The organism is Sphingomonas sp. NIBR02145, assembly GCF_027359115.1.
Classification (GTDB): Bacteria; Pseudomonadota; Alphaproteobacteria; order Sphingomonadales; family Sphingomonadaceae; genus Sphingomonas; species Sphingomonas kyeonggiensis_A.
This window is the reverse complement of record NZ_CP114791.1, coordinates 2,023,859-2,081,225: the sequence shown is the minus strand read 5'-3', so window position 1 is coordinate 2,081,225 and position 57,367 is coordinate 2,023,859. Positions and strand designations below refer to the sequence as shown.

General features: G+C 66.9%; 50 protein-coding genes and 1 tRNA gene (2 of these 51 cut by a window edge). 26 read left to right on the top strand and 25 right to left on the bottom strand.

Annotated features, from left to right (window positions below):
* From O3305_RS09160 to O3305_RS09145, 4 genes are all read right to left on the bottom strand, one after another.
* Positions 1-251, bottom strand: the 5' portion of a protein-coding gene (locus O3305_RS09160; RefSeq protein ID WP_184168607.1) for an STAS domain-containing protein. Its footprint begins 67 nt before the window's first position; only the first 251 of its 318 coding nucleotides appear in the window; it begins with the start codon at positions 249-251; its stop codon lies off the left edge, out of view.
* On the bottom strand, positions 226-1,110 hold the full coding sequence (gene motA, locus O3305_RS09155) for a flagellar motor stator protein MotA (RefSeq protein WP_269576117.1): 885 nt from the start codon (positions 1,108-1,110) through the stop codon (positions 226-228). Before motA ends, O3305_RS09160 begins: the two co-directional genes overlap by 26 nt.
* Positions 1,111-1,191: 81 nt before the next feature.
* Positions 1,192-2,010 (bottom strand): class I SAM-dependent methyltransferase, encoded by an 819-nt coding sequence (locus O3305_RS09150; RefSeq protein ID WP_269576116.1) that lies wholly within the window; start codon positions 2,008-2,010, stop codon positions 1,192-1,194.
* Complete coding sequence (locus O3305_RS09145; RefSeq protein WP_269576115.1) at positions 2,007-4,403, bottom strand: HAD family hydrolase; 2,397 nt, start codon at positions 4,401-4,403, stop codon at positions 2,007-2,009. Before O3305_RS09145 ends, O3305_RS09150 begins: the two co-directional genes overlap by 4 nt.
* 115 nt (positions 4,404-4,518) lie before the next feature.
* Between O3305_RS09145 and flaF the strand changes: the two genes are divergently transcribed.
* Positions 4,519-4,881, top strand: coding sequence for a flagellar biosynthesis regulator FlaF (gene flaF / locus O3305_RS09140; protein WP_184168603.1), 363 nt, complete (start codon positions 4,519-4,521; stop codon positions 4,879-4,881).
* Positions 4,882-4,958: 77 nt separating this feature from the next.
* On the opposite strand, the gene O3305_RS09135 is transcribed toward flaF, so the two are convergent.
* Positions 4,959-5,540: a DUF308 domain-containing protein gene (locus tag O3305_RS09135; RefSeq protein WP_269576114.1), complete on the bottom strand. Its 582-nt coding sequence runs from the start codon at positions 5,538-5,540 to the stop codon at positions 4,959-4,961.
* A 91-nt stretch (positions 5,541-5,631) separates the two neighbouring features.
* On the opposite strand from O3305_RS09135, the gene O3305_RS09130 reads away from it, so the two are divergent.
* Positions 5,632-6,282 carry a TetR/AcrR family transcriptional regulator gene (locus tag O3305_RS09130; protein WP_269576113.1) on the top strand — a complete coding sequence of 217 codons (651 nt, stop codon included), beginning with the start codon at positions 5,632-5,634 and terminating at the stop codon, positions 6,280-6,282.
* On the opposite strand, the gene O3305_RS09125 is transcribed toward O3305_RS09130, so the two are convergent.
* Complete coding sequence (locus O3305_RS09125; RefSeq protein ID WP_269576112.1) at positions 6,279-8,159, bottom strand: methyl-accepting chemotaxis protein; 1,881 nt, start codon at positions 8,157-8,159, stop codon at positions 6,279-6,281. The genes O3305_RS09130 and O3305_RS09125 overlap by 4 nt on opposite strands.
* A gap of 75 nt (positions 8,160-8,234) precedes the next feature.
* The gene (locus O3305_RS09120; protein WP_269576111.1) at positions 8,235-10,127 is read right to left on the bottom strand and encodes a methyl-accepting chemotaxis protein; all 1,893 of its coding nucleotides are present in this window, start codon (positions 10,125-10,127) and stop codon (positions 8,235-8,237) included.
* A gap of 262 nt (positions 10,128-10,389) precedes the next feature.
* Here O3305_RS09120 and O3305_RS09115 point away from each other — a divergent pair, with 262 nt between their 5' ends.
* Both O3305_RS09115 and O3305_RS09110 read left to right on the top strand, forming a co-directional pair.
* Complete coding sequence (locus O3305_RS09115; protein WP_269576110.1) at positions 10,390-11,670, top strand: alginate export family protein; 1,281 nt, start codon at positions 10,390-10,392, stop codon at positions 11,668-11,670.
* 116 nt (positions 11,671-11,786) lie between these two features.
* A complete protein-coding gene (locus O3305_RS09110) occupies positions 11,787-12,137 on the top strand; it encodes a hypothetical protein (RefSeq protein ID WP_269576109.1) in 351 nt (116 codons plus the stop codon).
* Between the two features lie 14 nt (positions 12,138-12,151).
* Here O3305_RS09110 and O3305_RS09105 read toward each other — a convergent pair whose 3' ends face one another.
* Both O3305_RS09105 and O3305_RS09100 read right to left on the bottom strand, forming a co-directional pair.
* Positions 12,152-12,766: a response regulator transcription factor gene (locus O3305_RS09105; RefSeq protein ID WP_184168596.1), complete on the bottom strand. Its 615-nt coding sequence runs from the start codon at positions 12,764-12,766 to the stop codon at positions 12,152-12,154.
* The gene (locus O3305_RS09100) at positions 12,767-15,427 is read right to left on the bottom strand and encodes a PAS domain-containing sensor histidine kinase (protein ID WP_269576108.1); all 2,661 of its coding nucleotides are present in this window, start codon (positions 15,425-15,427) and stop codon (positions 12,767-12,769) included. It abuts the gene before it with no gap.
* Between the two features lie 222 nt (positions 15,428-15,649).
* Between O3305_RS09100 and O3305_RS09095 the strand changes: the two genes are divergently transcribed.
* From O3305_RS09095 to O3305_RS09075, 5 genes are all read left to right on the top strand, one after another.
* Complete coding sequence (locus O3305_RS09095; RefSeq protein WP_446745978.1) at positions 15,650-17,071, top strand: amidohydrolase; 1,422 nt, start codon at positions 15,650-15,652, stop codon at positions 17,069-17,071.
* Positions 17,071-18,378 carry an amidohydrolase family protein gene (locus tag O3305_RS09090; protein WP_269576107.1) on the top strand — a complete coding sequence of 436 codons (1,308 nt, stop codon included), beginning with the start codon at positions 17,071-17,073 and terminating at the stop codon, positions 18,376-18,378. The genes O3305_RS09095 and O3305_RS09090 overlap by 1 nt, the downstream gene beginning before the upstream one ends.
* A gap of 62 nt (positions 18,379-18,440) precedes the next feature.
* Positions 18,441-18,809: a hypothetical protein gene (locus O3305_RS09085; protein WP_269576106.1), complete on the top strand. Its 369-nt coding sequence runs from the start codon at positions 18,441-18,443 to the stop codon at positions 18,807-18,809.
* Positions 18,810-18,877: 68 nt separating this feature from the next.
* A complete protein-coding gene (locus O3305_RS09080; RefSeq protein ID WP_269576105.1) occupies positions 18,878-19,582 on the top strand; it encodes a response regulator transcription factor in 705 nt (234 codons plus the stop codon).
* Between the two features lie 3 nt (positions 19,583-19,585).
* Positions 19,586-20,923, top strand: a complete 1,338-nt coding sequence (locus tag O3305_RS09075) for a sensor histidine kinase (RefSeq protein WP_269576104.1) — start codon at positions 19,586-19,588, stop codon at positions 20,921-20,923.
* 84 nt (positions 20,924-21,007) lie between these two features.
* On the opposite strand, the gene O3305_RS09070 is transcribed toward O3305_RS09075, so the two are convergent.
* Positions 21,008-23,563, bottom strand: a complete 2,556-nt coding sequence (locus tag O3305_RS09070; protein WP_269576103.1) for a TonB-dependent receptor — start codon at positions 23,561-23,563, stop codon at positions 21,008-21,010.
* A gap of 335 nt (positions 23,564-23,898) precedes the next feature.
* On the bottom strand, positions 23,899-26,358 hold the full coding sequence (locus tag O3305_RS09065) for a PhoX family protein (RefSeq protein WP_269576102.1): 2,460 nt from the start codon (positions 26,356-26,358) through the stop codon (positions 23,899-23,901).
* Positions 26,359-26,518: 160 nt separating this feature from the next.
* On the opposite strand from O3305_RS09065, the gene O3305_RS09060 reads away from it, so the two are divergent.
* Genes O3305_RS09060 through O3305_RS09050 form a run of 3 tightly spaced genes read left to right on the top strand, consistent with a single transcriptional unit; the run spans position 26,519 to position 27,947 of the window.
* Positions 26,519-27,046 (top strand): hypothetical protein, encoded by a 528-nt coding sequence (locus O3305_RS09060; RefSeq protein WP_269576101.1) that lies wholly within the window; start codon positions 26,519-26,521, stop codon positions 27,044-27,046.
* Complete coding sequence (locus O3305_RS09055; RefSeq protein WP_269576100.1) at positions 27,043-27,510, top strand: type IV pilus inner membrane component PilO; 468 nt, start codon at positions 27,043-27,045, stop codon at positions 27,508-27,510. Before O3305_RS09060 ends, O3305_RS09055 begins: the two co-directional genes overlap by 4 nt.
* Positions 27,501-27,947: a hypothetical protein gene (locus O3305_RS09050; RefSeq protein WP_269576099.1), complete on the top strand. Its 447-nt coding sequence runs from the start codon at positions 27,501-27,503 to the stop codon at positions 27,945-27,947. Before O3305_RS09055 ends, O3305_RS09050 begins: the two co-directional genes overlap by 10 nt.
* 660 nt (positions 27,948-28,607) lie before the next feature.
* Here the strand turns inward: O3305_RS09050 and gspD are convergent.
* The 5 genes from gspD to gspG all read right to left on the bottom strand — a co-directional run bounded on the left by gspD (position 28,608) and on the right by gspG (position 32,890).
* Entirely contained in the window at positions 28,608-30,665 is a 2,058-nt protein-coding gene (gene gspD, locus O3305_RS09045; RefSeq protein WP_269576098.1) for a type II secretion system secretin GspD, read from the bottom strand.
* A gap of 11 nt (positions 30,666-30,676) precedes the next feature.
* The gene (locus O3305_RS09040) at positions 30,677-31,507 is read right to left on the bottom strand and encodes a type II secretion system protein N (RefSeq protein WP_269576097.1); all 831 of its coding nucleotides are present in this window, start codon (positions 31,505-31,507) and stop codon (positions 30,677-30,679) included.
* Complete coding sequence (gspI, locus tag O3305_RS09035; RefSeq protein ID WP_269576096.1) at positions 31,507-31,833, bottom strand: type II secretion system minor pseudopilin GspI; 327 nt, start codon at positions 31,831-31,833, stop codon at positions 31,507-31,509. Before gspI ends, O3305_RS09040 begins: the two co-directional genes overlap by 1 nt.
* A 107-nt stretch (positions 31,834-31,940) precedes the next feature.
* Positions 31,941-32,423, bottom strand: coding sequence for a prepilin-type N-terminal cleavage/methylation domain-containing protein (locus tag O3305_RS09030; protein WP_269576095.1), 483 nt, complete (start codon positions 32,421-32,423; stop codon positions 31,941-31,943).
* 5 nt (positions 32,424-32,428) lie between these two features.
* Entirely contained in the window at positions 32,429-32,890 is a 462-nt protein-coding gene (gene gspG / locus O3305_RS09025; protein ID WP_269576094.1) for a type II secretion system major pseudopilin GspG, read from the bottom strand.
* A 171-nt stretch (positions 32,891-33,061) separates the two neighbouring features.
* Here gspG and gspL point away from each other — a divergent pair, with 171 nt between their 5' ends.
* From gspL to O3305_RS09005, 4 genes are all read left to right on the top strand, one after another.
* Entirely contained in the window at positions 33,062-34,081 is a 1,020-nt protein-coding gene (gspL, locus tag O3305_RS09020) for a type II secretion system protein GspL (protein WP_269576093.1), read from the top strand.
* Positions 34,078-34,575 (top strand): type II secretion system protein M, encoded by a 498-nt coding sequence (locus O3305_RS09015; protein ID WP_269576092.1) that lies wholly within the window; start codon positions 34,078-34,080, stop codon positions 34,573-34,575. The genes gspL and O3305_RS09015 overlap by 4 nt, the downstream gene beginning before the upstream one ends.
* Positions 34,576-34,580: 5 nt before the next feature.
* Positions 34,581-36,056, top strand: a complete 1,476-nt coding sequence (gspE, locus tag O3305_RS09010; protein WP_493115826.1) for a type II secretion system ATPase GspE — start codon at positions 34,581-34,583, stop codon at positions 36,054-36,056.
* A gap of 121 nt (positions 36,057-36,177) precedes the next feature.
* On the top strand, positions 36,178-37,404 hold the full coding sequence (locus O3305_RS09005) for a type II secretion system F family protein (RefSeq protein WP_269576090.1): 1,227 nt from the start codon (positions 36,178-36,180) through the stop codon (positions 37,402-37,404).
* A 47-nt stretch (positions 37,405-37,451) separates the two neighbouring features.
* On the opposite strand, the gene gspN is transcribed toward O3305_RS09005, so the two are convergent.
* A complete protein-coding gene (gene gspN, locus O3305_RS09000; protein WP_269576483.1) occupies positions 37,452-38,078 on the bottom strand; it encodes a type II secretion system protein N in 627 nt (208 codons plus the stop codon).
* A gap of 89 nt (positions 38,079-38,167) precedes the next feature.
* On the opposite strand from gspN, the gene O3305_RS08995 reads away from it, so the two are divergent.
* The 3 genes from O3305_RS08995 (at position 38,168) to O3305_RS08985 (ending at position 40,729) form a co-directional block, all read left to right on the top strand.
* Positions 38,168-39,208, top strand: a complete 1,041-nt coding sequence (locus tag O3305_RS08995; RefSeq protein WP_269576089.1) for a penicillin-binding protein activator — start codon at positions 38,168-38,170, stop codon at positions 39,206-39,208.
* Between the two features lie 76 nt (positions 39,209-39,284).
* The gene (locus O3305_RS08990; RefSeq protein WP_269576088.1) at positions 39,285-39,857 is read left to right on the top strand and encodes a PulJ/GspJ family protein; all 573 of its coding nucleotides are present in this window, start codon (positions 39,285-39,287) and stop codon (positions 39,855-39,857) included.
* Positions 39,854-40,729, top strand: coding sequence for a type II secretion system minor pseudopilin (locus tag O3305_RS08985; RefSeq protein WP_269576087.1), 876 nt, complete (start codon positions 39,854-39,856; stop codon positions 40,727-40,729). The genes O3305_RS08990 and O3305_RS08985 overlap by 4 nt, the downstream gene beginning before the upstream one ends.
* Positions 40,730-40,740: 11 nt before the next feature.
* On the opposite strand, the gene O3305_RS08980 is transcribed toward O3305_RS08985, so the two are convergent.
* The 5 genes from O3305_RS08980 to O3305_RS08960 form a co-directional block, all read right to left on the bottom strand.
* The gene (locus O3305_RS08980; protein ID WP_269576086.1) at positions 40,741-41,382 is read right to left on the bottom strand and encodes a hypothetical protein; all 642 of its coding nucleotides are present in this window, start codon (positions 41,380-41,382) and stop codon (positions 40,741-40,743) included.
* A 166-nt stretch (positions 41,383-41,548) separates the two neighbouring features.
* Positions 41,549-41,839, bottom strand: a complete 291-nt coding sequence (locus O3305_RS08975; RefSeq protein WP_269576085.1) for a type II toxin-antitoxin system RelE/ParE family toxin — start codon at positions 41,837-41,839, stop codon at positions 41,549-41,551.
* The gene (locus O3305_RS08970) at positions 41,832-42,077 is read right to left on the bottom strand and encodes a type II toxin-antitoxin system ParD family antitoxin (protein ID WP_269576084.1); all 246 of its coding nucleotides are present in this window, start codon (positions 42,075-42,077) and stop codon (positions 41,832-41,834) included. Before O3305_RS08970 ends, O3305_RS08975 begins: the two co-directional genes overlap by 8 nt.
* Positions 42,078-42,147: 70 nt before the next feature.
* Positions 42,148-43,473 (bottom strand): sensor histidine kinase, encoded by a 1,326-nt coding sequence (locus O3305_RS08965; protein WP_269576083.1) that lies wholly within the window; start codon positions 43,471-43,473, stop codon positions 42,148-42,150.
* Entirely contained in the window at positions 43,463-44,863 is a 1,401-nt protein-coding gene (locus O3305_RS08960; RefSeq protein ID WP_269576082.1) for a sigma-54-dependent transcriptional regulator, read from the bottom strand. Before O3305_RS08960 ends, O3305_RS08965 begins: the two co-directional genes overlap by 11 nt.
* 401 nt (positions 44,864-45,264) lie before the next feature.
* Between O3305_RS08960 and O3305_RS08955 the strand changes: the two genes are divergently transcribed.
* The 4 genes from O3305_RS08955 (at position 45,265) to pelA (ending at position 51,311) form a co-directional block, all read left to right on the top strand.
* Positions 45,265-46,569: an efflux RND transporter periplasmic adaptor subunit gene (locus tag O3305_RS08955; protein WP_269576081.1), complete on the top strand. Its 1,305-nt coding sequence runs from the start codon at positions 45,265-45,267 to the stop codon at positions 46,567-46,569.
* A gap of 20 nt (positions 46,570-46,589) precedes the next feature.
* Positions 46,590-47,270 (top strand): ABC transporter ATP-binding protein, encoded by a 681-nt coding sequence (locus O3305_RS08950; protein WP_269576080.1) that lies wholly within the window; start codon positions 46,590-46,592, stop codon positions 47,268-47,270.
* 21 nt (positions 47,271-47,291) lie between these two features.
* Positions 47,292-49,787: an FtsX-like permease family protein gene (locus O3305_RS08945; RefSeq protein WP_269576079.1), complete on the top strand. Its 2,496-nt coding sequence runs from the start codon at positions 47,292-47,294 to the stop codon at positions 49,785-49,787.
* A gap of 234 nt (positions 49,788-50,021) precedes the next feature.
* Positions 50,022-51,311, top strand: a complete 1,290-nt coding sequence (pelA, locus tag O3305_RS08940; protein ID WP_269576078.1) for a pectate lyase — start codon at positions 50,022-50,024, stop codon at positions 51,309-51,311.
* A 246-nt stretch (positions 51,312-51,557) separates the two neighbouring features.
* Here the strand turns inward: pelA and O3305_RS08935 are convergent, their stop codons facing one another.
* The 3 genes from O3305_RS08935 to O3305_RS08925 all read right to left on the bottom strand — a co-directional run bounded on the left by O3305_RS08935 (position 51,558) and on the right by O3305_RS08925 (position 54,965).
* On the bottom strand, positions 51,558-53,420 hold the full coding sequence (locus O3305_RS08935; RefSeq protein ID WP_269576077.1) for an ABC-F family ATP-binding cassette domain-containing protein: 1,863 nt from the start codon (positions 53,418-53,420) through the stop codon (positions 51,558-51,560).
* A gap of 95 nt (positions 53,421-53,515) precedes the next feature.
* Positions 53,516-53,592, bottom strand: a tRNA-Pro gene (locus O3305_RS08930).
* Positions 53,593-53,669: 77 nt separating this feature from the next.
* On the bottom strand, positions 53,670-54,965 hold the full coding sequence (locus O3305_RS08925) for an FAD-dependent oxidoreductase (RefSeq protein ID WP_269576076.1): 1,296 nt from the start codon (positions 54,963-54,965) through the stop codon (positions 53,670-53,672).
* Between the two features lie 98 nt (positions 54,966-55,063).
* Between O3305_RS08925 and pnuC the strand changes: the two genes are divergently transcribed.
* From pnuC to O3305_RS08910, 3 genes are all read left to right on the top strand, one after another.
* Entirely contained in the window at positions 55,064-55,618 is a 555-nt protein-coding gene (gene pnuC / locus O3305_RS08920) for a nicotinamide riboside transporter PnuC (protein WP_269576075.1), read from the top strand.
* The gene (locus O3305_RS08915; protein WP_269576074.1) at positions 55,615-56,136 is read left to right on the top strand and encodes an AAA family ATPase; all 522 of its coding nucleotides are present in this window, start codon (positions 55,615-55,617) and stop codon (positions 56,134-56,136) included. Before pnuC ends, O3305_RS08915 begins: the two co-directional genes overlap by 4 nt.
* 216 nt (positions 56,137-56,352) lie before the next feature.
* Positions 56,353-57,367, top strand: the 5' portion of a protein-coding gene (locus O3305_RS08910; RefSeq protein ID WP_269576073.1) for a TonB-dependent receptor. Its footprint extends 1,307 nt past the window's final position; only the first 1,015 of its 2,322 coding nucleotides appear in the window; its start codon is at positions 56,353-56,355; its stop codon lies off the right edge, out of view.

The window sequence follows — 57,367 nt, the reverse complement described above, 5'->3', positions numbered from 1 at the left end:
AATGCGGGGCTAGGGTTGGCGATGCGGAATTCCTGGCCGCCCGCAGCAGCTTCGGCGCGCGCGGCGACGAGGAGCTGGAGGACGGCCTGGCCGACGCTCTCGACTTCCGACGCATCGATTTCGATCGCGTCGTCGAGGTCTGCGGCGAGCACGAGGCGCACGCGCAGGTCTTCGGCCGTAACGGTGGTGCCATGGGCGGGGAGGCGCAGCGCGCGCTCCTCGGCATCAGGCAGCTGCTGGGACTGGTCCATTCTTGGCCTCGTCAAGTGCGGTTTCGAGTTGCTGGAAGGTCGGCGCGTAGGCCGACGGCGTCATGCGGCGAGCAATTTCAATGGCCACCTGAACCGGCTGGTTCTGGGCATAGGCGACGATTGCCGTCTTCACGATCTGGAAGGGCTTGCAGTCGGCATCGATCGTCTCGAGCAGCTTGGAGGCGAGCGGGCCCACCACGCAGTAGCTGAGCAGAACGCCGAGGAAGGTGCCCACGAGCGCGCCGCCGATCATCGAGCCGAGGATCTCGGTCGGCTGGTCGATCGAGCCCATGGTCTTGATGACGCCGAGCACGGCGGCGACGATGCCGATCGCGGGCAGGCCGTCGGCCATGATCTGGAGCGCGTGCTGCGGGCCGGCCTCTTCGTGGTGATGCTTCTCGATGTCCGCGTCCATCGCGGCCTCGATCTGATGCGGGTCCTCGAAGTTGACCGTCATCATGCGGAGATAGTCGCAGACGAACTCGATCAGGTGATGGTCCTTGAGCAGGCGCGGATAGGGCGTGAAGAGGTTGCTCTCCTCAGGCTTGTCCAGGTGCGGCTCGAGTGCCGTGGCGCCACCCTTCTTGAAGGTGGAGAGCACGGTGAACATCAGGGTGAGCAGGTCCTTATAGTCCTGCGCCTTCCACTTGCTGCCCTTGAAGGCACGCATGATGCCCTTGCCGGCGTTCTTCACGGTCGACATCGAGTTGGCGACGATGAACGCGCCGATCGATGCGCCTGCGATAGCCATCATCTCGTGCGGCAATGCGTGCGCGATGATCTCGAACTTGCCGCCCGAGATCACGAAGCTGCCGAATACGCAGACGAGAATGATGATGAATCCGATGCCGTTGAGCATGGCGGTTCGCCCAATGTCCCTGTTGTTTCCAGAATTATAGGAAGGTTTTGCCGGGGCAGGGTCGTCGCCCCGGCAAATTGGTTAAGCGGCCTCGGCGGCGCGGTCCTGCCAGTCGATGACGGCCAGGTAGTTGCGCAGGCGGTTCGCCTCGAGCGAAGCCAGCAGCTTGTTGTTGTGCCAGGGCATGATCATCTCGGCGAGCGCCGGCGCCCAGGGGGCGGAGGACTCGAAGAGCACGCCCAGGCCGAACACCGCGGGCACATGCGCCCAGGCGAGCTGGCGGTCGTCGGTGCGGGCTTCGTCGAGGAAATCCTCTACCGCGGTCAGCACGCCGTTGCGCGGGCCGCCCTCGTGCAGTGCCCAGGCGAAGCTGCCGGCGCCGCGGAAGCCGCGATTGGGGGTGCAGGCCGCGCTGCCGAGCGCCACGCCGCCCTCGAAGCTGTAGGGGTGGCGGTGTTCCTCGGGGATGCGGTCGGGTGCGTAATAGCAGTCGCGCCGGGCGCAGGGCCAGGAGACGTCGTGCATCAGCGCGAAAAGCGGCTTGCCGTCGCGGCGCGCCAGCCGGTCGGCGATGCGCAGCTCCTCGATCACGGTGTAGTAGTTGTGGTCGCCGTCGATCACCCAGGCGTCGATGTCCGCGAGCTCGGGCATCGCGTCATGGCTCGGCTTGGCGATGTGGCGCACCTCGGGGGTCTGGTTGACCCAGTCGATGAACTCCTGCTTCGGCGCCGGATCGATGCTGGTCAGGCTACCGCCGGTCGCGCGGGCATAGGCGGCGAGCTGCTGCGAGGTGCCGCCGAACTCGGCGCCGACCTCGGCAATGTTGCGGGCACCGGCGATGTGCAGCGCCTGGAGGATGATGTCCGAGAATTCGGACATGGAGTGGATCAGCAGAGTCATGCGACGGCTCCCATGAGCGTGGTGGTGGCGGGCGCGGGCGCGGCGGGCGCGCGCGCGGCAATCGGGCGGAATGCGATGGCGAGCATCATCGGCCGGTCGCCCTGGCGGGGCGGCGGCGGCACCATCATGAAGGAGAACTCGTTCTCGCAGCGGAAGAGGTGCGGCGCGACCTGATCCATGCCTTCGAGCGAGGGCAGGGCATCGATCTCGCCGGTGCCGTGCTGGATCTTGTCGCTCAGGAAGGTTTCGACCGGCATGAACACCGCGCTCTCCACCTGGACATAGTCGTAGAGCTGGCCGAACTGGACGCCCACCGAGAAGCGGCTGTCGCCGATCGGGATGGGAGCCAGGTAATAGCCGTCATGCGTCGGCGTGGCGGTCACGTTGCCGGTCGAGACCTGGTTGCCGTCGGCGACGATCAGCGGGAGCGAAATCGAGTTGTCGACGAAATCCTGGTACTTGAGCGGCATCGCGAAGCGGCGCTGGGCGAGCAGGCTCAGCTTGAGCGCCAGCCCTTCGCCGTGCAGCTCGGCTGGCAGGTACATGCGCTCGGCGCCCTTCATGTAGAACAGGCCGCGCTGGCGCAGGCCCTTCTTCGCGATGGCCGGGTCGAACAGCGAGACGGTGTTGTCCACGCCCAGGTTGATGTCGTGCTCGAACTCGCCGAGTACCGCCAGCTCGGACCCGAGCGGCACATACATCAGCCGGCCGAGGACGGCCGCGGCAGCACGGCGCCACATGACCATCTCGTGCGCCGGCGCGACCGCGCGGATGATCGCTTTGCCTTCGTCGCGAACGAAACGCAGGCAGCCTTCCTGCACCCGGTCGCGCACCGCCGACTGGCGCGACTTGATCGAGTTGCCGCGGCGGATGGCGGTGCCATCCTTCTCGTAATCGACAACCGAGCCCTGGGCCGCGGTGCATAGCTGCTCGAGCACGGCGACATTGGCGCACAGCGATTCCAGTGCCGCGCAGTCATAGTCGTCGTGGCCGATAAAGCCCTTCTTATCCAGGCCGCTGCGCGACTGCTCGCGCAGCAGCAGGTAACGGCCGGCGACCTTCACGCCGAGCGCGCCGGCAAGCAGGCTGTCGATATCGTTCTGGACCGAGCCGTTATAGCCCAGGTCGACCAGCATCAGCGTGTCGCCCTTGGCCGGGTTCACTTCCTTGCGGACATGGGCGACCAGCCGCTCGGCAAAGGCACGCGAAGTGCCGATGATGCGGCGCATGCGCTGCGGCTCCTGTACGGCCCGCATGAATGGCAGGGGGCGGCTGTTCTCCTTGAGCAGCTTGGCGGCTTCGGGGGCCGGCAGCAGCAGCTGCTGCGCAACCGCGCGCAGATCGCTCAGGATCTCGCGCTGGACATAATGCTCGACCTCTTCCGCGGTGCGCAGCGAGGCGGCGGTGGCGGTGAAGCGGCTGATCTCGACGGCGTGGCCGGTGCGGCCGCGTGCCTCATGCACCAGCTGCGGCAGATAGCCGTCGCGCATCAGGAACACGGCATGGACGGTGCCGCCATTCTGCGCCTGCAGCGCGGCAGCTTCCTCTTCCAGCCAGCGGTCGAAGCCGAGCAGTGCCGGCCCGAGCGTGGTGTAGCCGAGCACCTCGGCCGTGTCGCTCATTTGCGGCTCGTTCGCCGCGATCGTCGCGCGATGCGGCTGATGGGTGATCGCCAGGCCCGCTTCGGTCGCATGGAAGATGTTGCTGATCGCGCTCTCCAGCCGGATGCGCTGCTCGGTGCCTTCGGTGAACTGCTTGAGGTGCAGTGTATTGACGCCGAAGGGCGCGACGCCGTCGACGTCGGCCTTCTTGTTGTCGCCGATGTGCAGGATTTTCTCGGGCGCAATCTTCAGTGCCTTGAGCACCGGCTCGTACAGGCCTTCGCTCTTCGCCTTGCCGTAGTGCGACGAACAGAAGATGCGGCCGATCAGGCCGGCGACTTCCTCGCCCGCCGCGGCGGCGATCAGCCCGCGCAGCTGCTTTTCGTCGAGATAGGTGTCGGAGACGATGATCGTCTCGATGCCGCGAGCCTTGGCAGCGCGCATCAGCTCGACAGTGGGCTCGAACGCGAAGCAGTGGCGCGCCTCGGCGTCGAGCTCATCCTGCACGGCGGCGCGGCGCTCGGCGGTGCTCGCCTTGGGCATCAGCTCGGCGTAGATTTCGTCGATATGGACTTCATTGCGGCGGTCGCTGACGGCGGCGTTGTTACGCGCGGTCTGCTCGGCCCAGCCGCGCTGGAGCAGATTGGCTTCGCCCAGCGCGCCGAACAGGTCGCGCGGGGCATGCACGTCGCGCCACAGGAGCGTGTCGAAGCAGTCGAGCGACAACAGGGTCACGCCCGGATAGGCGTCCAGTGCCGACGGCAGCGCGTGCGGAAGGATAGCGTTGGCCAATGATTTTCCCCGGATGCGCGCCCGAAATCGGGTGGGCGCAGTAATCTTATAGGATGTTCGCACCCGGAGCGGTCGCAACCGTCCTAGAATGAAGGGTCAAGCAAATGGAGCGAGCATGACCCTTAGTGCTTATCAGGCAGCCCGTGCCCGGGCCGAAACGCCGCGCTCGGCGGAGCTCAGGTTGTTGGGCGAGATCACCGGCGAGATGATGGATGCGGAAGAGCGGGGCGCGAAGGGCGCGCTCCTGATGCCGTCGCTGCATCGCAATCGCGAGATGTGGCACGCCTTCACCACCGATTGTAACGACCCCAATAATGGCCTGCCGCGCGACCTGCGCGCGCAGATCGTCTCGCTCGGCCTGTGGGTCGATCGCTACACCAGCGACGTGATCGCCGGCCGTGAGCGCATCCGCGAGCTGATCGAAGTCAACCGGATGATCATCGAAGGCCTTCGCGTCCCGCAGCGCGTCGCCGCCTGAACCATTCTCCGATCGACAGAAAAGGGCGCCCGGCAATAGCCGCGGCGCCCTTTTTCCTTTCAGTCAAGCGGGTCGGGCTAGCGTCCGCGCCGGAAGCTGAGCCACAGCGCGGAGACCAGGAAATAGAAGGCGCCGAATGCGGCATAGGGGGCGATATCGGTGATACCCGGCGTCGCGCTTCCTTGCGCGCGCTGGAAGAAGAAGATGCCGGCCAGTGCCGACTGGGCGCCGCTCAACACCATCACCCACTGCGCACCGTAGGTCTTCCAGCGCCGTATCCCGGTGGCGAGCTGCAGCAGGCCGGCAAGGAGCGCCCAGATGCCGAAGATGGCGAGCACCGCATGCATGTTACCGAGCATCGCCGCCACGGCGAGCGCGGTCAGGAAACTGACGGCCATGTTGAACGCTTGGGTGAGGTTGCGCCCCAGGCCGCCGTTGCGGGTCGCGTCGACCAGATTGGCGACTGCGTCCCAAGCTGGATAGACGACCAATAGCCCGGCTCCGACCACCGGTGCGTTTTTCCCGATCGTAAACGTCGCGGCGACCCAGCAAGCGGCGACCAACCCGCGTACCCAGTAATAGCTTCGCAGCCCGGCCACATCCTCGGCGGCGACGCCGGGCGCCCCATTTCCCGGGCGGTGCTCGATCACTTCCGACATTCGAATCTCCATCTACCTACTAGTAGGTATATTCCGCTAGCCACTTGCCTGCTCGCCGGCAAGTGGTATCTACCTATTGGAAGGTAGGAATATGGCGCAGAACACAGCCGAGCAGATCGTCGATACGGCGCGGCGGCTCATCATGACCCGGGGCTATAACGGGTTCAGCTATGCCGATATCGCGGAGGCGGTCGGCATCCGGAAGGCGAGCATCCATCATCATTTCGCAGCCAAGAGCGACCTGGCGAGGGCCGTGGTCGATCAGTCACGGGCGATAATCCATGCCCAGGTCGCGCAACTCGCGGCAGGCGAGCCCGACGCCGCCGCGCAGCTGCGTGCCTATGCCGGTTATTGGGAGCGCTGCATTCTCGACAATTCGGCGCCTTTCTGCGTCGCCGCGATGCTCGCTGCCGAGCTGCCGAGCTTGCCCGACAAGCTTGCCGTCTCGGTCCGCGCGCATTTCGCCGAGCTGACCGACTGGCTGGCGCGGATCCTCGCGCTCGGTGTGCGGCAGGATAGCGTCGCGCTGGTCGGTTCGCCGGCCGAGGAGGCCGACGCCTTCATGTCCGCAATCTACGGCGCAATGCTTTCGGCCCGTGCCTTTGCCGATCCCAGCCGCTTTATGACGATTACCGAGACATTGCTGTCGCGGGTCGTGCAGCTGCACTGCCCCCCCCAAAGTGAAGGGCGCCCCGGCCGAAGCCGGGACGCCCTTTCTCCTGACGCTGGAGCCAGGCCTTAGAAGGAAGCCCAGTCGTCACCGCCGGTGCCGGCGGTTGCGAGAGGCATGGCCTTTACCGGCGAGACATAGCCGGTGCCGGCCTTCGCCGCCGGCTTCGAGGCGCGGGTGGCGCTCGTCGCGGCCGGACGTGCCGCCGGACGCACCTGGGCATTGCCCACGTTGAAGCGGCTGGCCTGGTCCGACAGTGCACTCACCTCGGTATTGAGGTTGCGCGCGGCTGCGGAGGTTTCCTCGACCATCGCGGCATTCTGCTGGGTCGACTGGTCCATCGTGCCGATCGCGGTGCTGATCTGCGAGATCGCCGTCGACTGCGCGGCATTGTCAGTCGCCATTTCGGCGAGCAGCGTGTGCACTTCGCCCACGTCGCTCGAGATATTGGCGAGCGCGCCGTCGACCTTCTCGACCATTTCCACCGCCGCGACGATGTCGGTCTGGGTGGCGGTCAGCTGGTCGCGGGCGCGGCCGGCCTCTTCCTCGGCGCGCATGGCGAGCGCGGAGACGAGATCGGCGACGACCGCGAAGCCACGGCCGGCTTCACCGGCGCGGCCGGCTTCGACCGCCGCGTTCATCGCGAGAACCCGTGTCTGGAAGGCGATCTTATCGAGGCCCTCGATCACGCTGTCGATGCCCTTGGCGCTGTCGGCCACGCGAGTCATCGCCTGCACCGCCTCATCGGCGATCGCGCGACCGCCCGAGACGGTGCTGATCGCGCCGTCGGCACGCTCCACGGTGCGGCCGGCCGAACCGGCCATGGTCCGCAGCCGCTGGTCCATCTGCGCGACGGCGGCCGAGGTTTCCTCGAGGCTGGCGGCATTGGCTTCGGTGCGGCGGGCCAGGTCTTCCGATGCCTGGGCGATTTCGGTTGAGCCGGTATGGATGGTCTGGGTCGATTCCATCACCGAGCCGATCAGCGCGCGCAGGCTGCTGAGCGCTTCATTGTAGTTGCTCTTGAGCGCGGCGTAGTCGGCCGGGAATTCGCGGGTGATCTCGGCGGTCAGGTCTCCCTTGGCGACTTCGCCGAGATTCTGGCCGAGCGTGTCGACGACCATCTTCTGCTCGGCATCGGCGATCGCCTTGGCAGCGGCCGCGGCTTCCTGCGCCTGGGCGGTGTCGCGGAAGACCAGCACGGTCTTCGCCATCGCGCCCAGCTCGTCGCCGCGATCGGTGCTCGGCACGTCGACGCGGTTGTTGCCGCCGGCTAGCGCGCGCATCGTGTCCTGCAGGCGCGCGAGCGGCTGGGTGATGCCCGAGCGCGAGACGACGAAGCTGATGCCCATCGCGGCCAGGATCGCGACGATGCTGACGATCAGCATCGTGTACGACGCGCTGTCGCTGCTCTCGCCGAGCTCGTCGGACTTGGTCTTGCTGTCGGCGATGATCTGGTCGTTGAACTTGACCATCTGGGCCGCCAGCTGGTCGATCAGCTGGTCCATCTCGGTCAGCAGGACCTTGGCGCCGTCATTGTCGTTGCGCTGGCCAAGCTTGATCGCGCGCGCTGCGAGATCGTGGATCTTGGCGATCTGGCCACGATAATCGTCGAGTTGGGGCTTGAGGGCGGGCTGCATCTTCTCGGCATTACCGAGCAGCCGGGTCGCCGCCTCGAAGTTGCCCTGCTCGATCTTGCCGGCTTCCTGCGCAGCCTTCGACGCGCCGTCATAGGACAGCGCGCGGTAGCCGGCATAGGCCATGTCGGAGACGCGGCGATTGGCGCGTGCCAGCTCGGTGGGAACCGGCATGCGGTTTTCGACCAGCTCGGCATAATTCGTGTCGATGCGCTGCAGCGTGCTCGACCCGAATAGCGACAGGGCGAATCCCACGGAGGCGACAATGGCGACGAGCGCCAGAATCTTGGTTGGTATCTTGAACTTTGCGAGCATTTTCCGCGTCTCCTGTGACGAGGCAGGCCCCTGCACGGACCTGCCCCCACAATTGCTAGGTTGAACGGACCGGCATCAGAACGACGTCCAGTCGTCATCGCCGGCGGTGGCTGAGGACTTGGCGACAGGCAGGGCCTTCACCGGTGAAACATATCCATTGCTCTTCTTGCCGATCGGCTTGGCCGGGCGCGAAGGCATCGGAGTCGGCGCAGGGGCGGAGCGCATCGCCGGGCGCACCGTGGCGGCGCCGACGGTAAAGCGGCCGGCCTGCTCGGAAAGCGAGCTGACTTCGCTGCTCAGATTGCGTGCGGCTGCCGAGGTTTCCTCGACCATCGCGGCATTCTGCTGGGTCGACTGGTCCATCGTGCCGATCGCGGTGCTGATCTGCGAGATCGCCGTCGACTGCGCGGCATTGTCAGTCGCCATTTCGGCGAGCAGCGTGTGCACTTCGCCCACGTCGCTCGAGATATTGGCGAGCGCGCCGTCGACCTTCTCGACCATCTCCACCGCCGCGACGATGTCGGTCTGGGTGGCGGTCAGCTGGTCGCGGGCGCGGCCGGCTTCCTCTTCGGCGCGCATGGCCAGCGCCGAGACCAGGTCGGCGACGACCGCGAAGCCGCGGCCCGCCTCGCCGGCGCGGCCGGCCTCGACGGCGGCGTTCATCGCGAGGACGCGCGTCTGGAAGGCGATCTTGTCGAGGCCTTCGATCACGCTGTCGATGCCCTTGGCGCTGTCGGCGACGCGAGTCATCGCCTGCACGGCTTCATCGGCGATCGCGCGGCCGCCCGAGACGGTGCTGATCGCGCCGTCGGCACGTTCCACGGTGCGGCCGGCCGAGCTCGCCATCGCGCGCAGACGGTCGTCCATCTGTGCGACGGCGGCGGAGGTTTCCTCCAGGCTCGCGGCATTCGCCTCGGTGCGGCGGGCGAGGTCTTCCGACGCCTGGGCGATCTCGCTCGAACCGGTGTGGATCGACGCGGTCGATTCCATCACCGAACTGATCAGCGTGCGCAGGCTGGTCACGGCTTCGTTGAAGTTGGTCTTCAGCTCGGCATAGGCCTCGGGATAGGCGGCGGTGATCTCGGCGGTCAGGTCGCCGCGGCTCAGCGCCTGCAGCGTATCGCGCAGCGTGCCCATCACTTCGCGAAGTTCGGCGGCCGAGCGCGCATCGGCTTCGGCACGGGCCTTGGTGCCCAGGCGGAACTGCTCGACGGCGTTGGCGATCTGGCCGAGTTCATCCTGGCGGTCGCGGCTCGGCACTTCGGCTTCGCCGCCCTTGGCGAGCACTGTGGTCGCTTCGGTGAGCTTGGCCATCGGCTGGGCGACGGTGCGGTTGATCGCGAGCCAGATCGCGCCCAGGCCGCCGAACGCGACGAGCGACAGCAGGATCGTCATGATCAGCGCGAACTGCGTCTGGCCCTGGCCATATTCATTGTCCTTGGCCGAGCGCTCGCGGGTGCGGGTGAGCAGGGCGTCGGCGGCGTCGATGGCGGCGCGCGAGCGATCCTTGCCCACGCCCTTGATCGCCTTGACGGCGCCGTCCAGGTCACCGGCGGCGCGGAGCTCGAAGATCGTCTTGTTGGCGTCGATCAGCTCGGTCGCCTTGGCGCGCAGGCCATCGACATCGGCGCTGAAGTCGCTGCCCGCGACCTTGCGATAGGCGTCGATATCCTCGAGCAGCTTGGCCTCGCCCTTGGCGCGGCGCTCAACCAGGCTCGCTTCATCCTTCGGGGTCGCGGCGTTGTAATAGCTGTAGACGATGATCCGGAGCTCGCGGATGTCGGCAAGAACGTCGGTCAGGCCCGAGAGGCCGGTGATGCCATTCTCGACATGGCGGGTGGCGACACCGCTGAGGGTCTTGTTGGACACATAACCATTGACACCCAGGCCAAGGACCAGGGTGCCAATAAGGGCAAAGGCCACCAGCATTTTCTTCGCGAGGGGCCAGCTGTTTATGATGCCGAGCATTCTCTTGATCTTCCACTAGCTTCCGGCGTCCTTGATTATTGTAGGCGCCGTGATTGACAGGGGAGCCCTAACGGGCGGGAAACTAGAGCCATTATAGGACTAACTGTGCCCCCCATTCCCAAACTGCGTAGTTTCCACAGGCCCGCGCCTCAAATTGCGGATCATCCTATAATTGCTTGGGTAACCATTTCCGGAGTGTCCCGTGGCCCGTTCAGTTCGCCCCTCTCTCGCCCTTGCGGCGATCTTGCCTCTCGTCAGTGCTATGCCGGCATTTGCGCAGGACAAGGTGAAGCTGAGCGTGAACGGCAGCGTACGGGCCCGTGTCGAGACGATCGGCGGCCAGTTCCGCCCGAACTCGCCGGAAAGCGACAGCTTCGTCTCGTTCCGCACGGTGCTCGCGGCGAAAGCCGATATCGGCGCCTTCACCTTTGGCGGCGAGGTGGTCGATGCGCGCGGCTATGGCGAGAATGAGAAGAGTACGGTGCGGACCAACGAGATCAACGATCTCGAGCCGGTCCAGGCCTATATCGCGGTGCGCCCGACCAAGGGTGCGCAGCTGACGGTCGGCAAGTTCGCGATGGACATCGGCGCAAGCCGCCTCGTCGGCCGCACCGACTTCCCCAATGGCGTGCCGACCTATCTCGGCGCCAAGTTCGAGCTGCAGGACAAGGACAAGAACCAGCTTTACCTGTTCTGGACGCGCCCGTTCACCGCACTGCCGGATACCCCGGCCGACATCTATGACAACAAGGTCCAGCTCGACCGCGCGACTGAGAACATCGAGTTCTTTGGCGGCAATGCGATGCTGGCGAAGCTGTTCGGCAAGACCTCGATCGAGGCCTATGGCTTCCGGCTGATCGAGCATGACCGCAGTACCCACCCGACGCGCAATCGCCGCCTGATCACCTTCGGCACGCGCCTTCGCCGGGCGCAGGCCAAGGGCGCGATCGACTATGAAGTGGAAGCGGCGCTCCAGCGCGGCCTCGCCCGGGCAACCGCAGCGGTGAGCGATGTCCGCGACCTCAAGGTCCATGCCGGGTTCGTGCATGCCGAGTTGGGCCGTACCTTTGCCGGCAAGTGGGCACCGCGCGTCGCCGCGCTGTTCGACTATGCCAGCGGCGAGACGGCCAACCCGAACACCTATACCCGCTTCGACACGCTGTACGGCGCCCGTCGTGCCGATTTCGGCCCGCTTTCGCTCTATGGCGCGCTGGGCCGGGCCAACATCGTCTCGCCGGGCGTGCGCTTCGAGGCGCGGCCTTCCAAGCGCCTCGACCTGATGGCCTCGGTGCGCGGCGCCTGGCTGGCGTCGTCGATCGACGCCTTCTCCTCCACCGGCGTGACCGACAAGACCGGCCGCTCCGGCAAGTTCGGCGGCGTCCAGTTCGAGCTGCGCGGTCGCCGCTGGCTGGTCCCCCAGAAACTGCGCTTCGAGCTGGGTGCCGCCTATCTCGCAAAGGGTGAGTTCCTGCAGGATGCGCCCAATGCCCCGCGCAGCGGCGATACCAAGTTCGTGCACGGCGACCTCACCTTCTCCTTCTGATCCGCGAGCGCGGTCAGACCCTTAGGTAGAAGCCACGGATGGCGGGACCTGCACGGTCGCGCATAAATCCCGCCAACACGGGCACCAAGTCCGGGTCGCGAATTCAGGAGGGCCAGGTGAGCCCGTTGTCCCCATTGCTGGTGCTTGTGGTGCGTGAGGCGGGCCTCCGCAGCACGCTGATCGCGCGCTTGTCGATGGCGGGCGCCGATCTGGTCACGATCGACAATATCGATGATCCGCGGATACAGCGCTGGCTCGCGAAAGGCCCCGTGCTGATCCTCGATCAGGCCGCGCTACAGGCGCGCGAGGGTGGGGAAGCCGCATTGCGCGCCGATCCGCGCTGGCGTGCCATAGCGGTGATCGGCGGCGCAGCGGAAAACCTCGCATATCCGCCGCGTATCCCGGCCACCGATGCCGCGACCGAGATCGAAGCGATGCTGCCGGGCTGGGGCTATCCGGAGCGCTGAGCTCCGGACGGCTGTCAGCTCTTGGGAAACATGCCCGCGGCAAAGGCGATGCGCAGCGCCTCGGAAAGGCTGCGCACTTCCAGCTTCTCCATCAGGTTCGCCCGGTAGATTTCCACCGTGCGCGGGCTGATATCCAGCTCATAGGCGATGATCTTGTTCGAGCGCCCCTCGATCAGCCCCTTGAGCACGTCCTTCTCGCGCGGCGAAAGCTTGCCGATCTTGGTCTCGGCGACGTTGACGCGCGCGGCCGCCTCATTGCCCTCTTCCAGCCTGGAGAAGGCGAGGTCGATCGCCGTCATCAGGAACTCTGCCTCATAGGGCTTCTCGATGAAGTCGAGCGCGCCCGCCTTCATCGCCTGCACCGCCAGGCCGACATTGCCCTGGCCGGTCAGGATGATCGCCACGAAGCGGGGATCGTTGCCCACTGCGTTGAGCACGTCGAGCCCGGTCGATCCCGGCATGTGGAAATCCAGCAGCAGCACGCCCGGATCGAGGTCCGGCAGGGATTCCAGATAAACATCTCCCGAGCGGAACGCTCGGATCACCAGATCTGATCGCAGAGAAAGCAGGCTGTGCAAGGAGGCCCGGACGGCGTCGTCGTCGTCCACGATATAGACCGTTTTTGTCATCTACTCTCCACCCTGTTCCGTGGCGGGAAGAGTGAACCTGAAAACCGCGCCACCCTCTGGCCGGTTCTCAGCACTCAGGACCCCACCATGCGCCTCAATGATACGCTTGCTGATGGAAAGTCCAATACCCATTCCCGCACCTTCCTTTTTTGTGGTCGTGAAACGAGAAAAGAGTTGGTCGAGCATTGGTTCCGGTATGCCCGGCCCGCTGTCTGCAATTTCTATTGCAATCATGTCTTCGCTGGACTTGCGCGAACTTACCGTGATCCGCCTGTCGTCCGCGCCCTGCTGACGAAGAACCTCGATAGAATTGCGCAAAAGATTAACTACGACTTGCTGCACCTGCACACGATCCGCGAAGACGCAGGGTACATCGGGATCGAGGTCATAAGTCAGCCGGATGTTGAACTGGCTGGTGCCGACCAGCACCAAATCTGCTGCATCGCGAATGGTGGGAGCCAGCGGCGTGATCCGCAGATCGACATCACCACGCATCGTAAAGCTTCGCAGACGCCGGATGATTTCGCCGGCGCGCAATGTCTGCTCATTGGCCATGCGCAATAGTTCGGCGACCCGCTCGAAATCTTCGCCCTTGTCGAGCAGCATGCGCGCTGCTGCGAGGAAGTTCGATGTCGCGGCAAGTGGTTGATTCAACTCATGTGCCATGTCGGCGGCGAGTTCGCTCATCGCCGACTGGCGGCCGACATGGGCCAGCTCGGCGTTGAGGTCGCTCAACCGCTCCTCGGCCGCGAACTGCTCGCTCAGGTTGCGCGCGAAAAGCGTGTAGAGCGTGTGGCCGTCGATCTGGGCCACGCCCGCGCGCACTTCCATCGGAAAGCGGGTGCCGTCGCGGTGCAGGCCGGAGGCGGCGATCGTCTCGTCGCGACCCATCGGCTTGCCCGCCTTCAGGAACGCGCTTAGCCGGGATTCCGGGTCCTCATCCTTCGGATAGGGCGTGAGCATCGCGAAATTGTGGCCCAGCACTTCATGGGCACGATAGTCCCACAGCGCTTCGGCCGCGGTGCTGAACACGCGGATCGTACCTTCCTCGTCGACCACCAGCATCGCCTCGGGCACCGTTTCGATGATCGAGCGCAGCTGGGCTTCGCGGCGGCGCAGCGCCGCTTCGCGTTCCTCGCGCTCGGTGACGTCGAGCATTGCCCCGACGGTGCGCATCAGATTGCCGTCGGTATCGTAAAATGCGCGGGAAGAGCCTTCGACTGCGAGCACGGTGCCATTTGCCTGTTTGAAGCGATATCGGAAACTGAAGCGCGGGGAGCGGTCCGCCACGGCGCGCTCGATTGTTTCGAACACCGCGTCAACGTCACTCGGCTCGACCAGGGCGCGCCAGCTGTCGAAATCGGTGATCGTGCCCGGGACCAGCCCTAGCCGTTCCTCGGCGCCCGGCGCCCAGCTGATCCTTCCGGTCGGCACGTCCCATTCGAACACGCCCACTTCATGCGTGGCGATGGCGATGCCCAGGCGCTCCTCGCTTTCGCGGAGTTCGGCAACGGCGCGCGCGCGATCGGAAATATCGGTCATCTTGTGGATGACCACCGGGTCGCGTCCCGCAATCTCGACGCGGTGGACATGCTCGAGGATGGCGATTTCGCGGCCGTCGCGCGTGATCTCGATCAGTTCCTGCGCGCCGCCCTGAGGGCGGCGGGGCAGGCTGGCCTCGGCACTTTCGCAGCGCGAGCGGAGCAGCAGGTACTTGTTCTGTCCGCGTGCCTCCTCCGCGCTCCAGCCGAAGAGTTCCGCGGCACCCGCCGACCAGTGGACGATCCGTCCATCCGGGGAGGTGAGCGCCATGGTGGTGACGTCGATCGCCTCGGTCAGCTCGACCTGAACGGACTGCTCGCGGGCCACCCGAGTCACTGCCCAATAGGCGATGGTGCCGACCACCAGCACATTGCCGAGCATCGCCAGCAGCTGGCCCGGCGCGGCGGCGAAGGCGATCTGCCGCGAGAACAGCAATTCGAGCGCCGCGGGCAGAACCGGCAGGATCAGTGCGGCGGGCAGCAGGATGCGCAGCAGCCGGCGATTGTCCGGATCGCGGGCCAGCTCGCGCACCCAGGCAAAGCCGCTGTTCCAGGCGATCGCCGCCAGCGACAGGCTGATCGAAACCAGCGCGGCGGGCAGGGACGTGCCGAGCAGCGGCACGCTCGGGCTCGGACCCGGATGCGAGAAGAGGATGATGATCCCGGCGGCGGAGGCCAGTCCGAGCGCCACGGTCGCGACGAGGCTGCGCATTTCCTTGGCCACAAGGTCGCGCACGCACTGGCCGAGCCCGGCAAGCCCCAGGATCAGGAACACCGCGGCGGGATTGATCCCGGTGCGGCCCGGATTAGGGAACGGGAATTGATTGATATGGGAGGCGAACAGCAGCTCATCGACGCCAAGGTCGATTTCGGTCCAGCGCTCGAACAGGGCAATGACCGCGATCCCCAGCGGTATCGCCAGGAGATTCATCGCCAGCCGCCTGCGACCGACGAACGAGGCAAGGAAGCCGAGCGAAAGCCCCACATAGCCCAGGCTGGTCCAGGGCCAGATCGGGAAGTCGTTGAAGCCGAACCCGCGGAGCTCTGGTACGTCGAAGACCCACCCGCAAAACGCGGCAATGCTACAGGCCAGCCCGAAGGCGGCGAGGGCGATGGCCACTCGCCGGTTCACGGGTGCCGTCACGGATGACGGCTCGGCAGGGTCAATTGCGACGCGCAACGATGCACCTTCCCCTTCCGGGAGCTGTCAATAACACCAATCAAGCCAAGGAGAAAATGGGGATAGTCCAGAGTGGTTCAGTCTCTTTCTGAAGAAGCACGGCTTGCCAAGTGGCTAGCACCTGAGCGATCACCCAACCGTTACGCAAGGGGGAGGAGTCGCTTGATCCGCTCGTTAATCATCTTTGGTGCGCTGGCCGGGCTTGCCGCCTGCGATTCCAGCACCACCAGGGCACAGACCGCGTCGTCGGAGCCTGCTCCGGCCGCTGGCGGACCGGGCAAGGGCAAGGGCTATAGCCACGATCCCTTCCCCTCGACCTATCATGCCTATCCCGGCGCGCCGACGTTGCTGACCAACGTCACGGTGTTCGATGGCGAGGGCGGCCGGATCGACAATGGCCAGGTGCTGTTCCGTGACGGCAAGATCGTTGCTGTCGGCCAGAACCTGTCGGCGGACGGCGCCGCGGTAATCGACGGCAAGGGCAAGTACGTCACCCCGGGTGTGATCGACATCCACAGCCATCTGGGCGACTATCCGTCGCCGGGCGTGCAGGCCAATTCGGACGGCAACGAGATGACCGGCCCGGTCACCGCCGAAGTCTGGGCCGAGCATAGCGTCTGGCCGCAGGACCCCGGGTTCGGCCGTGCGCTCGCCAATGGCGGTGTCACTACGCTCCAGATCCTTCCCGGCTCCGCCAATCTGATGGGCGGCCGCTCGGTCGTGCTCAAGAACGTCTATGCCCGCACCATGCAGGCGATGAAGTTCCCGGGCGCCCCCTATGGCCTCAAGATGGCGTGCGGCGAGAACCCGAAGCGCGTCTATGGCTCGAAGGGCCGCATGCCCTCCACCCGCATGGGCAATATCGCCGTCGATCGCCAGACCTGGGCGCGTGCCGCAGAGTATAAGCGCCGCTGGGATCGCTATGAGGAAAAGGGCGGAGAGGCCCCCTCGCGCGACCTCGCGATGGACACGCTGCGCGGCGTGCTGGAAGGCGAAATCCTCGTCCAGAACCATTGCTACCGCGCCGACGAGATGGCCATCGTAATGGATATGGCCAAGGAGTTCGGCTACCACGTCTCGGCCTTCCACCACGCCGTGGAAGCCTACAAGATCGCCGACCTGCTCAAGGCGAACAACACCTGCGCCGCGGTCTGGGCCGATTGGTACGGCTTCAAGATGGAAGCCTATGACGCGGTGCCCGAGAACCTCGCCATCCTCGACAAGGAGGGCGCCTGCGCGATGATCCATTCGGACGACGCCAACGGCATCCAGCGGCTCAACCAGGAAGTCGCCAAGGCGCGCGCCGCCGGCATCAAGGTCGGCATGAACATCAGCGAGGAACATGCCTGGACCTGGCTGGCGATCAATCCGGCCAAGGCGCTGGGCATCGCCGACAAGACCGGCAGCCTCAAGCCCGGCAAGATGGCGGACGTGGTGCTGTGGAACGGCAATCCGTTCAGCGTCTACACCCGGCCCGAGATGGTCTGGGTCGATGGCGCGCTGATGTACGATGCCAAGGATCCGAAGCGCCGACCGGTTTCCGATTTCGAACTCGGTCAGCCGGGCGAAGGGGATGTGAAGTGATGAAGAAGCAGCTCCTTCTTGCCGCCACCGCGGCGCTTGCCTTCGCTTTCCCGGCCACGGCGCAGACCGTGGCGATCACCAACGCCAAGCTGGTCATCGGCGACGGTGGCCAGCCGGTCGATGGCGGCACCGTGGTGATCCGTGATGGCCGCGTCGTCGCGGCCGGTCCGGGCGTTGCCGTGCCCTCCGGTATTCGCGTGATCGACGCGGGCGGCAAATGGGTCTCGCCCGGCATCTTCGCCGGCTTCACCCGCATGGGCATTGTCGAGGTCGATGGTGTCGACCAGACCAACGACACCGGTCCCGGCAATGTCGGCTTCCATGCCGCGATCGACGTCACCCCGGCGGTGAACCCCAAGTCCACGCCGATCGCGATCAACCGGGCCGAAGGTATTACCCGCGCCGTGGTCGCTCCCGACAATTCGGGATCGATCTTCGCCGGTCAGGGCGCGATCATCGACCTCGGGGCGGACATGGACGCGGTCAGCAAGCCGCGCGCCTTCCAGTTCATGGAATGGGGAGAGAGCGGCGCCCGCGCCGCCGGCGGCAGCCGCCCGGCCGCCTATGCCGCGCTCAAGAACGTGCTGTTCGAGATCCGCGACTATATCCGCGCACCGGCCAGCTTCAACGACCGCAGCAAGGATGCCTTCCTGACGCGCGCCGATGCCGAGGCGCTGGTGCCGGTCCTCCAGGGCCGTACGCCGCTGCTCGTTCATGTCGAACGTGCCTCGGATATGCTGGTGCTTCTCCAGCTCAAGAAGGAAATCCCGACGCTCAAGCTGGTATTCGTCGGTGCGACCGAAGGCTGGACCGTCGCCCCGCAGATCGCGGCGGCCGGCGTGCCGGTGATCGCCACTGCGCTCACCGACCTGCCCGAGAGCTTCGAGCAGCTTGCCGCCAGCCAGTCGAACATCGGCCGCATGGCCGCGGCGGGCGTCACGGTGGCGATCGGGACGATCAACCAGGACGAATCCCGCCAGGCGCGCTGGGAGAAGCAATATGCAGGCAACCTGGTTGCGCTGACCAAGGTGCCCGGCGCTACCGGCCTGGATTGGGGTGCGGCCTTTGCGGCGATCACGTCGAAACCGGCGGAAGTGCTCGGCATGGGCGGCGAGTTCGGCTCGCTCAAGCCAGGTCGTCGCGGCGATGTGGTGATCTGGGACGGCGATCCGCTCGAGATCGGCACCTCGGCGGTCAATGTCTTCATCGACGGCGTCGAGCAGCCGCTCGAGAACCGCTGGACGCGCCTGCGCCAGCGCTATCTCGATCCGAAGGAAGGGGCTCTGCCCAAGGCCTATCAGCGCTGAGGGGCAGGAACCTTGGTTACGGTCCCGCATTGAAGTGCGGGACCACAATATGGGGAAGCGACATGCGGATTATTGTGCCGATGCTGGCAGCGCTGGCGCTCGCGGGCTGCGGGGGCGGGAGCGAGGGCAATCTCACTGCCAATGATGCGGTGACGGCGCAGCCGCTCAACGGGGAGGACGCGGTCAACGCGGCCGATACGATCAACTACAGCGCCGAGGTGCTGAAGCAGAACGACGCGCAGCGCGGCGCGACCTTCATTCGCGCGCTCAAGGATGCGTCGCTCGAATGCGAGCATGTCGACAGCGCCACGCGCATCGCCGATCAGGACAAGGTGCCGACCTGGCGTGTCACCTGCCAGGGCGGCATCAACTACATGGTCAGCATCCCGCCCAACGGGATCGCGAAGATCATCAGCCGCACCGATCGCTGACGCCTTTCCAATCGACGGGATGCCGCCGCTTCTCTAAGAGAGCGGCGGCATCTGTCAGGATTTGCGCGTTGACCACTCCATCCCCCGAAAGCGAAGCCATCCGCCTCCTGCTGGTGGAGGATGACGAGCCCCTGCGCACAATGCTCGCCGACCAGCTCGAGGCGCGCGATTACGACGTGCATTCTGTGGCCGACGGGCGCGCGGCGATCGGGGCAGTCGGGGCCACGCCGTTCGACGTGATCATCCTCGATCGCATGCTGCCCTTTGTCGACGGGGTCGATGTGCTGCGCTGGCTGCGCGAGCAGGAGGTGAAGACCCCGGTGATCCTGCTCACCGCGCTCGGCCGCCTGCCCGAGCGGGTCGAGGGGCTGGAGGCGGGGGCCGACGACTATGTCGTCAAGCCGTTCGAGATCGACGAGCTCCACGCCCGTATTCGCGCGGTGCTTCGCCGGCGTACCGCCGCCAACGCCGACAGCGCCACGGTCACCGCCGGGGACATCACGGTCAGCGTCGCCCGCCACCGCGTCACCCGCGCCGGCAAACCGGTCGAGATGCACAAGACCGAGATCAAGCTGCTTGCCGAGCTGGTGCGCGAGGCCGGCACGGTGCTCACCCGCCCGCTGCTGCTCGAGCGGGTCTGGGGCTATGATTTCGTGCCGACCACCAACATCGTCGATGCCCATATCCGTCGCCTGCGCCAGCGGCTGGAGGCGACCGGACTGCCCGATCCGATCGTGACCGTCCGGGGCGTCGGCTACATGTTCCGCAGCTAGCGGATGGGGCCGCTCCGTTCGCTGCGGGCGATTGCCTTCGCCTTCATTGCGGCGATCACGCTGGCGACCCTGCTCACCTTCGCGGCGGTCTATTTCGCGCTGCTCGGCGCGATCGACCGCCAGGTCGACAAGCGGCTGGAGCGCGAGTCCGCCGCGCTGCTCCAGGGCAATCCGGACCGCGTGCTGCTCGGCCTGCGCATCGGCGAGGAGAGCCGGCGGCGTGACAGCGGTGATATCGGCTTCCTGCTCACCGATACGAACGGCCGGCGCCTGGCCGGCAATATCGAGCCCACCGCGCCTATCCCACCCGGCGTCTCGACCATCGATCACGGCGCGGGCATTCCGGGGCTCACGCGTGGTCGCGCCCATGTCGAGCGGTTGCCGGAGGGGCTTACGCTGACCCTGCTCGCCGAGAGCGAACCGATCGAGGATCACGACGCGCACCGGCTGCTGATCCTGGCATCGGGCTTCGGGGCAATCTTGCTGCTGGTGGTGCTGGGCATATTGGCGCTCAGTCTGACGATCCGGCGCAATATCGAGGCGGTCCGCGCCGCGGCCGAGGCGATCGTCGAAGGTGACATGCGCGCCCGTGTCCCGGTCGAGGCGCCGGGCACCGCTTTCGGGCGCCAGGCCAAGGCGTTCAACCGCATGCTCGATCGGATCGAGGCGCTGATGGCCAGCCTCGCCCAGGTTTCCAACGACGTGGCGCACGACCTGCGCACGCCGCTCGCGCGGCTGCGCGGACGCCTGGCCCTGCTCGCCGAGCGGCCGGAGGCGGGCCCGGTCTCGCCTGAGCTGGAGGAAGCGGCGGCCGAGGCGGAGGATATCCTCGCCATGTTCGCAGCAATCCTGCGTATCGCCGAAATTGAGGGTGGCGAGCGCCGCGCGATGTTCGAGCGGATCGATCTCGGTGCGCTCGCCGGCGATGTCGCGGAATCGCTCGAAGCGATGGTCGAGGACAGCGGGCGGGTATTGCGGCTCGGCACGCTTGTCCCGGCGCCGGTGGAGGGCGACGTCCGCCTGCTCACCCAGCTGCTGGTCAACCTGATCGAGAACGCGGTCAATCATACGCCGCCCAAGGCAACGATCACCGTCGAAGCGACGGTGCGGGGAGGGCGGGCGGTTCTCGCTGTGGCCGATAACGGCCCTGGGATCCCCGAGGGAGCCCGCAGCCGCGCGCTACGCCGCTTCGGGCGGCTCGATGGGAGCCGGGGCAGTCCGGGGCACGGCCTGGGCCTGCCGCTGGTCCAGGCGATCGCGACGCTGCATCGGGGCGAGCTTGAACTTGCCGATGCGAAGCCTGGCCTGATCGTCAGGATAAGCCTGCCGCTGGCTGGCTGACCTTTCCCGGCGAAGGCCTGCAAGCGAAACGGCCCGGATGGTGGGTACCATCCGGGCCGCTCCTGTTCGCCTTGAAGGGCAGGATCAGAACTTGACGCTGACCTCGCCGCCAAAGGTCCGCGGCGGATTGAAGTTGGCATAGTCGCCGAGGATGCCACCATAGTTGGTCGACACCAGTGCGCCATTGGCACCGTAGTTGAGCACCGGCGACGAGTTCGCGTCCGAGCGGCGATAGATATAGGTGTGGTCGAGCAGGTTGCGCGACCAGATCGACAGCGTCACCGTGCTGCCGTTCTTCATCTCGATGTCCGCCAGCGCGATGCGGCCGTTCACGACGAAGCTCGGGTCGGTCTTGGTCGGCTCGAGCTGGAAGCTGTACTGGCTGCTCGCATAGTTGGCGTCGAGGTGGATGCGCAGGTTTGCGCCGCCCGCGACAGGCACCGGCAGGACATAGTCGATTGCGCCCGAGGCCGCGTTGGTCGGCGTGTAGACGATGTAGAGCTGCTGCGGCAGGCCGCCGGTCAGCGGGTTCACCGCCGAAGGTGCCTTCCAATAAGTATAGGCATAAGAGCCGGTCAGCGTCAGCTCGCGGGTCGGCTTCAGCGTCAGGTCCGCCTCGATGCCGCGGATCTTGGTGTCGCCGGCATTCTGGGTCTGCTCGATATGGCTGCCGTTGGTGGGGCTGGTGGCCGAGGTGTCGAACAGGTCGAAGTCGAACTGCGTGTTGCTGCGGTTCATGATGTAGCCGGCCAGGTTGAGGCGGGCGCGATGATCGAGGAAGTCCATCTTCGCGCCGATCTCGTACGACTTCACCGATTCCGGCCCGAACGCGTTGAAGCTCTGCGAGCGGTCATTGGCGCCGCCGGCGCGGAAGCCGGTCGAGTATTTCGCATAGAAGTGCATGTCCGGCGTCGCGTCGTACGCGATGTTGAACATCGGGTCGAAGCGGTTGACGCTGTTCTCGAAGGAGAAGCCCTGCACGACGTTGTTGACGACGTAGAGGTTGCCGTGGCGCTTGTCCTTGGTGAAGCGGCCGCCGGCGGTGAAGTGCAGGCCCGTGCCTTCCGGTGAGAAGGTCAGGTTGCCGAACGCCGAGTAGTTGTGATCCCAGGCCTTGCTGGCGCGGGTGATGAACTGGCAGCTGTTGGCGAACTGCGGCACCGTCGCGGCCAGCGTGTTCACGCACGAGGCATTATAGGGCTGGTAGCCCGAATTGGCGCTGGTCACCGTGCCCGACACGATCGGGCTGCGGATGGTGTAGGCAGTACCGTCCGCGTTCCACAGGTTGCTCAGCGGGGTCGCTGCATATTCGGTGGCATGCTCGGTATAGTAATAGGCGCCCAGCACGAAATCGAACTGGTCGAAGCTGCCGACGGCCTGGAATTCCTGGCTGAACTGGTGCTGGTCGAGGAACGACAGGCTGTAGCGGCTGAAGTTCGCGTTCGGCGCATAGGTGCTGCGCTCCGGACCGCCCGAATTGTCCCACTGGTCGGTGGAGACGCCGCGCCATGCGGTGATCGAGCGCAGCTCGATGTTCGGCGAGACCTTGTACTTCAGGTTCGAAGTGAAGCCGTGGGTGATGTCCACGCTCGGCTGCTGCGGCACGCCGACATCGGCGACGGTCTGGCGATCGGGATGCACGCCGACCAGCGGCGCGCGCGGGGCGACGCAGACCGGCTTGGTGCTGCCCGCCGCGATCGTGCCGCCACATGCCGTGGTGGTGCCCGGCAGATAGAGGGTGGTGCCGATCGTGCCGCTCGCCGGGGTGTAGCTTCCGACGGCATAGCCCTTCGGATTGTAGTTGATCAGCTGGCTGTACTGCGGGGTGTTCTCGTCCTTCGCGTAATCATACGAGAAGTCCGCGGTCAGGCCGTCGAACGGGGTCCAGCGCGCGGCGGCGCGGCCGCCCTTGCGATCATAATAGTTCCAGCCGGTCGAGCCCTCGAGCGGGTCTTTCACGGTCGGATCCTGGTGCTGGTAGACGCCGTCGAACTTGAGCGCGATGTTGGCGAAGGCGGGCAGGTCGATATGCGCTTCGGCGTTGCGGCTGCCGTAATTGCCCAGGCCGGCGGTCATGCGGGCGCCGAACTCTCCGGTGGGTGCGCGGGTGACGAGGCTGAGTGCGCCGCCTTCGGTGTTGCGGCCGAACAGCGTGCCCTGCGGGCCCTTCAGCACTTCGATGCGCTCGATGTCGAACAGTGCGGCATTCAGGCCCTGGGTCTTACCGAGGGCAACGCCGTCGATATAGACGCCCACGCCGGCATCGCGCGCGGTCTGGTTCTGGTCATAGGGGACGATGCCGCGGATGCCGATGGTCAGCGCCGACTGGCGCGCCTCGAAAGTGGCGACGCGCAGCGACGGCACGGTGCCGTCTGCCAGGTTGAACAGGCTCTGGACGTGGCGATCCTGCAGCGCCTCGGTGCTCAGCACCGAGATCGAGATCGGAGTCTCCTGCAGGTTGGTCTCGCGGCGCTGCGCAGTGACGACGATGTCGGTCAGGCCGGTCTGGTCGTCATCGGGCGCAGCGGTCTGGGTCGCCGGGTCGGCAGCCTGCTGCTGGGCGAGCGCCGGCGTGGCTGCCAGCGCCAGCAGGGTCGAGCCCGCCAGCAGCGACAAACGGAAGCGCGAGAAATTCTGCATTAGGTTAACCCCCAAAGGTCAGGTCTGGTTCTGACGGGGCGCCTACGCAGCGTAGTTGGCAGTTATGTTACTTCGATAGTAATGTATAAATACACGTCATGACATTTTCGTTTCATAATCGACATATTAAAATACGATCTGGAATGATTGTGATGTAATATGAAATTGGTCGATATATTATCCGTGGTTATGAAAGTTAAATAAAGTTTATTCTGAGTTATATCTTGCTGGCTGCGCTGAAGTTTATCCTTGGGCTGCGGGTTTGATTGTGTCCCGCAAACAAAAAGGGAGGCCCCTCGCGGAGCCTCCCTCGTTGTTTTCGAAAGCAGGTCGGATCAGAGGCCGACCACGCCGCCGTCATTCTTGGTGATGATCACGATCGCCGAGCGCGGGCGGATCGTGGCGCCGGCGGTGCCGGTCGCCTGGCTGTCCGGCCAGTGGCTCGACGGTGCCGCCGGGGTGCCGTTCTCACCCGGGTGCTGGATGCCGACGAACAGCGTGCGGCCGTCCGGTGTCGAGTCCACGCCGGTGATCTCGCACTCGACCGGGCCGACCAGGAAGCGCTTCAGGTTCGCGCCCGGCGCCGCGCCGATGCGGGTCGCCTGGGTCGCGGTCGCGCCGCCCGTGCCGGTGTTGGTGATCGTGCGCGCGCCGCCATCGCCGACGGTGCCCGGCTGGGCCGCGAGCATCATGCAGTTGGTGACGTCGGTATAGGCGCCGTCGTCGGTCTGCAGCCACATGATCGGCTTGACCAGGCCCGATGCGTTGGTCGCGCGGCCGAACCAGCAGCCGTCGGGCGACGAGAAGTCGTTGTCCGCGGTCAGGCCCGACAGGTTGATGTTGGTCGCATCCAGGTCCGCACCCGCGCCGAAGGCGAAGATGTCCCAGGTGAAGGTCAGCGATTCGGTGCTGGTTTCCTTGATCCGGATAACATGGCCGTTCGGGTTGCCATACTGTGCCGTGCCGGCGGTGCCGTACGGATCGTTATAGTGGCGCGGATTGGCCGCGTCGGTGCCGTTCAGCGGACGCAGCGTGGCGTTGTTGTTGGTGAGAGTGAGGTAGACTTCGCCGGTCACCGGGTTCACCGCGGTCCATTCCGGGCGGTCCATTGGGGTTGCGCCGACCACGTCCGCGGCGAGGCGGGCGTTGACGAGCACGTCCGCCTGGTCGGCGAACGGATAGACTGCGCTGGCGGCGGTGATGCCGTTCTGGCCGAACACCAGGGCGACCCAGCTGCCGGTGCCGTCTGCAGCGAACTTGGCGACATAGAGCGTGCCGGCGTCGAGATACTTGTCGCCGATCGCCAGGCGATCGGTCGCGGTCGCATCGGTTGCCACCCAGGCGGTGTTCGAGACGAACTTGTACAGATACTCGCGGCGCGAATCGTCGCCCATGTACCAGGCGGGCTTGGTGCCGGCGACGAACTTGCCCGGCCAGCAGCCTTCATGGCCCAGGCGACCCAGAGCGGTGCGCTTGCGCGGCGTCGATGTCGGCGCGTACGGATCGATCTCGACCACCCAGCCGAACTGGTTCGGCTCGTTGCGGTAATCGGCGAGCGCGCTGGCGCCGGTCGCGCGAGCGTCCCAGCGGCGGAACGTCGTGTTGGCGGTGTCGGCGGCTACGACGGTCGACCAGCCATAGCTGCCCGTGCTGCTCGTCACGCCATAGCGGCTGAGCGCGGTCAGCTCCTTGGCGGTGCGAGCGGCATTGTCACCCGAGCGGCGGAAATAGCCGGCCCAGTTCTCTTCGCAGGTCAGCAGCGTGCCCCAGGGGGTGTAGCCGTTTGCGCAGTTGTTGATCGTGCCGCGGCCCGCAACGCCGGTCGGCGAATAGGGGGTCTTGATCAGGTCCGAGCCCTTCACCGGCCCGTTGAACACCATCGGGGTGTTCGGGGTGATGCGGCGGTTGAAGGTCGAGGTCGACGAGAAGGTCCAGGCGCGGCTGGCGCCTTCCGAATATTCGACGACCGAGACGCCGTGGCACTCGATCTCCTTCAACGCTTCCGCCTCGGGGCGCACGCCGCCCGGCGAGGTGGCGCCGGCGGTGTGGAGATACTGCTGGTTGATGTTCTCGTGGTTCTGCACGATCAGGCCGCGGGTCGAGCTGGTCTCGTCGCGGGCGCCGGTGGTGCTCAGGCCGAACCAGAACAGCGCGTCGCCATGGTCGCCGATGCGGTTGGCGAAGCCGGTGTCGGTGCCGTCATTCTTGTACGCTGCGGCGCTGCCGGTGATCGGGTCGCCCAGGCGCGCGCCGATCTGCACGGTGTAGCCGGTCGGCACGGTGACGACGTCGTTCTTGTTCTTCGCGACGGCGGTGAAGCCCAGCGCGGTCGGGTTCACCGTCACTTCGACGGTCGAGATGCCCGCGGTGCCGGTGCTGTTCGCGGCGGCCAGCTGGAAGGTGAGCTTGGTCGCGGTGGCGACCGACGGAGCCAGGAAGCTGGTGGTGAGCGCGTTGGTGCTGCTCAGCGTCACGGTCGGGCCGGCAACCTGGGTCCAGGAATAGGCTTCGGCGCTGCCGGTGCCGGTCAGCGTCACGGTGCGGCCCGAAGCAGTGGTCGCGGCCGAGCCGGCGCTGATCGTCGGTGCGGTCAGTTCCTCGGTCTTGCTGTCGCAGGCCGCGAGGACCGAGCCGCCCATGGTGGCGGCGACGATCGCCGCGCCGCCGCGCTGCAGCGTCTGGCGACGCGAATAGCGCTGGTCGGCCAGCTCGTTCAGCGTCGGGCCGGTGTTGTGGATGTTCTGATCGACGTCGCCATCGGTGTAGCCGAAGCCGGTCTCGGTGAGATTGGTCATGGAAACCCCCAAGCAGCCGAGTCACTGGCGACCCGGTCGCCCGGTCCTTGGAAGCGGGACGTGACGGCAGCATGCGATTGTCGTTTCGTCGGCGTGACTTTTCTGTTGCCGCTTCATGACGCTTTGCGCGGGCGCCCGGCAGCGTCTAGGCAGGCGGCCGATGGACGCCACAGATCCCGAGCCCCAGATGCCTCCGGCGCCGGCGCATAGCCTTTCGCAGCGTCTGGCAGCTACGCTGCGCGGCCTGCCCTTGCCCGCAGGAGGCTGGCGTGTGGCGACGGCATTCGGCGCGCTGCTCGCCGCCGGGCCGCTGCTCACCCTCGCCGGCGCCTCCATGCTCGTCCAACATGAAAAGCGTGCGACAGCGAAGCTGCAGGACCAGTTGGCCCCGCGCCTCCAGGCCGAAGCCGCTGCGCGCGAGGCGCGCACCGCGCTCGCCAATGCCGCCGGCCGTGCCGCACCGGGGCAGGTTGTCGAGCTGCTCTCCGGCGTACTGCCACCCGAGGCAAAGCTTACCCGGATCGAGCGGACTCGCGACGGCGGGCTCGAGTTCGACGTGGCGGGAAGCGATCCCGACGCATTGCGCGCCGCCGTCCGCCGCGCGCCCGAATTCGCCGGCATGCGCAATACCAGCCAGCGCCATGCCGATGCGGCGATGATCGTCTCGATGCGCGAGGACGCGCAATGAAGCTTCCTCCCATCGTCATCGGCGGCTTGGCGGGCTTGGTCGTCGCGCTGCTGCTCGCCCCGGCCACCGGCACTGCGCTCGGCGAGCTTGCGGCGGCAAGGGCCGAGCGCGCAAAGTTCGCCGCCGTCGCAGCGCAACCTGCGGCGCCGCCACCTTTGCTCGCCCCGGGCCTCGGCCTGCATGTCGCTGACCCTGCCGCCGGTCGTGCAGCGATCCTGCAACGGGTCCGAGGGCTCGCGCAGTCGGGAGGCGTGCTGGTCGAGGAGGCGGGCGTTGCAGCGGCGCCGGAGGGCGTGGTCGCGCTGCGCATCCGCCTGTCCGGCGCGGAAAAGGCCGTGGTTGCGCTCAGCGACGCGTTGGAGCGCGGCAAGCCGCTGATGCGCCTGCGGACCTGGCGGATCGAACCGATCCCCGAGGGCGGCGGCGTTCGGCTGATCGGCGAGGTGGTCGCGGCATGGCGATGAAGTTTCGCCCCGAATGGGCCGCGCTGGCTGCCGCCGCGGTGCTGGCGATCGGCATGCCGGCGCTGCTCCTGCTCCCTGGCGTAACGGGCAAGGCTCCGAAGGCGCCGCCGGTACCCGCCCCGATCGGCGCAGGCTCGATACCGCCGCTCGCCCGTGCCTATGAGCGCCCGCTGTTCGGTACGTCCGAGCCCGCCGCAGCGCCCACCGATGCGCCCCAGCTGGTCGGCATCGTCGGCCGGCTCAATGTCGATGCGGTCGCGCTGGTCAGGTCGAGCGACGGTTCCACCCGCACGCTGAAGGTGGGGGAAAGCGTCGACGGCTGGAGCCTCGCCAGCCTGGCGATCGATGCGGCCTTCTTCACCCGGGGCAGCGAGCGGGTGCGGGTGCCCCTGCCGATCGAACCGAGCGGGGATGAGGCTGCGGGACGGGTTGGCTAGTAGCGCTAAGGACCCATTTGCGGGCGTGTGGCTGTCTTAATAAGGTAAAGCCTCACCCGGTGGGGGTAGATTAGTGGCGCGAAAGAATCTCGTTCAAAGGATTGCCCGTAAATGCGGTGGCCTTAAAGCGCTCGGGTTGAGGCACTTAGCAACGCTACGGAAGCAGCGGGATGACGCAAATTGGACTTATGTTCAGAGCGTTCTTGCGTCGATCGGAAGCCTTATGATGAGCTGGGGGTTGATAGAGCGTCAAATCAACACTCTTATCTGCCAATATCATCACATCGCTTCTGATAAATTGCGCACGAGAGGGTTGCCTAGTTCGCTGGGTGAAAAGATCGCCTACCTTGTAGTCATCGGAAATGATGAGCGCATGCCGAGTGTTTTGCGTTCGGCTATCAAGGAATGGGTGCCCGCTATTGGGAGGTTACGGTCTCACCGTGATTGGATTGTGCACGGAAACCTATCTCAGGTAGGCCGCACATTTCGTTGGCGAGCGCAACTTCTGACACTTCGTGGGCATGAGCCAGCGTTCGAGGACCGATATTTCACAAATGATGAATTGCAGGAAAGGATGCGTGAAATTGGAGCCCTCTCTCACGCTATGGCGATAGTGCTCACGCCGATACTCCTGGGAAATGTGAACACTGCCTCCGCCCCTCAATAAATCCCGTCGATCTCCACCGTAAGCCGCGGCGTCGGCGGGGCGAGGAGCAGGCTGCCGCGCTTGGCATTGGCGATCTCGTCGGCGCGCAGCCGGGCATAGCGGTCCTTCGCTGCCGCCGCCGCATCGGCGCCGTCGCGCAGGATCGTCGGCTTGAGGAAGATGAACAGGGTGCGCTTCTGGTGCTGCTCGCGCCGGCTCTTGAACAGCTCGCCGACGATCGGGATGTCGCCCAGGATCGGCACCTGCTGGCGCGTGTCGGTATAGTCGTCGGCGGTCAGGCCGCCGAGTACGATCGTCTGGCCATTGTCGGCGAGCACCGTGGTGGTGATCGCGCGGCGATTGGTGACCAGGTCCGATGCCGCGGCGGTCTGCGCGGCGGCGATCGACGAGGCTTCCTGGTTCACCTGCAGCCGGATTGTGTCCCCCGCATTGACCCGCGGAAGCACGCGCAGGGTGATGCCCACGTCCTTGCGCTCGATCGTCGTATAGGGGTTCACCGTCGAGCTGTCGGTCAGGATCGACCCGGTCAGGAACGGCACGTTCTGGCCCGAGACGAACTCGCCCGCGACATTGTCGAGCACGGTGATCTGCGGCGTGGAGAGCAGGTTGGCGCGGGTCGAGGTGCCCAGCGCCTGCACCAGGATCGAGAAATCGTCGCCGATCGCGAAATTGGCGTTCAGGCCATTGCCCAGCACCGATCCGGCCGGCACGCCCAGCGCCTTGAGGATCGTGCCCAGCGACGCGCCCGACTGGTCGAAAGAGGTGCCCACGCCCTTCACCTGGTCGAGCACCGCGCCGCTCGTGCCGATCTGCACGCCCAACTGCTCGGCATCGTCGCCGGTGATCTCGGCGATCGCGGCTTCGATCAGCACCTGCGGGCGGCGCACGTCGAGATCGGTGATCAGCGGCTCGATCGCGGCGATCGCGGCAGGCGTACCACGCACCACCACGGCGTTGAGCTCCGGAGCCGGCTGCACGTTGAGCTCGGGCGTCGAGAAGCCCCTCGGCGTCGGCGTCTGCACGTTCTGCATCGTCGTGCCGTTGGTCTGGGCATTCTGCATCGCGCTGCCGATCCCGCCGCTGGTCGAGGCCGAGCTGTTGGGAAGGGCGGAGATGTTCTGGTTGCTCTGGCTCAGCCGCGCGAACGGGTTCGAGCTGCCGCTACCCAGGCTCTTCGCCACGGGATTGTCGGCGCTGTCGCCCTGGCCGAGCACGCCGCGCAGCACGTCGGTCACCGTCTCGGCATCGGCATAGTTCAGGCGGAACATGCGGGTGATCGGCGTGGCGCCGCCCGGCTGGTCGAGCGAGATCAGCATCTTGCGCGCCTCGGCGACCGAAGCCGGGGTGCCGCGCACGATCACCGTGTTGCTGCGCGCATCGGCGGCCACCCGCGTGCCGTCGCCCAGCACGGCCTGAAGCGACTGCGCCACGTCGGTCGCATTGCCGTTCTTCAGCGAGAAGGTGATGAAGGTCGCGCCGCTGCCGCCGTCGAGCTGGCGGGCGATCGCCTCCACCCGGCGGACATTGTCGGCATAGTCGGTGATGACCACGGCGTTGGGCGTGCTCAGCGGCTCGACGCTGCCGAAGGTCGCGACCAGCGGGCGCACCACGCGGGCGACATCGGCGGCGGGCACGTTCTGCAGCCGCACCATCCGCGTCACCAGCTCCTGGCCCGAGGCGCCGCGGCTCGGGATGCCGCCGTCGCGCACCGCATTGGCCGCCGGCACGATCCGCCAGGCCCGGCCCGAGCGCACCGCCGCGAAGCCGTTGGCGCGCAGCACCGACTGGTACAGCTCCCACACGCCCTGCGGCGACAGCGGGGTCGAGGAGGTGACGGTCACCGTGCCCTTCACCGCCGGATCGAGGATCAGCGTCCGCCCGGTGATGCGCGAGATCTGGTCGGATACGTCCGAGATCTCGACGCCGCGCATGTTCACCACCACGTCGCCGGTGCCGGCATCCTGCGGGGCGGGTGCAGTCTGGGCGATGGCAACCGTGTCCAGGGCGATCCCGGCGAGCGCGAGTGCGGCGATGGCGGAGCGAATCTTCACAGGGGCACTTTCTAACGGAGCGGCACGGTAAGCGTGATACGCTTGCCGTCGCGAAGGATCTGGATCTGGGCGTTGCCGTTCGCCTGGGCCGCCGCGAAGGCGCCCTGGGCTGCGGCGGGGTCGGACAGCGACGTGCCGTTGACCGACTGGATCACGTCACCCGCCACCATGCCGGGCGGGCCGTTGTCGCCGATACGGTATCCGCCCGGCACGGGGGACGCATCGAAGCGCTGGAGGATGCTGCCCACGCTCGCCTGGGGCGGGCCGGCGGGGGGAGGCGGGGCGCCCGGAACGGTGCGGATCGGCGGTGCCCCTGCGGGCGCGGTCACCGGATTGGCGGGGGCAGGGACGGGCTGGCCCTGCGCCGCTGCCTGCCGCTGCTCGGGCGTCAGCGTCGGATCCGGGAAGGCGAGGAACTCGTTGCGCCCGCCATTGGCGAGGATCACCCGGTCGCGCAGGATCGACTGGATCGTCGCGCCGTTGAGATTGTCGCCTACCTTGTACGCCTTGGCCGGCTGGCCGCTGATCGAGATGAACGCGCTGGAGAGCTCGCCCGGTCCCGCGGCGATCACGCCCTTGAGTTCGAGCGGCAGGCTCGTCGCCTGGCCAGCCTCGGAGACCGAGGGCTTGCCGAACGGTGCCAGCGCCACCGCCGCGCCGATATCGGGTGCCACGGCCGGGCCGCTGGCCCCCGAAGGCACGGTGATCGCGCCGGTGCCGGCATGGCCGGCGATCCGCCAGGTCAGCCCGGCAAGCGCCACCGCCACCGAGACGACCATGGCGCCGGTGAACAGGTTGAGTCCGATGCGCGCCTGGCGCGGGGTCAGGGTAAGGCCGGTCATTACAGCTTCCGTCCGTCCACGAAGCCGTCGAGCGATGCAAGCGCGCTGTTCTCCTGCCCCGCGAACACCTGGACGCGAACGCGCTGAATCTCGGGATCGTCGGTCCGCCGCCGATCCACCGAAACCCGCCATGCCTGGCCCATCATCTCCACCTGCTCGCTCCCCGGCGCGCCCGCTTCCAGCTCGGCGAGCCGGTTCTCGGCCACCCACATGGCCGTAGTGCGGCGCTCGATCGCCCGGGTGGAATCGATATGCGATTCGACCGTGCGCATCAGGCCCACCGTAGCGATGGCGAGCACCGCGAGCGCGACAAGGGCTTCGATCAATGAAAACCCGGCGTCGTCGTGCCCGCCGTCATCCGGCGGAAAAGCTGGGCCCCGGCTTTCGCCGGGGAACAGCTTTGCGTGTTCCGCTAGGGGAGGCAGCGCAACCTTCACAACTTCAATCCCGTCGCCGGAAACGCACGCACGGTCATTCCGTCATAGACGACCGTCCACTTCCGCTGCCCGCTCTCGATCACCGCCTGCATCGGCTTGCCCGCGCCATCTACGCCGAGCACCACCGGTGGCTTGACGCTCAGCGTCATCACCATGCCGCCAGGCAGCTGATGGAAGCCGAACGCCTTGTCCGTCCTTGGCACGATTCCGCCGTCGCGGTTCATCACCGCGAAGCCATAGCCGTCCTTGCGCACGGTGAAGGCGACGGTCCGGTCGCCGAGCATCGCATCGTCCGCCGCCGACTGGAGCATGGTCGCCAGCCGCCGCGCCTCGGTCTCCACGCTCGGCGCGCGGGTAACCGAGCCCATGCCGAGCGCCACCGCGCCCGCCATCACGCCGATGATGGCCAGCACCACGAGCATCTCGACGAGCGTCATGCCCGTCTCGGAGGGGCGTCCAGTGATGTCGGCCCCCCGCATGGGGATCAGCCCTTGCCTTCGATGTCGGCGTCCACGCCTTCGCCGCCCACCTTGCCGTCCTTGCCGAGCGAGCGAATCGTGAAGGCGCCGCCTTCCGAGCTGTACTCATAGGGCTTGCCCCAGGCATCGAGCGCGGGGGCGGAGAGATAGCCGCCCTGCGGGAAGGTCGCCGGCAGCGGCGGCGTCGTGGTCTTCTCGACCAGCGCCTTCAGCCCCTGCTGGGTGGTGGGATAGTCGCCATTGTCGAGCCGGTACATCTTGAGCGCGCCGGATATGGCGGCGATGTTGCTCTTGGTGGCGGTCGCCTTTGCTTCGTCCGGGCGGCCCATCACGTTCATCGCGACAAGCCCCGCCACGATCGCAATAATCACCAGCACGATCATCATTTCGATGAGTGTCAAACCGGCCTCGCCGTCGGGCACGGCGTGCTTGCGGTCCTGCACCTTAGGTGCAATGTGAGTACGCACCCCAGGTGCGATGTCATGGAACTGTTTCAAAACTATGCGCATCCCCGCCCCATGCGTCCTGCCCATGAAGCAAATGTGACAATGAGCCCAAACGCCACGGGTGCGCCCGACCCAAATATTCCCTCCGCCGCAGGTGTGTGGACGCTGGCGGGTGACCGCCTGATAATAACCGTGCGCGATTGGCCCGCAACCATTCTCGTCCCCACCGGCCAGGTGCGCCTGCTCGCGGTGGACCTGCCGCTGCCCAGCCATGCCCGCCGCGTCGCGGCGCTGCCCTTCGCAATCGAGGACCGAATCGCCGAGCCGGTCGATTCGGTGCACATCGCGCTCGGCGAGCAGATCGCGCCCGGCCGCTATCTGGTCGGGATCGTCCGCCATGACGTGATGGCCCGCTGGGTCGCCCAGGCCGAGGAAGCCGGGATCGGCCATGCCGCGATGGTGCCCGACGTGCTAACCCTGCCGCGCCCGGCCGAGGGCTGGGCGGTTTCGCAGTCCGGCGGCCGTGCCGCGGTGCGCGATGCCGATGGCACCGGTTTCGAAGTCCCCGCGCCGCTGCTGCGCCCAGCCTGGGAAGCCGCCGATCGCCCGGGCATCATCAGCTATGGCGAGCCGCTGCCCGACGACATGCAGAAGGGCTCGGCTGCGCTCGACGTCGCTGCCTTCGGCCCCGCGGCCGGTGCCGCGGTCGCCGCGCTCAACCTGCGCCAGGGCGCCTATGCGGTCCGCAAGGTCGCCGGATCGAGCCTCTGGCGGAAATTCGCCTGGGTCGCCGCGATCGGTGCCGCCGCGCATGTCGTGATTGCGCTCGGTGACGTGATAATGCTGCGCAGTATCGCCGATCGGCGCGAGGCGGAGACCCGAGCAGCCGCGCTGGTCGCGGCGCCTGGCATCGCACTGGGCGACGATCTCGCCAATTCGATCACCGGCCTGCTGCCCACCGGCGGCGGCCAGGTGCCGCAGCTCTTCCTGCCGCTGGTCAACCGCGTCTCGGGTGCGCTCGGTCCGCTCTCCGGCGCTCTCACCGTCCGCGCTATGACATTCGAGGGCAGGCTGCTCACCCTCGATCTCGAAGCTTCGCCCGATATCGGCTTGCAGGGTCAGATCGAGTCCGCGCTCAAGGGCGCCGGGGTAGGGGCCCAGGTCGTGCGCTCGCCCGAAGGCGCGATCCGTATTACGGCGAGTGCCGCATGAGACTGATTCTCGCCCGCATGCCGGTGCTCGACGCCGTGCTGATCCGCTTCGATGGCTGGTGGAGCGGCCGCAGTCGCCGCGAGCAGGTCATGCTCACCGGCCTCGCGCTGTTCCTCGCCGCGCTGGTGCTGGTCTTCGGCATCATCAAGCCGCTCCAGTCCGCCCGCGCCTCGGCGCTGCAGGATATCCGCACCTATGAGACGCTCACCGCGCGCATCCGCGCCGCGGGCACGCTCTCCTCGGGCCAACCCCAGCGCCGCCAGGGCTCGCCGGCAGACGTGATCAACGGTTCGACCGGCAGCTTCGGCCTTACCGCCACGGTCGCACCCGTCACCGGCGGCGCCCGTGCAACGATCGCCGATGGCAGCTATGACAGTGTCATGGCCTGGCTCGCCGATCTCTCGGCAACCTCCAGCCTGCGGATCAAGCGGGTGGACATCCAGCGCACTGCTACCCCTGGTCGGGTCAGCGCCACCGTGGATTTCGGCGCATGAACGAGATGCTGATCCTGACCGACGACGCGCCCGCCTCGCTGCCCTACAGTTTCGCGCGCCGCAACGGCGTGCTCCTGCGCGTCACCGATGCCGGGCTGGAATGCGCCCACAAGGCGTCCGCCGCATTGGACGGCCTGCTCGAGGTCCAGCGCCTCGCGCCCGCCGCGCGCTTCGTCACCTTGCCCGACGAGGCGTTCGACGCCGCGCTCAGCGCCGCCTATTCGGGTGCCGGTGCCGCCGCCGATATCGATCTGGGCGACATGGACCTTGCCGCACTCGCCGACAGTGCTGCCTCCGTCGACGACCTGCTCGACACTCGCGACGACGCCCCCGTCATCCGCCTGATCAATGCGCTGCTGCTCGAGGCCGTGCGCGAAGGCGCCTCGGACGTGCATATTGAGACGCAGGAAAAGCGCCTCGTCGTCCGCTTCCGCATCGATGGCGTGCTGCGCGACATGATCGAGCCGCCGCGCGCGCTCGCGCCGCTGCTGGTCAGCCGCATCAAGGTGATGGCCAAGCTCGACATCGCCGAGCGCCGAATCCCGCAGGACGGTCGCGTGACGCTGCGCATCGGCGGCCATGACGTGGACGCCCGCGTCTCGACCATCCCAACCCAGCATGGCGAGCGCGTGGTGATGCGTCTGCTCGAAAAGGGCTCGCTGCGCCTCGACATGGAAGTGCTCGGCATGAGCGAGCGCGATCGGGGTGTCTTTACCCGCCTGCTCGAGCGCCCGCACGGCATGCTGCTCGTCACCGGCCCCACCGGCTCGGGCAAGACGACCACGCTCTACGCAGCGCTCAACAAGCTCAACGACCGCAAGCGCAACATCATGACGGTCGAGGATCCGATTGAATATGAGCTGGCCGGCATCGGCCAGACCCAGGTCAATCCGCGCACCGACATGACCTTCGCGCGGGGATTGCGCGCGATCCTGCGCCAGGATCCCGACGTCATCATGGTCGGCGAGATCCGCGATCAGGAGACCGCCCAGGTCGCCGTCCGCTCGTCGATGACCGGCCATTTCGTGCTCTCGACGCTCCACACCAACAGCGCGGTCGGCTCGGTCACCCGCCTGATCGACATGGGCGTCGAGCGCTATCTGCTTGCCCCGATGGTTGTCGGCCTCTGCGCCCAGCGCCTCGTCCGCAAGCTCTGCCAGAGCTGCGCTCGGCTCGACGAAGCGACCGAAGCGGATTCGCTCCTGCTCGGCGGCGCACTCAAGCCCGGCAAGAAGGTCTGGCGCGCGGTCGGCTGCGCTGAGTGTCATGACGAGGGCTATCGCGGCCGCGCCGGCCTCTACGAAGTCGTCGCCGTGGACGAGAAGTTCCAGAAGCTCATCCACGACGGCGCCTCCGAAGCCGAACTCGAAGCCCATGCCCGCAAGGAGAACCCCAGCCTGCTCGACGACGGCATCGCCAAGGTGAAGGCCGGCGTGACCACCGTCGAGGAAGTCGCCCGGGTGGTGAGGGACGAAGGGTGACCACGGTCCCCGCAAATATCTGTTCCCCGGCGCAAGCCGGGGCCCAGGGTTGCACGCGACACGCTGCTTCGCTCTGCGCTTCGGCTTTCGCCGTGGAACTGCGTAATTCGAGGCAGCGCTAGTGCCCGCCTACGCCTATCGCGCGGCTGACAAGACCGGCGCCGCCCGGAAGGGCATCATCGAAGCCTCCAGTCCCTCCGCCGCACGCGCAATGCTTCGCGAGCAGGCGCTGCTGCCGCTCTCGGTCGAGGTCGCAGCGGAGAAGGGCGCCAGCCTCGGCAGCATCCAGCTTCCCCGTTTCCGCCGCGCCGGTCTGTCGTCCAAGGCGCTGGCTACCGTCACCCGCCAGATCGCGACTTTGGTAGGCTCTGACATCGCGATCGAGGAATCACTACGCCTCGTCGCCACCCAGTCCGAACAGGCCGCGACCAGTTCGCTCCTGCTCGACGTCCGCGCCGCGATCCTCGACGGCCGCAGCTTCGCCGCCGCGCTGGCCCAGCATCCCAAGGCCTTCCCCGAATTCTACCGCGCCTCGGTCGCGGCGGGCGAGGCCTCGGGCAAGCTGCCCGACGTGCTCAACCACCTCGCCGAGTTCGTCGAGAACCGCCAGGCGAACGGCCAGAAGCTCCAGCTCGCCCTGATGTACCCCGCGCTGCTGGCGCTGGTGTCGATCGGCATGATGGCGCTGTTGCTCGTCTATATCGTCCCGGACATCGTGAAGGTGTTCGTCTCGCGCGGCGCCGAACTGCCCTTCCTCACCCGGGCGTTGATCGCGGTCAGCTGGTTCCTCCAGAATTTCGGGCTCTACCTGCTGCTCGGCATCGCCTTGGCGGCGCTGGTCTTCTTCCGTTGGGCCCGCGTGCCTGCCAACCGCCTGCGCATCGATCGCTTCTTCTCGGAGAAGCGCCCGTTCCGCCGGTTCAGCCGCCAGCTTAGTGCCGCCCGCTTCGCCGGCAGCCTCGCCACGCTGGTCGGCAGCGCCGTGCCGCTGGTCGATGCGCTCCATGCCGCCGCCGCGGTCACGCCCAATCGCTGGGTCCGCGAAAAGGCGATCGACGTCGCTACCCGGGTGCGGGAAGGCATCAGCCTGCGCGCCGCGATGAGCGAGGCGGGGGTCTTCCCCTCGATGCTCGTCGCGATCGTCGCCTCGGGCGAAAGCTCGGGCAAGCTCGCCCCCGCGCTCGGCCGCGCCTCGGACGAGCTTCAGCGCGAGCTCGACGCCCTCGTCTCCACCCTGGTCGCGCTGGTCGAGCCGCTGGTGCTGCTGGTGATGGGCGGGCTGGTGCTGATGATGGTGCTGGCGATCCTGTTGCCGATCATCAACCTCAATAACCTGGTTGGGCTCTAAGCCAGTTGCTTAGCTGTTCCCCCGGCTTTCGCCGGGGAGCAGTAGAGTCACATCTGCCCCTGCACCGTAACCCCGGCAGGCAGCCCGACGAACGGCAGCACCGCCGCACCGTCCGCAGTCATCGAGATCTCCAGCGCGCCGCTCTCGCTGAGCACCGCGGTCATCAGCGTCTTCATCCGCTGGGCCGAGGGTGCGACGCGGATCGTCGTGCGGTCGCCTACATGCTCGGCGGTGATCAGCAGGGCAGGGACCGCAACCGGTCCGCCGCCATTCTTCGCCCGGCAGCTGCCCGGATCGGTGGTGATCTTGCCATCCGCCATCCGCGCCCCGCCACCGCTCGCGATCCGCTGCATCTCCACCTGCATCGTCAGGCTGCAGGTGAAGGGCAGGTTGGGCTGCAGCGCCTTGAACAGGCTGGCATCTGCCGATCCGCTGACATGGTCGAGCACCGTCCGTCCGCCGAGATGCTGGAGCATCTGCCCGCCCAGGTCGGTGTCCGGCCCCGTCGCCTTCCAGTCGGCGGCAAAGGCCAGGCTGGTCAGCGAGCGTAGTGGCGCCATGTGCCAGGCGAAGGTCGCGCCGCCCGCGACACCCACTTCGCCGTTCCACACCGTGCCCGCCACGCCGGTACGCCACGGCGCGTTCCGGAAGATCACGCTCGCCGGCATCGTCACGAGCAAAGCGAGCAGATACGCCCCTATGCCGATCAGGGCGAAGAGGATAATAGACCGGCGTGACCCGCTTTCCCCTCCCAGAGTCGGCAATGGATCGACGGTCCCTGCTGAAGTCGCTGCAATCAGGACTGGTCGCGTCAGCGGCATCGGTCGTGCTTCCCTCTGTCGTCTTCGCAGCGGAGAAGAAGGACAAGCGTCCGATCGCCCTGCTGCTGCCGCTCACGGGGCCGCGAGCGCGGCTGGGCCTTAGCATGCGGCAGGCGGCGTTGCTCGCGGAAAACAATGCCTATGTGCAGAGCTTCGACACCGGCGGCACCGCGGCCGGCGCAGCTGCCGCGGCCGCCAAGGCGATCAAGCTCAAGCCCGCGCTGATCCTCGGCCCGCTCAGCGCGGAGGAAGTCCCCGCCGTCTCCAGCGCGATCGCCGGCCGCATCCCCGTGATCTCGTTCAGCAACGACTCCGTGCTGCGCGCGCCCGGCACCTGGATCTTCGGGATCACCGCCGGGCAGGTGACCACCGCGATCCTGCGCTATGCCCGCACCCGCGGCGTCAAGACCGTCACGATGATTGATGACGGCTCGCCCTGGAGCGCTGCCGCTGCGCTCGCTGCCGGCAAGGCCGAAGGCGAGCTCGGCATCACCGTCACCGTGCTTCAGGTGAAGCCCGGCCAGCCGCTGCCCAGCCCGGGCGAAGCGCCCGACGCGGTGCTGCTTCCCGGCTCGGGCGAGACCGTCCTCGCCGCCGCCCGCGCGCTCAAGGATACCGGCATCCAGCTGCTCGGCACCTTCCAGGGGCTCGACAACCGCCCGGCCGCGCTCGCCGCGCTCGAGGGCGCCTGGCTCGCCAGCCCGGATCCCAACGCCTTCGGCACCTTCGCCAGCGCCTTCCAGGCCCGCAACGGCGGCGATCCCGGCACGATCGCCGCACTCGCCTATGACGCCGCCGGCATCGCCAACACGCTGCGCGCCGACAATCGCCTCGGCATCGAGGGGCTGATGGACGCCAAGGGCTTCCACGGCGTCACCGGCCCGGTACGCTTCCGCACCGATGGCTCGGTCGCCCGCGACTTCGCGATCGTCGTCGCCGGCCCGACCGGCTACACCCCGGTGGCGTCGAGCTCGGGTTCCTAGGATTGTCGTGGCCAGCACCATCCTCCTCCAGCACCCCGGCGAAAGCCGGGGGCCAGGGTCAAGCAGGGCGTCGCCCGTGACTCTGGATCCCTGCCTGCGCGGGGATGAAGAAGGGGAGGGCGAAACCGGCTTCACCCTGATCGAGCTGATGATCTCGCTCGGCCTGTTCGCGCTGATCGCCGTCGCCGGCCTCGCGCTGGTCGACGGCATCATCAAGGTCCAGGGGCGCACCGAGAAGCGCCTCGATCGCCTTGCCGACCTCCAGCGCGCGATGTTCGTCGTGTCGAGCGATATCGACCAGATCTCGGTCGGCCGCGTCGAGGGCGGGGGCGAGAAGCTCAACTTCACCCGCGCCGCGCCCGGTTTCGGCGGGCCGGCGGTGCCGCTCCAATATTCGGTCGCCAACGGCAATCTCGTCCGCGGCTCGGGCGCGATGGTGCAGACCGTGGTCGGCGGCGTCGCCAATGTCCGCTGGCGCTTCTTCGACGGCACCGCCTGGAGCCCGCGCTGGCCGATGCGCGAGGAAGACAAGGACAAATGGCCCCGCGCGATCGAGATCGCCCTCCAGGCGACCGGTCCGGGCGGCACGCCGGGCGCGCTGCGCCGCGTCGTCACGCTGCCCGATCAGGCGGAGTATCCCAAGCCATGAGACGCCGCGAAGACGAAGCGGGGATGATCCTCGTCAACGTGCTGATGTTCGTCGCGATCGCGTCCGGACTTGTGCTATTGCTAATCAATCGCGAAGAAATCGCGCTCGATCGCGCCCTGCGGACCCGCGAGGCGGCCCGTGCCCTGGCCGTTGTCCGCGGCGGCGAACTCTCCGCCGTGGTCGCCCTCCGCCGCGACATGGTCGCCGCGCCCAATGAGGACAACCAGACCGAGCCCTGGGCGAAACTCTCCGAAAGCGCCGCCCCGATCGAGGGCGGCACCTTCGATCTCGCGATCGCCGATGCCGAGGGGCGCTTCAACCTTAACATGCTGCGCGGCGGCGATGCCGGCGCGATCGTGCTGTTCCAGACGATTGCCAAGGATGTCGGCCTGTCGGCGGAGGATGTGGTCAAGGCGGTCACCTATGTCCGCCTCTACGGGCCCGTCACCGATATCCGCCCGCTGCGCATGGCCGGGCTCGAGCCCCAGGCGACCGCCCGGCTCGAGCAACTGGTGACGGCGCTGCCCGGCACCACCGCGATCAACCTCAACGCAGCCGGTCCCGAGATGCTACAGGTCCTGTTCCGCGACCCGCTCGCCGCCCAGCGCCTCGCCGAGATCCGCGCCCGCAACGGCAAGCTCACCCTCAAGGATTTGGGCGACCTCAACCTCTCGCTCCCCTGGGGCACCGGCTTCCGCTCCAACACCTTCTGGGTCCGCACCCGCGCGACGATCGGCAGCACCAGCCAGCAGGCCGCGGTGCTGATCCAGCGCGTGCTGCGGCAGGACGGCAAGATCGCGGTGGGTGTGGTGGAGAGGTGGCGCGGCGCCAGCGTGCCGCCGGATGCGCCGGGGTTTGGGGCGGGGCGGTAGGAGAGTGCCGATTATCGCGACAGGTGCGCTTTCGCTTCCCAACAGATATTGTCCATCTCAAGTGTCGGAAGAGCTGCAGAGGTCAGGACAATGAAAACGCCCCCGCAGCCCAGCCTGACATCTTCGACTTTGCCGGTTAGTCGCTTCATGACCTGCTTCGCCGAAAGGCCAAAGCCGCGCTTGCAAAGGCTGTCCGAGAAGTAGGAGATAGGATCGATCCGGTAAATTGAACTTCGCGCATCCATCTTGAGGCGCCTTCTCTCCTCAAAATCCATGTAAATGAATTCATCGTCGGAGATGGTGGCCATATAGCCGCCAAATGCTTCCACATAATGTGGAAAGAAATCATACGCGAGCGCTCTATAGTCGATCTTCGATGGATTGAAGGTGAGGTCTATCCAGTCGTCATATGCGGCCTCGTCGCGGAAATACCTGCGATACTGGTAGACAACGTGGCCCTTGATGCCTTTCCCCAGAAACTTGGAAGCGGACAGAATGGCGACAAGTTCCGCTTCCGGGTCAGGCGCGAGCACGATGCCCGCCGCGCCCCATGGAGAGGGAAGGTTGGCGATGCCTTTCAGGAAACGATCGTGTTTCCGTTCGATCGGTTCATTCGTAAGCGCCACCGAGCGTACCTCAAGTCGATATTTCATTCGTCACCGGTTGCATGTCGCTCGATGTGTTGGTGGCAAAATTGCCGATGACGTTCGCATTGACAAGCAGTGCGCTTGCGTAAGGGCATCCGGGTGAAGTCGCTGTGCGGGCCAGGCTCGGCCAACGGCAGGGCGAGGCAGCGCTCTCTATTGGCGGCTCTGCCCGTTACAAATGCCGCCCAGCATCCATCCGCTGATGCAGGATACGAATGATCGCGATCCCATAAGCGGTCACCGTGAAATAGATGACATGCTGCTCCACGCCGCGCCGTCGATAGCCGGGCCGGATATGCGCACAGTCCTGCGCCTGTCGCGGCGCCTCGGCGAGCGCGGCGCAGGCGGCTTCGATAAGATCGGTATAGCGTAGCGCCTGCGGCAAGTCCCAACGATCGGCGGTATAATCGAACACTTCCTCGAGATCGCGCTGCGCTCCCGGGCTGAGCCGATATTCAGCCATATTGCTCGGCCTTGCGTCGCTTGAATGCCGCGAAGTCGAAAGGCTCGGGCTCTCCGCTGCGCTCGCCTTCGATCAGCGCCAGGCGGACGCTCTCCATCTCGAACCTGCGTTCCTGCTCGCGGCGAATGAGATCGCGGATTGCCTCGCTGTCGTTGGTATAATGGCCGGCATCGATCTGGGCACCGATCCAGGCGTCCTGCTGCTCGGTCAGGGTGATCGTCTTTCGCACGGTTGCCATGGCAACCTCCATAATCATACTATTGGTGTAATTTAGCACATCTGGGAGGCTTTAAAAGGGGGCGTCGCCCCTACAACAATATCCGGAACACCGCCCCGCCACCTACGGCATCGCCCACGTCAATACTCCCGCCATGCGCCACCACGATCTGCCGCGCCAGGTTCAGCCCCACGCCCGTCCCCGTCGCGCGGGTGGTGAAGAAGGGCAGGAACACGTCCTGCCGCAGCCCCGCGGGCACGCCGGGGCCATTGTCCTCCACTTCGATCACCAGCGCGTCATGCTCGGCGAACAGGCGCAGCGCCAGCCGGGGCGGGTGGTCCTGGCCGGCCATCGCCTGCGCCGCGTTCTGCAGCAGGTTGATCAGCACCTGGGCGAGCAGATCGGGATCGGCCTCCAGCGCCAGCCGTGCCGGGGTCACCTCGATCGTCAGCGGCACCTCGGGCTCGCGTGCCGCGAAGATGCGGCCCAGTTCCTCGGCCCAGGGCTGGGCGGCGAAGGTCTGGCGCTGCAGCTCCGGCGTGTGCGCCACCGCGCGATAGGCTTCGATGAAATGCCCCAGCCCATGCGCGCGCCGGGCGAGGGTGGAGACCGCCGCCCGCGCATCGCCAATCCGCGGGTTGCCTGCCAGTTCGGGATCGTCGAGCAGGTCCGCCGCCGTCGCCGCCAGCGAGGTCACCGGGGTCAGCGAGTTGAGGATCTCATGCGTCAGCACGCGCACCAGGTCGGTCTGCGCCGCCATTTCCACGGCATCCAGCGTCCCCTGGATCGGCTGTACCGTCACCGCGCGGATGCTGCGGCCGAGCCGCTCCAGCGTACCCGAGCGGACCAGCACGCGCTGCGTCCGCCCCTCGATCGCCAGCAGCAGGATCTCCTCGGCCGCATCGCCGCCCGCCAGCCGCTTTGCCAGGGTCGCGCCATAGACGGCATAATCCTCCGCCCGCGTGCCCGGCGCGCCGCGGAACAGCCGCCGCGCCGCCTTGTTGGCCGGGTCGACATGGCCTTCGCCGTCGATGGTCAGCAGCGCCACCGGCATGTCGTCGACCAGCGCCTCGAGGAAGCGCATCTCCGCCGCGCTCGCCATCTGGCGCTCGCGCAGCCGGTCCATCGCCCCGTCCAGCGCCGCGCCCAGCGCCTCGAATCCGCCGCCATGGGTGCCGCCGAAGCGGGCCGAGGTGTCGTCGAAGCGCAGCGCCTCGACGAAGCGGGCGAGCGCGACATTGGTGCGCGACACCAGCCGCCACATCCCCCAGAGCGCGCCCGCGACCAGCAGCAGCGCGACGATCCGCGCGGCGCCCAGCCCGGGGGTGAGGAAGCTCAGCACGGCCGCCGTCACCGCCGCGGCCAGCGCGGCGATCCAGGCGATCAGGCCCAGGGTGAAGCGCCGGTCAAAGCCCATGCTTCTCCATCCGGCGATAGAGCGCGGCGCGCGACAGGCCGAGCTCGTTGGCGGCCAGCGAGATATTATAGCCGTGCTTCTTCAGCGCCTCCTCGACCAACCGGCGTTCGACGCGCTCGAGGTTGAGGTCGTCGCTCGGCCCGGGCGGGCGGGGCGGGGTGATCGCGGTGGCGGGCACGACGCGCGGCATCGCGCGGACCAGCGCGAAGTCCTCGGGCTCCAGCGCCTCTTCGCGCGCCAGGATCACAGCGCGCTCCAGCGCGTGGCGCAGCGCGCGGACATTGCCCGGCCAGTCATGGTCGAGCAGCGCCATCCGCGCCGCCGGGCTGAGCTGCGGCACCGGCCGGCCATAGCGCCTGGCGTAGTGCTGGAGATAATGCTCGATCAGCTGCGGCACGTCCTCGCGGCGGTCGCGCAGCGGCGGAAGGTCGATCTCCACCGTGTTGAGGCGGAACAGCAGGTCCTGCCGGAAATGGCTCTCGTCGCGCAGCTTCTCGGGTGGGAGGTTGGTCGCGGCGATCACACGGATATTGACCGGCACCGGCTTGTTGGCGCCCACCGGTGTCACCTGGCGCTGCTCGAGCACGGTGAGCAGCTTGGGCTGCAGCCGCAGCGGCAGATTGCCGATCTCGTCGAGGAACAGCGTGCCCCCGTCCGCCGCCTGGATACGGCCGACCCGGTCGGTCCGCGCGTCGGTGAAGGCGCCCTTCACATGGCCGAAGAGTTCGCTGTCGATCAGCTCCTCGCTCACCGCGCCCAGGTCGACGGTGAGCATCACCTGGTTCGCCCGCAGTGACTGGCGGTGCAGCTCGCGCGCGACCAGTTCCTTGCCGGTGCCGTTCTCGCCGAGCACCAGCACATTGGCGTCGGTCGGCGCGGCGCGGCTGATCAGCGAATGCACCCGCGCCATCGCGGGCGAACCGCCGAGCAGGGGCGAGGCGCCCGCCTGCGCCGCCGGGGCGGGGGCTGCGCTCCCGCCGCCCACGGCCTTGCGCGAGCGGCGCAGCGAAGCGGCGGTGCGCACGGTCGCCAGCAATTTCTCGTTCGACCAGGGCTTGGAGACGAAGTCGGTCGCCCCGCGCTTCATCGCCGAGACCGCGACCTGCACCCCGCCATGCGCGGTGATCATCACCACTACCATCTCGGGATCGACCGCGAGCAGCTTGTCGAGAAAGGCCAGTCCCTCGCTCGCGTCCGTAGCGCCGCGCGCGAAGTTCGCGTCGAGCAGCACCGCGTCGGGCGTGCGCGCCTGTACCAGCGGCAGCGCCTCGTCGGGGCTGCGCACCGCCTCGACATCCTTGAACAGCCGCCGCAGCAACAGCCGCGACGCCATCAGGATATCGTCGTCGTCGTCGATCACGACGCAGAAATCGAATTCCGGATCGCCCATGCTGCCCACTCCCGTACAGTTACTGTGCGGAACCGGACAATCAAATTGCGTGCCAAGCCACGGTCCCCCCGAAAGCGCAATTGGCACGGGACATGCTGACACTGGGATGAACGGCGCATCCGCCGGCGGAGGAAAATCGTGCAGCGGTCGGCAGGGGGAATGCGCAAGGGAGTGGTGATCGCGGTGGCGATCCTCCTCCTGTGCCTGCCCCGCGCACCCCTGGGGATCGATCTCCGCATGGACGGCGCCGGCGGCCATGCCGTGCTTCGGCTCGGCATCACATCGTTACGGATAGCGTTCGATTCCGGACGCGCCTGTCCGAAATCGAACACTTGCCACGCCGCCGCCGATCCTCGGCCCGAGGGAGCGGGGCTGGCACGGCACTTGCGAGGATTGGGGGCATGACAGTGCTACGGATGCAGAAGGAAAAGGCGGGCGCCGTCTCGGGCAGCGGGATGGACCAGGTGGTCGAGAAGCGCGCGCTCTCCACGCGCCTCAAGGTCGCGCTCGGCGTGGTCGCCGCCGCGCTGGCCGTCGCCGCCTTCTGGTGGTTCGCCCCGTCGGGCGCTAGCCAGACCGTGACGATGGACCGCGTGACCATCTCCAATGTCACGCGCGGCACCTTCGACGATTTCATGCCGCTGCGTGCCCGCGTTACGCCGCTGCTGACCGTCTATATCGACGCGGTCGAGGGCGGCCGGGTCGAGAAGATGCTGGTCGAGGACGGCGCCACCGTCGCCGCCGGCCAGCCGATCGCGCTGCTGTCGAACGCCGAGCTCCAGCTCTCCACGCTCGCCCGCCAGACCGAAGTCGAGCAGCAGATCAACAACATGCGCAGCCAGGAGCTGTCGCTGGCCCAGACCCAGCTTTCCAACGAGCGCGCCGTGCTCGCCGCACAGACCGCCTATGAGAAGGCCCGCCGCCAATATGAGCGCGAAAAGCCGCTCGCCGACAAGGGCTTCGTCTCGGGCAAGCAGTTCGCCGATACCGAGGCCGATTACGAACTGAGCCAGCGCAACCTGGCGGCCCTCAAGCGCAGCCAGAGCACCGATGCCCGCCTCCAGGGCAGCCAGCTCACCCAGCAGCAACAGGCGGCAAAGTCGATGCAGTCCGGCCTCGCCATCGCCCGCGCCAATCTCGATGCGCTCCAGCTGCGCGCGCCGGTCGCCGGCCAGCTCTCGGGCTTCTCGGTCCAGGTCGGCCAGTCGCTCGGCCGTGGCGAGCGCGTCGGCCAGATCGACAGCCCCGGCCGCAACAAGCTGATCGCCGGCGTCGACGAATTCTATCTCGGTCGCGTCCAGATCGGCCAGAAGGCGGCGCTCGACTGGAACGGCAAGCGCTACGGCGCGAAGGTCACCAAGATCTATCCCCAGGTGCAGAACGGCCAGTTCCAGGTCGATCTCCAGTTCACCGACGGCGAACCGCCCCAGCTCCAGCGCGGCCAGACGATGCAGGCCCGCCTCACGCTCGGCGATTCCGCCCCGGCGCTGCTGATCCCCAACGGGGCCTTCTACAGCGATACCGGCGGCGCCTGGGTGTTCGTGGTCGCCCCCGGCGGCGGCAGCGCGGAGAAGCGCAACGTCCGCCTCGGCCGCCGCAACAGCGATTTCATCGAGGTGCTCGACGGCCTCGAACCCGGCGAGCGGGTGATCACCTCGCCCTATACCGGCCTCACCGACAAGACGCGCCTGGACCTCACCAAATGACGAACCAGAAAGGGAATCCGATGCTGCAGATGCGCGAACTCTCCAAGGTCTACCGCACCGACACGGTGCAGACGACGGCGCTCGACGCGATCGACCTCGAAATCGCCCAGGGCGAGTTCGTCGCGATCATGGGCCCCTCGGGCTGCGGCAAGTCGACCCTGCTCAACATGATCGGCATGCTCGATAGCCCGTCCTCGGGATCCTATCTGTTCAACGGCCAGGAAGTCGCGGGGCTCTCCGAGAGCAAGCTCGCCGATGTCCGCAAGGAGAATATCGGCTTCATCTTCCAGAGCTTCAATCTGGTCGACGAGCTGAGCGTCCGCGACAATGTCGAGCTCGCCCTGCTCTATCACAATGTCCCCGCCGCCGAGCGCAAGCGCCGCGTGGACGAGGTGATGGACCGCACCGGCATCGCCCACCGCGCCAAGCATCGCCCCAGCCAGCTCTCGGGCGGCCAGCAGCAGCGCGTCGCCGTCGCCCGCGCGCTCGTCGCCAGCCCGAAGCTGATCCTGGCGGACGAGCCGACCGGCAATCTCGACACCCAGCATGGCGAGGAAGTGATGCACATGCTGCAGACGCTGAATGCCGAGGGCTCGACGATCGTGATGGTCACCCACTCGCCCGCGCATGCCGATTATGCCGGCCGCATCGTCTCGATGCTCGACGGCCGCGTCCTCCAGGAACGCCGCCGCGCGGCCTGATCGAAAAGGGGGAGAAAGCCCATGTGGCGCAATTATCTGACGGTCGGCCTGCGCGCGCTCGCGAAGAACCGCACCTATGCCTTCATCAACCTGTTCGGGCTGGCGATCGGCCTGGCCGCCTGCCTGCTGATCCTGCTCTACGTCCAGTATGAGCGCAGCTATGACGACTGGCTGCCCGATGCGAAGCGCACCTATCAGCTCCAGGTCTATTATGAGAGCAAGACCAACGGCGACAAGTTCCAGAACCAGGGCGCGCCCTATGTGACCAAGGCGGCGCTGCTCAAGGATTTCCCGCAGATCGAGAGCGCCACCTATATGGGCGGCCCGCCGCTCACCCTGATCAAGGATGGCCAGGCAACGGTCGTCGATGACGGGCGACTGGTCGACAGCGCCTTCCTCGACACGATCGCGCTGCCGATGGCCCAGGGCGACAGCAAGGCGCTCTCGCGCCCGGGCACCGTGGTGATGAGCGAGTCGGAAGCGGTCCGCATCTTCGGCTCGAAGAACGTCGTCGGCCGCACGGTGACGCTGCTCACCGCCGGGCGGAAGGACGATTATCGTATCACCGGCGTGTTCAAGGACGTCCCGAAGAAGTCGCACCTGACCGGCAAGATGTTCGCCCGTGCCGACTTCCCCAGCATGTTCCCGGAAGACAATGGCTATCTCACCAGCTGGGGTTGGACCTCGGGCTGGGTCTATGTGAAGCTGCGCCCGGGCACCGATGTCGCCACGCTCAACAACCAGATGGACGCCTGGGAAAAGCGCAACATCCCGGACGAGACCTTCAACGGCAAGAAGGTAAATGCCGGTGACGAGCGCACCTTTGCCCTGGTCGCGGCACCCGATGTGCATCTCGGCCGTGCCACCGGTTCCGGGATGGCGCCGGGCAACGACGTGCAGACTATCGCCACCTTCGCGGTGATCGCGCTGCTGATCCTTGCCATGGCCTGCATCAACTTCACCAACCTCGCCACTGCCCGCGCCAGCCAGCGCGCCCGCGAAGTGGCGCTGCGCAAGGTCCTCGGCGCCACGCGCCGGCAGCTGATGGCCCAGTTCCTCGGTGAATCGGTGCTGCTCGCCACGATCGCGATGCTGCTCGCGCTGGCGGTGGTCGAGATCGCGCTGCCCTGGTTCGGCAACTTCCTCGATGCCGATCTCGAGCTGCATTATTTCGGTCATGGCGGGCTGATCCTGCCGATGATCGGCCTAGTGCTGCTCGTCGGCGCGGCGGGTGGCCTCTATCCGGCCTTCTATCTCTCCCGCTTCCAGCCGGCCCGTGTGCTCAAGGCGAACAAGTCGGCGTCCGACGCGGAAGGCTCCGGCCGGCTGCGCAGCGCGCTGGTGGTGATCCAGTTCGCCGTCTCAATCGGCCTGATCATCTGCACCGCGGTGATCTATGCCCAGAATGTCTACGCGCGCTCGCTCGATCCGGGATACAAGCGTGCTGGCCTGATCCAGCTCGCCGGTGTCGGCTCCCGCATCCTCGAGCCCCAGGCCGATGCGCTCACCCGCGCGATCGCGCAGGTCCCCGGCGTGGAATCCAGTGGCCGCACGATGATCGGCGTCATCACTGGCCAGTCCTCCACCACCGGCGTGGTCGTGCCGGGGCGCGAGGATCCCGTGGATATGGGCATCTACGGCGTCGATGCCGGCTTCTTCCCCACCATGCAGATCCGCACCATTGCGGGCCGGGTGTTCGACGAGCGGCCCGCCGACGACATGACCACCCCGGTGCCGGAGGATCCGGCGGCCGAGCGGGCGCTGGTCGCGCGCGGCGGGCATATCGTCATCAACGAGAGCGGCGTGAAGCGCCTCGGCTTCAAGACCGCTCAGGACGCGATCGGCAAGACGATCCGCTACGGCGTGAAGGACGAATATGGGGGGATGATGAACCTCACCATCATCGGTGTCGTCGCCGATGTCCGCTTCCGCACCGTCCGTGCCGCGATCGAGCCGACCATGTACCTGCTCGACAAGCATAATGTGAACTGGCTGGTCGCGCGCTTCCACGGCGATCCGCGCACGGTCCGCGCGGGCATCGAGCAGGTCTGGCGCCGCTACGCCCCCGATCTGCCCTTCGATGCCACGCTGGCCGACGACATCATCGCCCGTGCCTATGAGAAGCTCGATGCCCGGGCGCAGATGTTCGGCATGTTCGCGATCCTCGCGGTGGTGATCGGCTGTCTCGGCCTGTTCGGTCTGGCTGCCTTCACGGCGGAGCGGCGGACCAAGGAGATCGGCATCCGCAAGGTGCTGGGCGCGCGCACCAGCGACATCGCCCGGCTGCTCGTCTGGCAGTTCACCCGCCCGGTGGTGATCGCCAACATCATCGCCTGGCCGGTGGCTTGGTGGCTGATGCGCGAGTTCCTCAACGCCTTCGATGCCCGCATTTCGCTCACTCCGGTGCCGTTCATCGGCGCCAGCCTGCTCGCGCTGGCGATCGCGGTGCTCACCATCGGTGCCCACGCCATCCGCGTGGCGCGCACCAATCCGGTTCATGCCCTGCGCTACGAGTAGGCGCGTCAGTTCGGGGTCATGAAGGGCGGGCGAGGGGGCAACCCCTCGCCCGTTTTTCGTTGGACTCCGTCCCCGGACACCACCCAGGCGTCATCCCGGCGAAAGCCGGGATCTCAGGCGAAGGCGCAAGGAAGGAGCCGCACGAGATCCCGGCTTTCGCCGGGATGACGGAGGGGGATTTACCCAAACCCACAGCGCGCTATCCTCCGCCCAATACCAAAATCGGGAGGGGACATGATTCGTATCGCAAAGATCGCTCTGTTCGCAGCTGCAGCGATGACACCGGTGGCATATGCCGCGGTCGAAGTAATCGGCAAGATGACGCCGGCCGAGCCGATCACGCATGCGCGGATCGCGACGCTGCCGATCGGCCAGCAGCGCGCCTGGAACGTCTATCTCGACAAGTCGGTCGGGCTGATGGAGGCCGATAAGGCCGCGCTCGCAGCCGAGCGCGCCGACGGCACCTTGCCCACGCCCGTATCGCCGCCCACCGGTCCTTCGGGCGGCAGCGGCATGCCGCTCGACAAGCCGGCCGGCTGGTATGCGGGTGCCGATGCGCGCCATGTCGCCGACAATATCGTCAGCTTCCAGACGCCTGCCGGCGGCTGGGGCAAGAATGTCGATCGCACCGGCCCGGTCCGCGCGCGCGGCGAGCATTATGTGCCGATCGAGAAGCTGCCGGCCAATGCGAAGTCCGACATGTCGGACGAGAATTGGAGCTATGTCGGCACGATCGACAACAACGCCACCACCACCGAGCTGCGCTTCCTCGCCCGCGCCCAGGCCGCCGCGCCGGGTGCCGAGGGCAATGCCTATCGCGAGAGCTTCCTCAAGGGCATCCGCTATCTGCTGAACGCCCAGTTCCCCAATGGCGGCTGGCCCCAGGTCTATCCGCTCCAGGGCGGATATCATGATGCGCTCACTTTCAACGACGATGCGCTCTCGTCGGTGGTGGGCGTGCTGGCCGAGGTGGCGCGCCACCAGGGCGATTACGCCTTTGTATCGGACCAGCTCGCTCTGGAAGCCAAAGCTGCCTGCAACAAGGCGATCCAGCTGATTCTCAAGACTCAGGTGGTTATCGACGGCAAGCGCACGGTGTGGGGTCAGCAGCATGACGCGCTCACCCTGGCGCCGGCGGGCGCCCGGAACTTCGAACCAGTCGCACTGTCCTCGGATGAGAGCGCCGACCTCCTGGTCTTCCTGATGAAGCAGGCGGGGCGCTCGCCCTCGGTCGACGCGGCGGTGGCGGACGGGGTCAACTGGCTGAAGGCGCACGCGATTCAGGGCTTCGTGTTCGAAAAGGGGCCGGACGGCCGCAAGCTCGTCGCCAGGCCCGGCGCCGGCCCGATCTGGTCGCGCTACTATGACATCCAGACCGGCAAGCCCATCTTCGGCGACCGGGACCGTACGATCCATACGGACGTGAACGAACTCAGCGCCGAGCGCCGCAACGGCTATAGCTGGTACAATAACGGCCCGGCCAAGGCCCTGGCGACCTACGACAAATGGGTGGCGAAGAAGTAACGGGGACGATCCGTCACCCCGGCTTTCGCCGGGGTGACGAATTACCTGTCCTACACGCGCGTGTTCCGCTAATGTTCCAGCGTCCCGCAAGGGCCGCTCTTTGAACCGTCAGGGAACCCGCGCAAACATTCGCGCATGGAAGCGTATGCAGATGCACCGCCTCCGCGCACCGCGAACCATATCGAAAACCGCGCGCGCAACACCGCGAGGCGCGCAACTTACGCCAACATCGGCGACTGGAAGCGTCTAGTTCGCCGATTCCAGCGTCTCGGTTGCCCGCAGCCAGGTCGCCTCGGCCTCTTCCAGCTGCGCCTCGACCTCGCCGCGCCGCTTCATCAGGTCGCCCATCGACAGCGTCTTGAGCCATTTGGGCGGCTTGCCGGCCAGTGCCGCGTCGATTTCCGCCAGCGATTTCTGTGCCTTGGCGATGGCATCCTCGGCGTCGCTCACCGCCTTGCGCAGCCCGGTCGAGGACTCGCGCGCCTGGGCGGCGGCGCGGCGCTCTTCCTTCTTGTCGCCCGATGCGCCGGGGCTGCCGGGCACCGGCTTGCCCGAGACGACGAAGGCCGCATAGTCCTCGATCGTCCCGTCATATTCGCGGGCGGTGCCGCCATCGACTAGGAACAGCCGGTCGGCGACCAGCTCGAGCATGTGCCGGTCGTGGCTGACCAGCACCACGGCGCCCTTGAACTCGGCGAGCGCCTGGACCAGCGCCTCGCGGGTGTCGACGTCCAGGTGGTTGGTCGGTTCGTCGAGGATCAGCAGGTGCGGGGCGTTATGGGTGACCAGCGCCAGCGCCAGTCGCGCGCGCTCGCCGCCCGAAAGCTTGCCGACCTTGGTCAGCGCCTTGTCGCCCGAAAAACCGAAGCGGCCCAGCTGGTTGCGCACTTGCACCGGCGTCGCGGCCTTCATCACCCGGCCCATCGTCTCCACCGGCGTGGCGTCGGGATCGAGCTCCTCGACCTGGTACTGGGTGAAATAGCCGACCGTCAGCTTGGTGGCGGTGGTCATCTCGCCGGCCATCACCGGCAGCTCGCCGGCGATCATCCGGGCGAGCGTGGTCTTGCCGTTGCCGTTGCGGCCGAGCAGCGCGATCCGGTCGTCGGGATCGAGCCGCAGCCCCAGCCGCGACAGGATCGGCTTGCCTTCCTCATAGCCGACCGCGGCATGGTCGAGCGTCAGCAGCGGCGGGCGCAGGCCCTGTGGATTGGGGAAGTCGAAGCGCATGCTCGGATCCTCGGCCACCGCCGCGATCGGCTGCATCCGCTCCAGCGCCTTGACGCGGCTCTGCGCCTGCTTGGCCTTGCTCGCCTTGGCCCGCCAGCGATCGACGAACGCCTGCAGCTTCTCGCGCTCGGCGACCTGCTTCTCGCGCGCCGCCGCCTGCTGCGCCATCCGCTCGGCCCGCTGCCGCTCGAACGCGTCATAGCCGCCGACATAGAGCGTGGTCTGGCCGCGATCGAGGTGGAGGATATGGTCGGCGACATTGTTGAGCAGGTCGCGCTCATGGCTGATCAGCAGGATCGTGCCGCGATAGGCGCGCAGGAAGCCCTCGAGCCACATCACCGCTTCGAGGTCGAGGTGGTTGCTAGGCTCGTCGAGCAGCAGGATGTCGGGGTTGAGGAACAGCAGCGAGGCGAGCGCCACGCGCATCCGCCAGCCGCCCGAGAAGCTGTCCATCGGCCGCGCCTGCATCGCGTCGTCGAAGCCCAGGCCCTTCAGGATCCGTCCGGCGCGGGCAGGGGCCTCATAGGCGTCGATCTGGTCGAGCCGTTCGTAGATATGCCCCAGCCGGTCGGGATCGTCCTGCGTCTCGGCCTCGAGCAGCAGCGCGGCACGTTCGACATCGGCTTCGAGCACGGTGTCGAAGGCGCTGGTCTGGCCGCTCGGCGCGTCCTGGCGAAGATAGCCGAACCGGGCCTGGCGCGGGATGTCGACCGAGCCGTTGTCGGTCTCGATCATCCCGGCGATCGCCTTCATCAGCGTCGATTTGCCGGCGCCGTTGCGGCCGATGAAACCGACGCGGGCACGGGGCGGGATCGCCGCAGAAGCGTTCTCGATGATCGCACGGCCGCCAAGCCGGATGGTGATGTCGCGGAAGGAAAGCATGCGCGGGCGCCTAGCAGCAGATGAAGGCGCACCCAAGCGCTCCGTGACCCCTGGTGGTCACTTCGCTTAAAGTGCTGATTTAGCGGGAATTAAAATGGTCGGGGAAAGAGGATTCGAACCTCCGGCCCCTGCCTCCCGAAGACAGTGCTCTACCAGGCTGAGCTATTCCCCGACCGGCGCCTCCGGGGCGAACCCCGACTGCGAGGGGGCGCCTATAACCACGCTATTTGAGTCACGCAAGCCACTGAATCAGCTTTTCCGCGCGTCCATCATCGCATCGACCGAAACGAACTTCTCGCGGGGGGCCCCAATGCGGGCCGCGGCGATCTCCGCGGCGTCGATCTTCAGCCAGTCGCGGAAGGTCACCGGCTCCACCGTGCGCGCCTCCAGCAGGGCATCCAGGCCGGGGCGGCCGGGCTTGCCCGCACCCTCGCCAATGTCCTCGGCGATCTTCTCGGCGATGTGGAAGCCGTCCGGGCGGTTGGTGCCGATCGTCCCCGTCGGGCCGCGCCGCGCCCAGCCCACCGCATAGAGGCCGGGCAGCACCCGCCCGTCGATATTCGCGAATCGCCCGGACTTGTCGTCATAGGGCACGCCCTCGATCGGCGGGGTGCGATAGCCGATGCAGCTCACCACCAGGCTGGCGGGGATGGCATAGGTCTCGCCCGTGCCGTGCGCGCTGCCGTCCAGGCCCAGCGCGGTGCGTTCGACGATCACCCGCTCGACCTTGCCGTCGCCCTCGATCGCGATCGGCATGGCGAAGAAATCGAAGACGATGCGAATCGGCTTGTCTGGCATGCCCAGCGCGAATCGGCGCAGATGGCCGACCGACTTGCGCTGGCCGGGATCGAGTGCGCCGTCCTCCTCCACCGGCGGGAAATCGGCCGGGTCGACCACCGGCGTGGCGTGGCCCAGTTCGCCCAGCTCGCCCAGTTCCTTGGGGGTCATCGCGATCTGGTGCGGCCCGCGGCGGCCGAGCAGGGTGATGCTGTGCACCTTGGAGCCGTGCAGCGAATCGAGCGCATGGGCGACGACGTCCGACGCCTCCAGCTCGTCCTCGGCCTTGGCGAGCACGCGGGCGACATCGAGCGCGACATTGCCGTTGCCGATCACCACGGCTGGCCCGTCGAGCGGCGGATTGAGGCCCGCATAGTCGGGATGGCCGTTATACCAGCCGACGAACGCCGCCGATCCGGTCACGCCCGGCAGCTCCGCTCCCGGTATCTCCAGCTTGCGGTCGTGCGGCGCGCCGGTGGCGAGGACGACCGCGTCGTACAGCTCGCGCAGCTCGTCGATCGACACGTCCTTGCCGATGGTGACATTGCCGACGAAGCGCACATTGTCGGTTAGCGCCACCGCCTCGTACCGGCGGGAGACGCCCTTGATCGACTGGTGATCGGGGGCAACGCCGGTGCGGATCAGCCCGAAGGGCACCGGCATGCGATCGAGGATGTCGACCCGAACCTGGTCGCCAAATACCTTCTGGCAGGCTTCGGCAGTGTAATAGCCTGCCGGCCCGGAACCGATCACCGCGACATGACGCATGGGCCTCTCCTCCCGCGATCTAGGCGCTTACCGTAGCGGCAAGCGGGGGGAGGGCAAGCCTCTCGACGTCGGGCGCAACTTGTTGCTAGGCCGTAACCGTGAGCCCGATCGAAGCGACTGCCAGCCTGCTGGGCCTGATCAACATCGTGCTGGTCGTCCGGCGCAGCATCTGGAACTACCCGTTCGCGCTGGCGATGGTCGCGCTCTATGCGTGGATCTTCTTCCACGAGAAGCTTTACAGCGACGCGCTGCTCCAGCTCTTCTTCTTCGCGGTCAATCTCTATGGCTGGCGGAACTGGGCCCGTTCGCGCGGGGAAAGCGGCGAAGTCGTGGTCGAGACCTTGGGCTGGCCGGCGCGCGGCGGCTGGGCGATCGGCGCGGCCGTTGTGATCGCGCTCTGGGGCGCCATGATGCACCGGCTGACCGACGCGGCCTGGCCCTGGTGGGACGGCAGCATCGCGGTGCTCAGCATCGCCGCGCAGATCCTCCAGTCGCGGCGCAACTGGGAATGCTGGGTCCTCTGGATCCTTGTAGATTTACTGGCTGTCCCTTTGTTCGCCGTGAAGGGACTGTGGCTCACCGCCGGGCTCTATGGCGTGTTCCTGGTTCTGTCCGGGTGGGGGTTGGTCGATTGGCTGAGGGCAAGAAAATGAAGCTGCGCACCATCTGTCTCCACGGGCCCGAGAGCACCGGCAAGTCGACGCTGGCGCCGCGCATCGCCGAGTATCTCGGCGGCGAGGTGGTGGACGAATATGGCCGCGAATATGCCGAGGCGCGCGGTATCGCGTTCACGATGCGCGACCTGCTCGAGATCGCCAAGACGCACGACGCCGGCACCCGCACCCTCCTCGCGGCCGGGATGACGCCGCTGATCCTCGACACCGATCCGCTGATGACGGCGGTGTGGGCGGACATGCTGTTCGGCGAGCGGGATCCCTGGTTCGACGAGTGGCAGGGCACCGCCGATTTCTACCTGTTGTTCGATATCGACATGCCCTGGCGCCCCGACGGCACCCGCATGTTCGGCACCGAGGAGCTGCGGCGGAAATTCTTCGAGCTGAGCAAGGCCGAGCTGGAGCGGCGCGGGGTGCGCTGGGCGCTGGTCTCGGGTCAGGACGAGGAGCGCTACGCCAAGGCCATCGCCGCGATCGAGGCCGTTCAGGCAGGCTGATTTCCCGGCGTATCTGCGATTGCGTTGCACGAATGCTGCAGTTGCGAAAAATCGTAGATGATTGTCACAGTTCGTACACAATCCAATCCTAACCGCCGCCTCGGAAGGGGCAGGCAAGCCCCTCGATAACGAGAAATGTCCGGCGCGACGACGGCACGACTCCGATCGGGGACGTGGCCGCTGCTGCGCGTTGGACGCACAGCAGGGAACAATCTCATGAAGACTGGCATCACCAAGTCTGCTCTTTTCCTGGGCGCGGCATTCGGCGCGCTCGTCCTTGGCGGCACCGCCCAGGCGCAGGACGCCACGGCTCCCGCCGCCGCCGTCGAAGACGAAGCGACCACCGAGATCGTCGTCACCGCCGAGCGCCGCCCGGAAACGCTGCAGAACACCCCGGTCTCGGTCGCGGTGATCGGCGGCCAGGACGCGCGTGACTTCACCGCCGCCGGCGACGACACGCTGCTCTCGCTTTCGGGCAAGGTGCCGAGCTTCTATGCCGAGACGACCACCGGCCGCATCTTCCCGCGCTTCTACATCCGTGGCCTCGGCAATATCGACTTCTACCTGGGCGCCTCGCAGCCCGTGTCGATCATCCAGGACGATGTGGTGCTCGAGCATGTCGTGCTCAAGTCGAACCCGGTCTATGACCTCGATCACGTCGAAGTGCTGCGTGGCCCGCAGGGTTCGCTGTTCGGCCGCAACACCACTGCCGGTATCGTCAAGTTCGACACCGTCCGCCCGACGCTCGATCGCTTCGATGCGCGCGGCACGGCGAGCTATGGCAGCTATGGCAGCGTGAGCCTCGACGCCGGCATCGGCGGCCCGCTGGCCGACAATGTCGCGATCCGCGTGTCGGGCCTGTTCCAGCACCGCGACGACTATGTCGACAATGCCTATGCCGGGCCGAGCGCCGACGGCACGAAGACCCCGCGCAAGAACGCGATGGGCGGCTTCGACGAGCGCGACGTGCGCGTGCAGCTGCTGGTCGAGCCGACCGCCGACTGGACCTCGCTCTTCTCGGCGCACATGCGCAACTATAACGGCACCTCGACCCTGTTCCTGCGCCAGGCGCTGAAGAAGGGATCGAACGACGTCAGCAACGTCTCGCGCACGACGGTCCGCTTCGACGAGGCGATGGACAATCCGCAGGACTATGACACCTACGGCATGTCGTGGAACAACAGCTTCGATCTGGGCGGCGTCACGCTGACCTCGATCACTGCCTATGAGA

Bases quoted from the DNA above. Each gene is read 5' to 3' on its own strand.
- motA (WP_269576117.1), bottom strand. From the start codon at position 1,110: ATGCTCAACGGCATCGGATTCATCATCATTCTCGTCTGCGTATTCGGC.
- O3305_RS09150 (WP_269576116.1), bottom strand. From the start codon at position 2,010: ATGACTCTGCTGATCCACTCCATGTCCGAATTCTCGGACATCATCCTC.
- flaF (WP_184168603.1), top strand. From the start codon at position 4,519: ATGACCCTTAGTGCTTATCAGGCAGCCCGTGCCCGGGCCGAAACGCCG.
- O3305_RS09135 (WP_269576114.1), bottom strand. From the start codon at position 5,540: ATGTCGGAAGTGATCGAGCACCGCCCGGGAAATGGGGCGCCCGGCGTC.
- O3305_RS09130 (WP_269576113.1), top strand. From the start codon at position 5,632: ATGGCGCAGAACACAGCCGAGCAGATCGTCGATACGGCGCGGCGGCTC.
- O3305_RS09125 (WP_269576112.1), bottom strand. From the start codon at position 8,159: ATGCTCGCAAAGTTCAAGATACCAACCAAGATTCTGGCGCTCGTCGCC.
- O3305_RS09120 (WP_269576111.1), bottom strand. From the start codon at position 10,127: ATGCTCGGCATCATAAACAGCTGGCCCCTCGCGAAGAAAATGCTGGTG.
- O3305_RS09115 (WP_269576110.1), top strand. From the start codon at position 10,390: ATGCCGGCATTTGCGCAGGACAAGGTGAAGCTGAGCGTGAACGGCAGC.
- O3305_RS09105 (WP_184168596.1), bottom strand. From the start codon at position 12,766: ATGACAAAAACGGTCTATATCGTGGACGACGACGACGCCGTCCGGGCC.
- O3305_RS09090 (WP_269576107.1), top strand. From the start codon at position 17,071: ATGAAGAAGCAGCTCCTTCTTGCCGCCACCGCGGCGCTTGCCTTCGCT.
- O3305_RS09085 (WP_269576106.1), top strand. From the start codon at position 18,441: ATGCGGATTATTGTGCCGATGCTGGCAGCGCTGGCGCTCGCGGGCTGC.
- O3305_RS09075 (WP_269576104.1), top strand. From the start codon at position 19,586: ATGGGGCCGCTCCGTTCGCTGCGGGCGATTGCCTTCGCCTTCATTGCG.
- O3305_RS09070 (WP_269576103.1), bottom strand. From the start codon at position 23,563: ATGCAGAATTTCTCGCGCTTCCGTTTGTCGCTGCTGGCGGGCTCGACC.
- O3305_RS09065 (WP_269576102.1), bottom strand. From the start codon at position 26,358: ATGACCAATCTCACCGAGACCGGCTTCGGCTACACCGATGGCGACGTC.
- O3305_RS09060 (WP_269576101.1), top strand. From the start codon at position 26,519: ATGGACGCCACAGATCCCGAGCCCCAGATGCCTCCGGCGCCGGCGCAT.
- O3305_RS09055 (WP_269576100.1), top strand. From the start codon at position 27,043: ATGAAGCTTCCTCCCATCGTCATCGGCGGCTTGGCGGGCTTGGTCGTC.
- O3305_RS09050 (WP_269576099.1), top strand. From the start codon at position 27,501: ATGGCGATGAAGTTTCGCCCCGAATGGGCCGCGCTGGCTGCCGCCGCG.
- O3305_RS09040 (WP_269576097.1), bottom strand. From the start codon at position 31,507: ATGACCGGCCTTACCCTGACCCCGCGCCAGGCGCGCATCGGACTCAAC.
- O3305_RS09030 (WP_269576095.1), bottom strand. From the start codon at position 32,423: ATGCGGGGGGCCGACATCACTGGACGCCCCTCCGAGACGGGCATGACG.
- O3305_RS09015 (WP_269576092.1), top strand. From the start codon at position 34,078: ATGAGACTGATTCTCGCCCGCATGCCGGTGCTCGACGCCGTGCTGATC.
- gspE (WP_493115826.1), top strand. From the start codon at position 34,581: ATGCTGATCCTGACCGACGACGCGCCCGCCTCGCTGCCCTACAGTTTC.
- O3305_RS08995 (WP_269576089.1), top strand. From the start codon at position 38,168: ATGGATCGACGGTCCCTGCTGAAGTCGCTGCAATCAGGACTGGTCGCG.
- O3305_RS08985 (WP_269576087.1), top strand. From the start codon at position 39,854: ATGAGACGCCGCGAAGACGAAGCGGGGATGATCCTCGTCAACGTGCTG.
- O3305_RS08980 (WP_269576086.1), bottom strand. From the start codon at position 41,382: ATGAAATATCGACTTGAGGTACGCTCGGTGGCGCTTACGAATGAACCG.
- O3305_RS08975 (WP_269576085.1), bottom strand. From the start codon at position 41,839: ATGGCTGAATATCGGCTCAGCCCGGGAGCGCAGCGCGATCTCGAGGAA.
- O3305_RS08970 (WP_269576084.1), bottom strand. From the start codon at position 42,077: ATGGCAACCGTGCGAAAGACGATCACCCTGACCGAGCAGCAGGACGCC.
- O3305_RS08965 (WP_269576083.1), bottom strand. From the start codon at position 43,473: ATGGGCTTTGACCGGCGCTTCACCCTGGGCCTGATCGCCTGGATCGCC.
- O3305_RS08960 (WP_269576082.1), bottom strand. From the start codon at position 44,863: ATGGGCGATCCGGAATTCGATTTCTGCGTCGTGATCGACGACGACGAC.
- O3305_RS08955 (WP_269576081.1), top strand. From the start codon at position 45,265: ATGACAGTGCTACGGATGCAGAAGGAAAAGGCGGGCGCCGTCTCGGGC.
- O3305_RS08950 (WP_269576080.1), top strand. From the start codon at position 46,590: ATGCTGCAGATGCGCGAACTCTCCAAGGTCTACCGCACCGACACGGTG.
- O3305_RS08945 (WP_269576079.1), top strand. From the start codon at position 47,292: ATGTGGCGCAATTATCTGACGGTCGGCCTGCGCGCGCTCGCGAAGAAC.
- pelA (WP_269576078.1), top strand. From the start codon at position 50,022: ATGATTCGTATCGCAAAGATCGCTCTGTTCGCAGCTGCAGCGATGACA.
- O3305_RS08935 (WP_269576077.1), bottom strand. From the start codon at position 53,420: ATGCTTTCCTTCCGCGACATCACCATCCGGCTTGGCGGCCGTGCGATC.
- O3305_RS08925 (WP_269576076.1), bottom strand. From the start codon at position 54,965: ATGCGTCATGTCGCGGTGATCGGTTCCGGGCCGGCAGGCTATTACACT.
- O3305_RS08915 (WP_269576074.1), top strand. From the start codon at position 55,615: ATGAAGCTGCGCACCATCTGTCTCCACGGGCCCGAGAGCACCGGCAAG.